The sequence below is a fragment of the Aquabacterium sp. genome (assembly GCF_049317225.1).
In the GTDB taxonomy this organism is placed as follows: Bacteria; Pseudomonadota; Gammaproteobacteria; order Burkholderiales; family Burkholderiaceae_C; genus Aquabacterium.
This window is the reverse complement of sequence record NZ_JBMOIR010000003.1, coordinates 56,369-112,347: the sequence shown is the minus strand read 5'-3', so window position 1 is coordinate 112,347 and position 55,979 is coordinate 56,369. Positions and strand designations below refer to the sequence as shown.

Sequence of the window (55,979 nt, the reverse complement as noted above, 5' to 3'; positions counted from 1 at the left end):
CTTGAGCGCAGCCCGCAGTGCGGCTGAGTGGGAGGCGCAGGCGACCGAGGAAGATCGGCGTGCTGTGGCGCAGTCCTTGGTTGCCTCCGTGGCCAAGCAGTATTGGCAGGTTGCCTATCTGAACCAGCGCATTGAGGCCAGCCAGCAGAGCATCGATTACGCGCGTCAAACGCTGAAGCTGGTGCAGGCGCAATACGACGCTGGAGGCACCTCCGGGCTGGAATTGGCGCAGGCGACACAATCTCTGGCAGCGCAGCAGGCCGCCCATACGCAGTGGGTCCAGCAGCGCGTTGAGGCCCGCAACGCTTTGGCGATCTTGTTTGATGCGCCACCGGGCGCGACACAGAAGGAATCTCCCAGGCTGACTGAAGGGGCTTTGCCTGCGGTGTCGTCCGATTTGCCTGCATCCCTGATGACCCGGCGGCCTGACTTGCGGGCCGCTGAGTTGCGTCTCCAGAAGACGGGGGCGGTGGTGGATGCCACGCGTCGCAGTTATTACCCCACCTTGACCTTGACCGGCAGTGCAGGCGGCACCAGCGAGGCATTGAGCAAGGTGCTGCAAGACCCGGTTGGGACTTTGGGGGCCGGGCTGGTCTTGCCCTTTGTGCAGTGGCGTGACATGGACAAGGCGGTAGCCATCAGCCAGGCCGATCAGGACGTGGCGATCAGAGGTTTCCGCCAGAGTTGGTATCAGGCCTTGGCCGAGGTCGAAAACGCACTGTCTGCGCGTGTGCAGTACGAGGTCCAGGGCGAAAGCCTGACGCAAGCGCTTGATGCTGCCAGGAAGGCTGAGCGTTTGGCGGCGGTTCGCTACCGAGCTGGGTCGGTGCCCTTGAAGACTTGGCTGGATGCGCAAGAGACGCGCAGGCAGGCCGAGCTGAACTTGGCTGCAAACCGACTCAACCGACTCAATGCTTTGGCCACGCTGTATTTGAATCTGGGTGGGGACACGGTCGTACATGAGTGAGGTACGGCAAAGTCCCTTTGCCGTACTGGATTTGTGACGATCGGTATGCTGTGACGCATGATTGCCGTTCACCATCTTGAGACATCGCGTTCGCAGCGCGTCCTTTGGCTGCTGGAAGAGTTGGGGCTGCCTTATGAGATCAAGCTTTACAAGCGTGATTCGCGCACGCGGCTGGCGCCTCCGGAGTTGAAGGCCATTCACCCCTTGGGGAAGTCGCCGGTGATCACCGATGGCGACTTGGTCGTGGCGGAGTCTGGTGCCATCCTTGAATACTTGGGTGAGCGGTATGCCGCTCAGGCGTCCGGTGACGCTGCGAACCTGATGACTCAGGTGGGCACACCGGAACACCTGCAGCTTCGCTACTGGATGCACTACGCTGAAGGGTCACTGATGAACTGGCTGGTGATGAAGCTGGTGTTCATGACCATCCCGACTCAGCCCATGCCGTTTTTTGTGCGCCCGATTGCGAAAGCGCTGTGTGGCCAGGTGCAAGCCAAGCTGATTGATCCCAACGTGTCAGCAGCGGCCGCATTCATCGAAGACCATTTGTCCAAGCACACATGGTTTGCGGGTGAGCGCTTGACGCTGGCGGACTTCCAGATGAGTTTTGCCGTGTCGGCCTTGTTGTCGCGCGCGTCGGTGGCGCAGTCATGCCCACACTTGGCGGCTTATGCCAAGCGGATGGAGGCACGCCCTGCCTATCAGCGCGCATTGACCAAAGGTGGCCCGGTGATCATGTCCGCTTGAAAGAAGCGGGCAGGGCTCAAGCACCGTTGAGCGATGGGAGCAACTGACGCCAGACGCGGTGCCCTGTTTCGTCAAAAGATGCGACCGTCTCTCTGAACGCGCGTCGCTCTTGCGTATCGACCAGCGGCTCAGGAAGCAAGGGGTCGAACACGAGTTGGCGGATGGCTTCGTTGCCCAGGAGATAGCACTCGCGGGCCGCGACATCCGGTTCGAGTTTGTCCGACCGTGCCAGCCAGTCTTCCAGCTTTTTGCGGGTCTGGATGTAGCCCTGCGTCAAAGCGGAGGACTGCCAGAGTTGGCGCGCACGCTGGTCAAGCTCGGAGGGGAGGTCGCTGGCGGCGAACACGGGGGCATCGGCTTCCAACCCGAGCCGATGCAAGCGCTCGCGTGTTTCTGCAGCGTGTCCGACCAAGTTGTCGGGGCGAACGTACAGGGCACTGTCGAGTGCCTTGAAGCCCAGCAGCGCCAGGGCGCGTTCACGTTGGCGCAGTGCGGTGCGATCGCTGCGGCCCAGGTTGCCGGTACTGACCATGATCCACTGGCCGCTCCAGGGCACCACACGCTCTTCGGCCTGACGCCATTGCTCAACTTGTTCGGCCAGATCTGCGGCGCGGGAGCCGAGTTCGTAGCTGCCCCGGCCAGCGGATTGCACGAGACCTGACGCAGCCAGGCGAACCAGCGTGACCCGCACACTGTTTTCCCGGATACCGAAGAGGGCAGCAGAGGTGACCGCATCCGCGGCGGTGAGCGAGGCGCCATCTGCTGCACGCAGCAGATTGAGGATCAGGTGCTTGGGTGAGGGCGACATGGCATGGCGTCGAATGAACTGCGTCGCATCATACGACTGCCGATTCGGTTCTTGGCGCAGAACCCCTGGCAGCAATCAGTGTGGTTGACGACTTAGTTCACGCGCGGGTGCGCCGAGCCACCATTGCTACACTGATTTCTGTCAGTGTTTGTGCGGATAACTGGTCTGCAGCCGGATACACCTCGTCCTCTTCTCGTTGTGCGTGCGCAATGTAGCGGTGCGCAAAGGTGGCCAACTCATCAGGGGGGGCATGGCCCTGACCGGCGGCAATGGCACGTAGCCAGGGCGTGACGGCCTGCCAGAGGTGCCCCAGCGAGTGATGTTCGGCTTCCAGGCTGTCAATGGCCTGAGTCAGCCGGTTTTGGCCCAACGCGCGCAGGGCAGGAAAGAGGTTCAGGTCTTCATCTTCATGATGCAGCGGCGCGGCCATCTCGAAATAGCGCAAGATGGACTGTGCAGCCTCTTGTGCTTGCGCATCCACATGATGCTCGCCAGAGGTGGGATGCGCCAACCCGTCCAAGTGCGCGCGGAGCTTGAGTGTCAGGGTGGCGAAGCGGCGAACCTTGTCGTGACAGGCGCGCAATAACTCCAGCGGATCGTCGATGCTGGGGGCAACGGGCTGCAAAATCGGTTTCATGGCGTATTGATAGCACAATGAAGCTGAGGGGGCGGGTCAGCCCCAGATTGATCTAAAGCAATCTGGCCGTGGCAGCGTGGTGACGCTGGAAGCTCAGTGCGTCACCCGTGTCACATGGCCTCGGTGCGTCGCACCAACCAATCCAGCGCATCGCCACTGACCAGCGGGGACAGACGGCGTCGCACTTCGGCGTGGTAGGTGTTCAGCCAGGCGATTTCATCGTCGCACAGCAAGCTGCGATCAATGCAGCGGGTGTCAATCGGACACAGGCTCAGGGTCTCAAACGCCAGGTACTGGCCGTATTCCGGGGTGCCAGGGGCTGCATCTGCCACGGCTGGCGGCACAGGCACATTCAAGACCAGGTTTTCAATGCGGATGCCCCATTGCCCCGGGCGATACAAACCCGGCTCAATCGATGTGATCATGCCGGGCTGCATGGCCATGTCCTGTGTCGGAATGGCTTTGGAAATCGACTGTGGGCCCTCGTGCACATTCAAGAAGTAGCCCACGCCATGGCCGGTGCCATGCCCAAAGTCCAACCCTTCGGCCCACAGCGGGGCCCTCGCAATGGCATCCAGCATGGGGGCCAGCGTGCCTTGCGGAAAGCGCGTGCGAGACAAGGCCAGGGTGCCCTTGAGCACCAAGGTGAAATCTCGCTTCTGCGCAGCGGTGGGGGTGCCAATGGCCCAGACGCGGGTGATGTCGGTGGTGCCGCCCAGGTATTGCCCGCCCGAATCAATCAGCAGCAAGCCTTCCGCCGTCAGGCCCTCGGGCGTGCTGAGCACGGCAAAGGTCGCTTCGGTTGCGCGGTAGTGGGGCAAAGCGCCGTTGGCATTGAAGCCGGCAATGGTCGGAAAACTCAGCGAGACATAACCGGGCTGCTTGGCTCGTTCTGCCGTCATCCGCTCGTCGAGCGTGAGTTCGCTGACGTAGGTCGTGCCCAGAGCTTGTTCCAGCCAGGCATAGAAGGCGCACATCGCAGCGCCATCGCGTTCCATGGCTTCGCGGGTGCAAGCCGCTTCAGCATCGGTCTTGCGTGATTTGAGCAGCGTGCTGGGGTTGATGCTTTCGACCACCTTGACACCCGCCGGCACCGCCGCGCGCAGGCCCCACGTCACCCGCTTGGGATCCATCAGCATCACGGCGTCGGCCGGCAGCCCATTCAGTGCCGCCGTCGCGGCGTCATAGGGGCGCAGCACCACGCCGTCGGCCTGCAAGCGGGCTGCCAGTGCATTGCTGATCTTGTCTTCACCCACAAACAATTCCAGCTGTGTCAGGCTGACCAGTGCGTGCCCCAGGAAGACGGGGTTGTAATCCACATCCGCGCCGCGCAAGTTCAGCAACCAGGCCAGATCGTCCAAGGTGGCAATCCAGTGATGTGTCGCCCCCTTGGCCTGCATGAGCGCACGTACCTCGGCCAGCTTCGTCGCACGCGGTGTGGTGCTGAAAGGTGCTTCGTGCTCAAACACCGCACCGGCGGGCAGCGCGGGGCGGGGCGACCAAGGGCCATCCAGCACATCGGTTTCGGTGTGCATGCTCCAGCCCGCTGCGGCCAGCGCGGCTTGCAATTGCTGCGCCTGTGCCAGCCCCAGCACCGCGCCATCGACAGCCAAGGCGGCAGGCGAGGGCGCATGTGTCAAAGTCGACAACCATGCCACGTAAGCCGGCACAGCTGGCCCTTCCAGTTTGACCAGATCAATGCCGGACCCGGCGAGCTCGGCTTCCGCTTGTTCCCAGTAGCGGCTGTCGGTGAACAGCGCAGCTTTCTCTGCAGACACGAGCAGCGTGCCAGACGACCCGGTGAAGCCACTCAGCCACTGGCGGCCCTGCCAGCGATCTGGCAGGTATTCTGAAAGATGGGGGTCGCTGCTGGGCACCAGCACAGCCTGCCACCCCTGTCCGGCCATGTGCGTGCGCAGCGCCTGAAGGCGGGCTGCAATATCCGGGTGGGTTGGGGGCAGGGTGTCAACAGTCATGGTCACAGCGAAGGGCGAGGGGGGCGCAGGCGCAAAAAAGGGGCTGAACGCCCCAATGTTGCCACGAGCCTGCTGCGCCATGCGTCACCGTGGACTTGCGACCACGGCGCGTCCGGCGCCCAGCCGTGCCCGTCAGTCTTGCGGATTCACCCGCACCACGCGGGCGTTCGGCTCCAGCGCGTGCGGATCGGGGAACACCCGTGCGTGGCGTTGGGAGGTGAAGTAAGCCCATGCCCAGTCCATCATCACCACCGTGCGATTGCGGAAACCGATCAGGAAGTACACGTGCACAAACAGCCAGAACAACCATGCCGCAAAGCCGCTGAAGCGAACGCGCTTCTTGGTGAACGGGATGTCGATCATGGCCACGGCCGCACGCTTGCCAATGGTCGCCATCGAACCGTAATCGAAGTAGCGGAAGGCCTGTGCGTCCAGACCTTTGAGGCGTCGCATGATGTTGAAGGCGGCTTTGCGCCCCATCTGCTTGGCACCCGGGCTGACACCAGGTACCGGCGTGGGATTTTCCGGATCCAGATAGCTCTTGGCCGAGGCCAAGTCGCCCACCACATAGATGTTGGGGTGGCCGGGAATGGTCAGGTCCGGTTGCACCACCACGCGGCCAGCGCGATCAAGCTCACATCCGGTGCTCTTGGCCAGCGCCTTGCCCAGCGGTGATGCGGCGACACCTGCTGCCCAGATCACCGTGCGGGTGGGCAGGAAATGTGAAACCACCTTGCTGGTGCCATCGGCCTGATTTTCCATCAGGTCGTAATTGATCCCAAACGCATTGATGTTGGTGACCTTGGCGCCAGGCAGCACCTCCGCACCCAGCATCTCCAGCTGCTCTTGAGCGCGGTGAGACAGGTCCTCGGTGAAGGTGCCCAAAACGCGTGGTGCGCCTTCCAGCAAAATCACGCGCGCCATCCGCGAGTCAATCCGACGGAACTCTGCGCTCAAAGTGTGCTGCGCAATCTCGGCCATCGTGCCGGCCATCTCCACCCCGGTGGGGCCTGCGCCCACCACCGCAAAGGTCAGCCACGGTTCGCGCTTGACAGGGTCGGTCTCGCGCTCGGCCTGCTCGAAAGCGGTCAGCACGCGACGGCGAATGGTGAACGCATCACCCAAGGTCTTTAGGCCCGGCGCGTACTTGGCCCAGTCGTCCCGCCCGAAATAGCTGTGCGTGGCGCCAGCCGCCAGGATCAGGTGATCGAAGTGAATGTGCTCGCCACCATCCAGCACCACACAGTCCGATGCGCAGTCAATCGACGTGACCTCACCCATCAACACGGTCAGGTTGCCTTGCGCAATCTGCTTGCGCAGGATGTGGCGGATCGGGCCCGCAATCGCGGGCGCGGGCAGCCCCGCCGTGGCCACCTGGTACAGCAAGGGCTGGAACAGGTGGTGGTTGGTGCGGTCAATCACCACGATTTCGACGTCAGCCTGTGCCAAAGCCTTGGCGGCCTCCAGCCCACCAAAACCACAGCCGATGATCACGACACGGGGCTTACCTTGACGAGGCGCGACAGGTTGGGCGGCAGATGGCGTCTTGGACTTTGAAAACAGCATGCTCGTCGAACGGGTAGGTGGGCAGAGCCCGAGAAAAGTCAGCGTTTATACCAAGGTCTTGAAGCATTTTTCGAGCCTGCACAAACTTTGTGCGTCCCCGGATCAAGGGATAAACGGACTTCATTTGCCGGTTTCCTGATGAAAATTGCTGTCTTCCGCTTCGAAGTGCCCATTCGTGTGGCTGCGCTGCGCGGGGCGAATGCCGGTAGGCACGGAAATTGGATGACAAGGCCGTTACCATGCTCACTTGCGCGCGCAGGTGCGCGCAAGAAGCCGCGAACTGTCTCCATGAATTCCCTGTCCACCGTCTCTGTACCCGAACAGGCCCTTGCCGTGGCCTTGCTGCAATTCAACCCCATCGTGGGTGACTTGCAAGGTAATGCCCGCACAATCATCGACATGGCAAGACGGGCTTATGCCAGCGGCGCGCGACTGGTGGTGACGCCCGAGATGGCGCTGTGCGGGTATCCGCCGGAAGACCTGCTGCTTCGCCCCGCCTTCATGGCCGCCTGCGATGACGCCACCCAGCACATTGCCCAAGGCCTGTCAGATCTCCCTGACCTGCACTTGGTCCTGGGGCACCCCATGACGGCTGGTGACGACGTGCGGACACGTTCGTGGTCCGTGCCACGTCGGCTGAATGCCGCCACGCTCATTCGTGGTGGCCAGTTGGTGGCCAGTTACGCCAAGCGCGAGTTGCCGAACTACCAGGTCTTTGACGAGCGCCGCTATTTCATCAGCGGACGAGAGGCCGGTCTTGGCCCCGTGGTGGTCGATGTGTTGGGCTGGCGCGTCGCCCTGCTGGTCTGCGAAGACGCCTGGTTTGATGAGCCTGCGCAGTCCGCCGTGGCACAGGGCGCTCAGGCGCTGGTGGTGCTCAACGCCTCCCCCTTCCATGCCGGCAAGCGTGTCGAACGCGAGGCGCGCATGGGCGATTGCGCGCGCCAACTGGGTTTGCCGCTGGTTTACGCCCACATGACGGGCGGGCAGGATGAGGTCGTGTTCGACGGCGCCTCCTTTGCCGTCAACGCGCAAGGGCAGGTTTGCGCCCGTGCCCCAAGCTTTGAAGTGGCTTCGCTGGCCGTGACGTTGCAGCCCCATGGCGAGGTGAGCGGCGATCTGGCCGCCCCCCTGTCCACCGACGCTGAAATCTGGGCCGCCTTGGTGTGTGGCGTGCGGGATTACGTGGGCAAAAATGGTTTCCCCGGCGCCATCATCGGGCTGTCGGGTGGCATTGACTCAGCATTGGTGCTGGCCATCGCGGTCGATGCCTTGGGTGCCGACAAGGTGCGCACCGTCATGATGCCGTCGCCGTACACCGCCGACATCTCGTGGATCGACGCCAAGGACATGGCTGACCGTCTGGGGGTGCGTCATGACGAAATCGCCATCGCTCCCGAGTTCGAAGCTTTCAAGGCTTCTCTGGCGCCGTTGTTTGTCGGGCGACAGGAAGACACCACCGAAGAAAACATCCAGGCCCGCATCCGTGGCACCTTGCTGATGGCCTTGTCCAACAAGACCGGGGCCATCGTGCTGACCACGGGCAACAAGAGCGAAATGGCGACCGGCTACTGCACCCTCTATGGCGACATGGCCGGGGGCTTTGCCGTCATCAAGGACTTGGTCAAGACCACGGTGTACCGCCTGTCGCGTTGGCGCAATGCGCAGGCTGCAGCGCTGGGGCAGGTCGAGCCCATACCCGATCGCATCATCACGCGTCCCCCTTCCGCCGAACTGCGTCCCGATCAGAAAGACCAGGACAGCCTGCCGGAGTACGACGTGCTCGATGCCATCCTCGAGCGCTACATGGAGCATGACCAGTCCATCGACGAAATCGTGGCGGCCGGTTACCCCCAGGCCGATGTCGACAAGGTCACCCGCCTGCTGAAGATCAACGAATACAAGCGCCGTCAGGCGCCGGTGGGCATCCGCATCACCCACCGTTCGTTTGGTCGTGACTGGCGCTATCCCATCACGTCCCGATTCCGTGCCTGATCCGGCACACCTGACGCTCGGACATGACACCTTTGCTGCGCAGACGTGCTTAAATATCAGTCTTGCACTGCAACAACAGTGCTGTGACACCACAAAGTAATTCCCTGACCTTATCCGGAGTTCCCCGCCATGACCATGAAACAGATCACCGCAGTCATCAAGCCATTCAAGCTCGAAGAGGTGCGTGAGGCACTGGCAGAAGTGGGTGTGACGGGCTTGACCGTGACCGAAGTCAAGGGTTTTGGTCGTCAGAAGGGCCACACCGAGCTGTATCGCGGTGCAGAGTACGTGGTTGACTTCCTGCCTAAGGTCAAGATCGAAGTCGTGGTCAAGGCTGACGACGTCGAGCGCTGCATCGACGCCATCGTCAACGCTGCCAAGACCGGCAAGATCGGTGACGGCAAGATCTTTGTGACGCCGGTGGAGCAAGTGGTGCGCATTCGCACCGGCGAGACCGACGAAGCCGCCGTCTGATTTTTCAGATTTCCGGCGAAACGCCGCCAGGGCCTGGTTCCAGGTCGGGCGGCGTTTGTGCTTTCAGACGGGCTTGTTCGGCCGCCAGGCTGTCGAGCAGGGCAGGGATGTCACTGTTCACTTGCAGCAACTCTTGCACATCGGGCCACAGGAAGCCCCCATCACGGCAATCGTTGATGAAGCGCAGCAGGTTGTCGTAATACCCAGCCACGTTCAGCAGACCCACGGCCTTGCGGTGGTAGCCCAGCTGGCGCCAGGTCCAGACCTCGAAGATTTCTTCCATCGTGCCGATGCCGCCAGGCAGGGCGATGAACATGTCCGACTGCATGGCCATGCGGTGCTTGCGCTCATGCATGCTGTCCACAACCTGCAGGTCGGTGACGCCGCCGTGCCCCAGCTCTTTCTGGATCAGCCGCTCAGGAATCACGCCGATCACCTCGGCACCGGCCGCCAGTGCGGCGTCGGCCACCGCGCCCATCAGGCCTGTGCTGCCACCGCCGTACACCAGTCGCCAGCCGCGCAGACCAATCTGACGTCCGACCTCGCGGGCCGCAGCCAGGTGAGCCTCGTCGTGCCCGTTGCGGGAGCCACAGTAAACACAGAGAGACAGGGTCATGCGGGCACCTGTTTGCGGTTGTCGATGATGCGTGTGCCGCAGATCAGGTCATGCAGAAACTGCCCTTGAGGCAGCAAGCGTGTCAACGCGGCATAGATGACGATCCACGCGAGCATGACGCCATATAGCAGTCCGGAATTGTGCATGCCAGTCAGCTGCTCGGCGGCCCAAGCGGTGACCCAAGCGGGCATGAACCACAGCCAGCTCAGCATGAAGCGCCCCAAGGCCTGGCGTGGCGAGATGGGTTGACCGTTGGCAGCCAGCACGCGCAGTTGCCAGGTCTTGAGTGCCAGGGTCTGGCCGCCGTGCGTCCACATCCAGATGAAGTAAAGCGCCAAAGCCAGAAACTGCACGGCCATCATGCCTTCGCGTCCGTGCAGCCCATGTTGCTGGTTCACGCTGATGCTGTACACCGCGCCAACCACCATCACCAAGCCAAACAGCAGGACGCCTTCATACAAAAAAGCGGCCATGCGGCGTAGCACGGCTGGTGCAGGACCTTGTGCACGTTCGGCGCAAGTGTTCGCGCCGAGGCCGCCTTGCTCGGGAATTTTGAGAAGTGACATGGAAGATCAGGGAAGGGAGCGTGTCGCCTGGCTGGCACTCGTGTTGGCGGCTTTGGGGGGCATCTCAGGCTGCGAGGGGGATGAACCAACTGCCGCGGCAGTTTGGCGAGGCAACAATGTTACCGGGTTGACCAGTGCTTTGTCGGCGCTGATCTTGGGGCGCCCCGTCTGTTGATGTGCGGGCGGCATCGGGGGCTGGGTCAGCAGCATGGTGGTGGCACCAGGGCCCGCCTGCACGGTCGCCGGTGCGACGACCTTGGGCGCAATCACGGCAGCACTGCTGCCATGCGGTGCCGCATTGACCTTGCGACCACCGTCTGCCGTGATAGGCAAACGCTTGGCGCTGAAAGCTTGCTTGGCCTCTCGTGGGCCAGCCACGTTATCGGGCAGATACACCGGATGCGCTTGGCGGTGAGCCTGCCGGGTCAGCTCTTGGCGTGCCTCTGCTGGCAGGGCGCGATAGGCTTCCCATTTGCGCTGGCGCTCTTCCGGCGACAACTGTCGGGCTTGCTGGAATCGCAGGCGTGCTTCCCCGCGCTTTTGAGCCGACAAGTTGGACCAACTGGTCATGCGATCGCGCATGCGCGCCTGTTCCGTCGGTTTCAGCGAGTCATAGCGATTGGCGACGTTGACCCATTTTTGTCGAACCACATCGTCCATGGATGCCCAGTGACTTGCCAGTGGGGCCAGCACTTGACGGTGATGTGGGGGCAATTCCAACCATTCGGGCGCGTCTGTTGCAGGCGCCGCAGTAGCGGGCGTCGGCGTGTGCCCGGGTGACTTTTGTGCGTAGGCGAATCCCGTGGTCAAAGCAACAAACAACGCAAAACCTGCCATCAAGCGGGCATCTATCGGTCCGGGCCAGGTGCATTGAGTCATGGGTTCGTGGTCGCTCCTAAGTCGCGCATCAAGGTGTGGAGGACGCCGGTGCGGTTTCCGTGGTCTTGAGGTCGCCGTCCGCTTCAGGCGGCATGTCCTCAACAGCACGAACGGTTGGACCAGTGTCGCCCTTCAGATAGGCTTCGAATCCAGGGTCCGAGTAGGCGTCAGGTGGAAGTTCGTCTGTCAGCAGAGCCATGTCGACATCCGTGGTGGCTTCGACTTGCTCCTGCTTTTGGTAGTGGTTCACGCCCCACAGTCCACCCAACAGGGCCAAAATGGGGAGCACCGTCGCCAAACGCCAGCCCCAACCCAATGGGCCGTCGTCCATTTTTCGACCATGGGATGGCGAGCGAGCCTGAGCAGCTTCACGCCATGCGGGGATGCCTGCAGAGGGGCCGGTAAACGATCCGCCTGCACCGGCAAGAGTCAGTTCGGGTTGCATGACGGGCACCGAGACATGTGCTGCCTCGGTGCCCGCGCTCAGGCGGCCGGCCAGCGCAACGCGAATCGCCTGCTCACGCGCGACGCGCAAGCGCTCGGAAATGTCATGCGGAAGGCTCTGCGCACCTGCATCCAGGCGCGCGCTCAAACGCATCGCGAAACGAGCCTCAATGGCCTCGCGCTGTGCATCAGTCAACGGTGATGGAGTGGTGCGGTTTTTCACAATGTGACGCCTTTGGATTGAAGTGCCTTGGCCAATGCCTGTACAGCACGCGAGCAATGGGTTTTCACACTCCCTTCGGAGCATCCCATCGCGGCGGCCGTTTCGGCGACGTCCAGTTCCTCCCAGTAACGCAGCAGGAAGGCTTCTCGTTGACGTGCGGGCAGCTTTTCGATTTCCTTTTCAATCAGTTGCAACATTTCTGTGCGACTGGCGCCATCGTCAGCACCTTCTGTGCCAGCTTCGTCTGACCTCAGGACGGACAGGAGGTCAAAGTCCCCATCTTCGTCCTCGGCAGAGGATTCAAGTTCCCCGATGTTTGTAAAGACGGCCTTACGGACCTTTTGCCGCCGAAACCAGTCCAGTGTGGCGTTGGACAGGATCCGCTGAAACAGCATGGGCCACTCGTTGGGTGGCCTGTCCGCGTAGCTTTGGACCAGTCGAATCATCGCGTCCTGCACGATGTCCAAGGCTGCGTCCTCATCCCGCACGGCAAAGACCGTGCGTTTGAATGCACGGCGCTCAACGCTGATCAGGAAGGCGTTGAGGTCCTGTTCGGTGGATGGTTTGGCGGGCGCGTTCAAGGCTAAAAGCTACTGCGATTTGCGGAGCGAATTATGCACGCCGCGTTTGATTCGGCGCCAGAAACAAGCTGAATTGTTGAATTGATGCCAAGGGGTGCGATAATGTCAGCTTTTGCGTCATCTCGATCTGGTCTGAATCTGTCCGCCCAACCGGCGTCAGTGGCAGGCCGCGCACGCTCCAAATCCGCCTCACAAGGGCGAGCACGCTGGCCATCCGTGGTCGCAGTGCTGTCGGGTTGAACACTGTGTTCAGCACGATGTAGAGGGGCACCGATCGTTTTTCGTTAGAGAAATTCGGAAAGGTTTCATTCATCATGGATACGACTAACGCCCACGGCGGCGACATCCTCAACGGTTCTGAGATTCTGGTCCGCTGCCTGCAGGCCGAGAACACCAAGTACATCTGGGGTTACCCAGGCGGCGCAGTGCTGTACATCTACGACGCGCTGTACAAACAAGATTCCATCGAGCACGTGCTCGTGCGCCACGAACAGGCTGCCGTTCACGCTGCTGACGGTTACGCACGTGCCACAGGCGAAGTCGGTGTGGCGCTCGTGACCTCCGGTCCAGGCGTGACCAACGCGATCACCGGTATCGCCACCGCCTACATGGACTCCATCCCGATGGTGATCATCACCGGTCAGGTGCCCACGGCCGCCATCGGTCTGGACGCCTTCCAGGAATGTGACACCGTCGGTATCACCCGTCCCATCGTTAAGCACAACTTCCTGGTCAAGGACGTGGCCGATCTGGCCGAGACCATGAAGAAGGCCTTCCACATCGCCCGCACCGGCCGTCCAGGCCCTGTCGTGGTCGACATACCGAAGGACGTGTCGCTCAAGACCACCGCTTTCCACTACCCCGAGTCGGTGGAAATGCGTTCGTACAACCCCGTGCGCAAGGGCCACGGCGGTCAGATCCGCAAGGCAGTTCAGTTGATGCTGACGGCCAAGCGCCCCTACATTTACACCGGCGGCGGTGTGATCCTGGGCGAGGCCTCCAAGGAACTGCGTGAACTGGTCAGCATGCTGGGCTACCCCAGCACCAGCACCCTGATGGGCCTGGGTGCCATCCCTGCTTCGGACAAGACCTTCCTGGGCATGCTGGGCATGCACGGTACGTACGAAGCCAACATGACCATGCAGAATGCTGACGTGGTCATCGCCATCGGTGCTCGCTTCGACGACCGCGTGATCGGCAATCCTAAGCACTTTGCTCAAGTCGAGCGCAAGATCATCCACATCGACATCGACCCCTCGTCGATCTCGAAGCGCGTCAAGGTCGACATCCCCATCGTGGGCGATGTGAAGGACGTGCTGCTGGAAATGATTGCTCAGATCAAGGAAACCAACCAGCGCGTCGAGCCCAAGGCTCTGGAAAGCTGGTGGAGCCAGATCAACGAGTGGAAGAAGCGCGAGTGCCTGAAGTTCAAGACTTCGACCGAGGTGATCAAGCCTCAGGCCGTGATCGAGAAGCTGGCCGAGCTGACCAAGGGCACCGACTACTACATCACGTCGGACGTCGGTCAGCACCAGATGTTCGCCGCGCAGTACAGCAAGTTCGAAGAGCCTCGTCGCTGGATCAACTCCGGCGGTCTGGGCACCATGGGCGTGGGTCTGCCTTACGCCATGGGCATCAAGCTGGCCAAGCCTGAGTCGGACGTCTTCTGTATCACGGGCGAAGGCTCGATCCAGATGTGTATTCAGGAACTGTCGACCTGCAAGCAGTACAACACGCCTGTGAAGGTCCTGGCTCTGAACAACCGCTACCTGGGCATGGTGCGTCAGTGGCAACAGCTGGAATACTCCGGCCGTTACTCGCACAGCTACATGGACGCGCTGCCTGACTTCGTCAAGCTGGCCGAGGCTTATGGCCACGTGGGTCTGCTGATCGAGCGTCCGGAAGACGTCGAAGGCGCCCTGCGCGAAGCCATCAAGCTGAAGGATCGCACCGTGTTCCTGGACATCCGCACCGACCCCACTGAAAACGTGTGGCCGATGGTCAAGGCCGGCAAGGGCATCTCCGAGATGCTGCTGGGTTCCGAGGAACTGTGATCGTCAGACACTGAGCCAGACCCGGCATGGGTGACGCAGATGCAGGCAGACACTTGCCGGTGTCTGTCGGGCCTCTGTGAAGCCCTTGCCGGACCAACAAGACAACGCATTCATCGCACTACGCGGCCACGGCACTGCGGTTACCGCCGCAGTGGCTCAAGAGCCCGAAAGGACGATCAACATGAAACACATCATTGCCCTCCTGGTTGAGAACGAAGCCGGCGCCCTGTCGCGCGTGGTGGGTCTGTTCTCTGCCCGTGGCTACAACATTGAGAGCCTGACCGTGGCCGTGACCGAAGATCCTTCGCTGTCGCGCATGACCATCGTCACGCATGGCTCGGATGACGTGATCGAACAGATCACCAAGCACCTGAACCGACTGATCGAAGTCGTCAAGGTGGTCGACCTTTCCGAAGGCCCCTACACCGAGCGTGAGCTGATGCTCATCAAGGTTCGTGCGGTGGGCAAGGAGCGCGAAGAAATGAAGCGCATGGCCGACATCTTCCGTGGTCGCATCATCGACGTGACCGACAAGACTTACACCATCGAATTGACGGGTGACGCACACAAGCTGGATGCCTTCATTGAAGCCATCGACCGTGCCGCCATCCTCGAAACCGTGCGCACCGGGACCAGCGGGATCGGGCGCGGCGAGCGCATTCTGCGCGTCTGACTCTCCGCAGTCTCCCCAACCCCGCTATCTCATTGAACAACCTGCCTGATTTTTTCGGGCATTCAACAGCTACCGACGGAGCTACAAACATGAAGGTCTATTACGACAAGGACGCCGATCTGAGCCTGATCAAGGGCAAGAACGTCACCATCGTGGGTTACGGTTCGCAAGGCCACGCTCACGCCCAAAACCTGCGTGACTCGGGCGTCAACGTGACGGTCGGTCTGCGCAAGGGTGGTGCATCGTGGTCCAAGGCTGAAGGCGCTGGCCTGAAGGTCGCTGAAGTCGACGAAGCCGTGAAGGCCGCCGACGTCGTCATGATCCTGTTGCCTGACGAAAACATCCCTGAGGTGTACAACAACAACGTCGCCCCCAACATCAAGAAGGGTGCCACGCTGGCTTTCGCTCACGGCTTCAACGTGCATTACAACCAAGTCGTGCCTCGCGCTGACCTGGACGTGATCATGGTTGCCCCCAAGGGCCCTGGCCACACCGTGCGTTCCGAGTACCTGAAGGGTGGCGGCGTGCCTTCCCTGATCGCTGTGTACCAAGACGTGTCCGGCAAGGCCAAGGACATCGCTCTGTCCTACGCTGCGGCCAACGGCGGCACCAAGGGTGGCGTGATCGAAACCAACTTCCGTGAAGAAACCGAAACCGACCTGTTCGGCGAGCAAGCCGTTCTGTGCGGTGGCGCGGTTGAACTGGTGAAGATGGGCTTCGAAACCCTGACCGAAGCTGGTTACGCTCCTGAAATGGCCTACTTCGAGTGCCTGCACGAGCTGAAGCTGATCGTCGACCTGATGTACGAAGGCGGCATCGCCAACATGAACTACTCGATCTCGAACAACGCCGAATACGGCGAGTACGTGACGGGCGTGGAAGTGATCAACGAGAAGTCGCGCGAAGCCATGCGCAACGCTCTGAAGCGCATCCAGACAGGCGAATACGCCAAGATGTTCATCCTGGAAGGCCGCACCAACTACCCAAGCATGACCGCTCGTCGTCGCCTGACCGCCGATCACCCGATCGAAAAGGTCGGTGCCGAACTGCGCGCCATGATGCCTTGGATCGCCAAGAACAAGCTGGTCGACCAGTCCAAGAACTGATCCGGGAGCCGGCATCCGCCGGTTTCTGCTCAGACAAAAAAGCCGCCGAGGTGCAAGCCCGGCGGCTTTTTTCATGGTGCCGAGGCGGCGGTCATGGCGCAGGCTGCGGGATGTCTTGCCAGCCACCGCCGATGGCTTTGTAGAGCATGACGGTGCTCAGGGCTCGCGCGGTTTGGGCCTGCACGAGTTCGTCTTCACGCTGCAGGGACGACAGGCGGGCTTCCAGCACGGGTGCGAGCAAACCACGCCCTTCGGCAAACAGACGCTGCGCGTGTCGGGCGCCATCATCGGAGGCCTTCCAGGCGCTGGTGAGCAGTGTGGCGCGTTCGTCCAGTGCGCGGCGTGCGGCGTAGGCGTTCTCGACATCTTCGAGCGCGGTCAGGACCGTTTGTTCGTACTGAATGCCTGCGCCCTCAAGGCGGGCGTCGGCCTGACGGATGTTGGCCCGAATGCGGCCGCCTTCAAACAGCGGCACCTGGACGCCCGCGCCCCATGAGGTGAAGCGGCCGCTGGTTGTGGCCAGGTCGCCGAGTTCGACGCGACCATCATTGGCCAGAAAACCCAGGTAGAAGCGGGGCAAGAGGTCGGCCTTGGCGCTGCCGAGTCGGGCGGCCAATGCGCGCACTTGATTGGCGCTGCCTCGCACGTCGGGGCGGCGCTCGAGCACGTCAGACGGCAAGACCGTGGGCAGCTTGGCCGGGATCACGGTGGCATCGGCCGGGGCTTGCGCGGTGGGGGCGGGCAGGGCGGTCAAAGCCTCGGGTGCTTGACCTGTGAGCACGGCCAAGCGACGCAGGCGTGCGCTGAGCAAGGTGTCCAGTGGGGCCTGCATGGCGGCCAGGGCGTCAACTTGGCTGCGTGCCCGGTCCACGTCATAGCGAGTGGCCTGGCCAGCATCAAAGCGGCCTTGGGCGTAGCGCTGCAGCTGGCGCGCGGTGTCCAGGCTTTGGCGGAGCAGGCGTTGCCGGTGCTCGATGCTGCGTGCTTCGATGTAGTTGTTGGCAATTTCACCGGCCACCATCAACTGGGCGCCGTGTTGTTTTTCTTCGTAGGCCAGTGCGGCTTGGCGAGCGGCGTCGGCATCGCTGCGGCGCGCACCAAAGACATCAATCTCCCATGCTGCGGCCACACCAAAGGTGCTGACATTGGCGCTGGGTGCGTCATCGATCTTGGCAGGGATGGCGGGCAGGGTCACGCCTGGCAACACAGGCGTGGCGGCCATGCCGGGGCCACGCAATTCATCAGGCTTGATTCGTCCCGTGGCGCCAAAGCCTTTGAGTGTGGGGTACAGCGCGGATTCGGCCTGTGTGATGACGGCACGGGCTTCCTTCACCCGGGCCAGCGCCATGCGAACTTCGGTGCTTTGCGACAGGCCTCGTTCGATGAGGCGCTGCAAGGTGGGGTCTGCCACCCCCAGCCACCACTGTGCGATGTCGGCGTTCACGGTGGTGCTGGGCACCTGCGTGAAGGTTTGTGGCGTGTCCGGCGCTTTGGGCATGTCCACCGCGATGGTGGCGCATCCACTCAAGGCCAAGCACGCACACAGTGCAGTCAGTGAAAGGCGAGGTGCAAGGGTGGCTGGTTGTGTCATCTCACAGAGCGGGCGCTTGCGGGTGGCGCTTGTTGGCATTGGCCAGCAATTGGGCAAATGCCGCAGACGCCAGGCGGGTGCGCGTACTTTCGTTGGGGTTGGTCAGGATCACCGGCACCTGGGCGCCCAGCACGATGCCGGCGATGTCGGCATGTGCGAGGTGTGCCATCTGCTTGATCAGCATGTTGGCGGCTTCCAGGTTGGGCACCATCAGGATGTTGGCGCGTCCGGCGACGTGTGAATTGGGGTACTTGCGGGCCGCGACCTCGGGGCGGATGGCCGCATCGAAGGTCATGGGGCCATCAACCAGCGCACCAGTGATGTGCTCGCGCTCGTACATCTTGCACAGCACAGCGGCATCGGCCGACGAGGCCAGATTGCTGTTGAACTCTTCTGCAGCCGAGAGGATGGCGACCGATGGGTTGTCGAAGTGCAGCAGGTTGGCCAGATCGATGGCGTTTTGAACGATGTCGCGCTTGTCTTCCAGAGAGGGGCTGACGTTGACTTCGGCGTCGGTGATCATCAGCGGGTGCTCGCAGGTGGGCACGTCCACCACATAGGCGTGCGACATGCGGCGGGCCGTGCGCAGGCCGCCTGCGTGGCGCAGCACCAGGTGCAGCAGGATGTGCACGGGGATGGCACCTTGCATGATGGCGCCCACTTCTTTGGCGCGCGCCATTTCCACGGCCACGTGTGCAGCCTTGACGGCGGTGGGCGCGTCGCGCCATTCGCAGCCAGCCAGGTCAATTTGTGCCTCGTCGGCCAGCTTGCCAATGTGGGCGCGTGGGCCGATGACGATGGGCTTGATGAGACCGGCGCGGGCGCACTCCATCATGGCGACGAGGTTCTCGGCCGTGTCGGGATTGACCACGGCGGTGCGTACGGGCTCGTCACCTTCGATGCGCGACACCAGCCGTTCAAAACGCTCGTGACGCATCAGGCCCAACTCGGGCAGCGCGGCCTGTGGGCGGCTGACCTTGGTGGTGGGGGCCATGATTTCAGCTTCACCCAGAATGACCGGTTTGCCGTGCTGGTTGCTGCACACGCAGTCCAGCAGCACCATGTTCTTGGGGCGCTTTTCCTTGACGGTGAGCGTCACGGTGATGATGTCGCCCAGGTACACGGGGCGCACAAAGCGCAGGGTCTGGCCAACGTAGATGGTGCCGGGGCCGGGCAGCTGGGTCCCCAAAATCGTCGAGATCAAGGTGCCGCCCCACATGCCGTGGCCGATCACTTTCTGGAACGGCGTCTCGGCGGCGTAGGCGTCATCAAGGTGAGCGGGGTTCACATCGCCACTGAGGATGGCAAAGGCGTCGATGTCGTCCTTGGTCAGCGTGCGTGTCAACGAAGCAGTGTCTCCCACTTGCAGTTCGTCGTAGGTCCGGTTCTCCAGCAGCGTATGAGGGTTCGGGCTCAGGTTCATGCTTGTTTAATCGTTCTGTAGGTCGGTTCAAGTCGCCAGACGGGTGTGTTGGGCGCGCTCGAAAGGCAACCGAAGAGTTTCGCGTGAACCTGTGACAGGACGACCACCGGGTTGCGGGGAGAATAAACCCAGGTGTCGCATTGGCATCCCACCGATTCCGGCGGGTGGGCGTGAACACACAAGCATGGCTGGCAAAGGCTGGCGCATCAGTTCATCCTTGTTTGGCCAGCATCGACCGAAAACGATGCAAGGCCAGTGCCAGAAACAGTGCGCCGGCAGCCGCCACAGCCAACAATTGCGGCCACACGATGTCGAGGCCTGCGCCCCGATACAACACGGCTTGGGTGAGCTTGACAAACTGGGTCGTTGGCGAAATCTGCACGATGTCCTGGATGGCCAGTGGCATGCTTTCCACCGGCGTGGCAGCCCCCGACAGCAGGTACAGCACGACGTAGACCGGCGCAGCCAGAAGGCCAAATTGCGGCATGCTCGCTGCCGTGGTCGCCAACAAGATGCCCAATGAGGTCACGGCAAACAGGTACAGCGCAGCACCAGCAGCAAACAGCCAGATGGAGCCAGCCAGCGGCACCTGTAACCATTGGTGGATCACCAGCCACAAGGCCAGGAGTGATGCCAGCAGGATCACACCCCCATTGGCCAGGATCTTGCCCATGGCGATTTCGCTGGGGCGCACGGGCATGACCAGCAAGTGCTCGATGGTGCCGTGCTCACGCTCACGAATCACGGCTGCGCCCACCAGGATGATGGACAACACCGTCACGTTGGTGACGATGAGCATGATGGACGTGAACCAGTGAGACTGGTTGTTGGGATTGAAGAGCAGGTGAATGACCGCCTGTGTGGGCAGCATGGATTCCAGCCCGCGTTGATGGAAGAAATCCAGCAGCTCTTTCAGGAAGATCTCGTTGAGGTAGAGCACGCCCAGCCCGGCCTGGGTCATGGCCGTGGCGTCCACGCGCACCTGGATGGCGGGTGCGCGGCCGGCCAGCACATCGGCCTCGAAGTTGGCGGGGATGTCGATCACGAAGATCAGGTCGCCACGGTCCAGCGCGGGGCCGGCCTCTTCATGGGTCACGTCCACCGGGGCTTTGAAGTAGGGGGCGCGGATGGCATCTCGCAGTCGGAAGGAGAGGGCAGAGCGGTCACTGTCAATGATGCCCACCGAGGCATTGGCCACCTCGGCCTTCACGCCCTTGGCGGTGGTGTAAATGGCCACCGTGAAGGCAAACACGATCAAGGCCATCAGGGGCACATCGCCCAGCAGGCTGCGAAACTCTTTGACGGTCAGGCGGGTGACGTTGCGAATCCAGGTCCACATGGTTCAGTCCTCCTGCTTGCGAACGGCCAGTCGCGCCAGCACCAGGTAACTTAGCCCGAACCCGATCAGAGCGGCGTACATGGGCAAGAAGCTGCCTACGCCCAGACCCTTGGTGAACGCGCCCAAACTGATCAGCTGGAACCACGACGCAGGAAAGCCCAGGCCCACCCACTCAGCCCCGCCGGTCAGTGTGGAGACCGGGTAGAGCAAACCGGAGAAGTTCACGGATGGAATCAGGCAGATGATGGCCGAGGCGAACGATGCTGCGACCTGCGACTGCAGGAAGGCTGAAATCAGCAGTCCCAGTGCGGTGGTGGCAAAGACAAAGCACAGTGCACCCAGGCTCAGGCCGACGAAGCTTCCCTTCAGCGGAACTTGCAGCAGCGTGACCGACAGCAACACCAGCGTCAGGTAGCTCACCATGGCCAGCCCGATGTAGGGCAGTTGCTTGCCCACCAGAAACTCGCCAATGCTGGCCGGTGAGGCGTACAAGTTGATGATGGAGCCCATCTCCTTCTCACGCACCACCCCTAGCGCGGTCAGCATGGCGGGGATGATGATGAGACACAGCATGACCAGGCCTGGGGTCGAGGCGTAGATGCTGCGGAACTCCTGGTTGTAGGTGAAGCGGGGCTCCATCTTGGCGGGGAGTGTCAGCTGCGTTGCACCCGGTGTTTCTCGCATCAGGCGTGCCGTGTGTTCCAGCAGAATGCCGCGCGCATAGCCCCGTACGTTTTCGGCGGTGAAGGGCTGAGCCCCATCAAGGTACAGGCCGATGTCGGGATGGCGTCCGGCCTGCAGGTCCCGACCAAAGTTGGGCGGAATCTCGATGACGAGTGACACATCGTGCTCTTGCAATCTCCGGTTGATGTCCTCGGTGCCCAGCAGCGGACGTTTTTCAATGAAGTAACGAGAGCCGGCAAAGTGTTCGATCAGCCGGCGGCTGTCATGGGTCTGGTCGCGGTCGAGTACGGCAAATCCGATCCGCTCGATGTCGAACGAGATGCTCCACGCAGCTGTCAGCAGCAAGATGATGGGCCCCATGATGGCAAAGGCCAGACGGATGCGATCACGCTTGAGTTCCATGGCCTCACGCCGGGCAAAGGCCCACATCCGCGCAAACCAGGTGCTCAGTCGGTCGCTGACATCCGGGTGCGCGGCAGGTGCTGCGGCTTCGGGGGCGGGCGCCGGGCTGGCATCGGCTTGCACCTTGGCTGCCTGATGCGCGGTCTCGACCGTGTCGTCTGCTGCTTCCAGGTAAGAAATGAAGGCGGCTTCCAGCGTGTCGGCGTGTTGGTGGCTGCGCAGATCGTCTGGCGATCCCACGGCCAGCACGCGACCTCTGTGCATCAGGGAGATGCGGTCGCAACGCTCGGCCTCGTTCATGAAGTGCGTGGACACGAAAATGGTGACCTGCTCCTCACGAGACAGCTTGATCAGGTAGCGCCAGAACATGTCCCGCGCGGCCGGGTCGACGCCAGAGGTTGGTTCGTCAAGGATCAGCACCTCCGGCCGATGCAGGCAGGCTGCCGCCAGTTGGAGGCGCTGTCGCATGCCCAGGGACATCGACATGGGGCGCGCGGACGCATGGTCAGCCAACTCGAAACGGGTCAGGCTGGTGCGCACGGCCTCCATCGCAGCGTTGCCTTCCAGCTGATACAGCTGGGCGTGCAGCATCAGGTTCTGCTCGACCGACAGTTCTTCGTAGAGCGAGAACGACTGCGACATGTAGCCGACCCGCATGCGTGTGCGCAGGTCCTTGGCATCAATCGGTTGACCCAGCAGGCGCGCTTCCCCCTCGCTGATGTCCAGCAAGCCGGTGAGCATCTTCATCGTGGTGGTCTTGCCGCAGCCGTTTGAGCCGAGGAAGCCGAAGATTTCGCCGCGTTCGATGCGGAAGTTCACGTCCTGCACCGCCACGAAGTCGCCGAAGCGACGGGTCAGTCGTGAGGCCTCGATGGCATGGGGGCCGGTGGCTGGTGGCCGGGGCGGGATGATGAGGGGCTCACCGCTGCCGCGTTGATCCGGGGGGAGCAGGTCAATGTAGGCCGCTTCCAGCGTATGGGATGGGGTGCGCTCCAGTACCTGGCTGGTGTGATCAAACACCAGAATGTGCCCATCGTTCATGGCCACAAGGTATTCGAAGCGTTCGGCCTCTTCCATGTACGCGGTCGCCACGATCACGGTCATCGTGGGGCGCTCGCGGCGCAGGCTTTCAACCAGCGACCAGAATTGCCGGCGCGACAGCGGGTCCACGCCGGTGGTGGGTTCGTCGAGGATCAGAAGGTCCGGGTCGTGAACAAGTGAGCAGCACAAGCCGAGCTTTTGCTTCATGCCGCCCGACAGCTTGCCGGCCGGCCGGTCACGGAACGGTGTCAGGCCTGTGGCATCCATCAGGCGCTGGGTGCGGCTGGCACGCTCGGCCTCGCTGTGTCCGAACAGTCGGGCAAAGAAGTCGATGTTTTCTTCCACCGACAACGTGGGGTAGAGGTTGCGGCCCAGGCCTTGCGGCATGAAGGCCACACGGGGGGCCAACTGGGCACGGTCTTTGGCGTGGGCCACGTCCAGACCCAGTACTGAAATCTGGCCTGCTTGCAGGCGCTTGACCCCGGCAATGAGCGACAGCATGGTTGACTTGCCGACGCCGTCCGGGCCGACCAGCCCAATGGTGCGGCCCGCCGGCAAGGTCAACTGAACGTCTTGCAGGGCAACGGTGTCGCCATATCGGTGCGAGACGCCGGTCAGCACCACCGCAGCGGATGCGGTGGCCGAGGCGTCAGCTTGGTGTTCGCGCATGCTCAATGGGCAGAACGTTGCTCAAGGGTGGGCAGTTTGACGGCCAGGCGTTCCGGCCAAGCCACGCCTGGCTCGACGCGCACAAAACCATTGCCGGTCAAGCCCGCCTTCACGTAAGGTGAAAACTGCTTGGCCACTTCGGCTGGGACCTGAAGCTTGACGCGGTACACCAGCTTGTCGCGCTCGACACTGGTTTCGACGTACTTGGGGGTGAACTGCGCTTCAGCCGCAACGAACGAGATGCGCGCCGGGAAGGTGTAGCCGGGCAAGGCGTCGAGCACGATGCGCGCTTCGTCGCCCACCTTCAGCTTGCCGATGACCGCCGTGGGCAGGAACACCGTCATGTGCACATCTGACGTGTTGAGCAGCGTGGCCACGCGCCCGCCGGAGGGCAGCACCGAGCCAGGCTCCACCACGCGGTATTCCACGCGGCCGCTGACCGGCGCACGTAAGCTCATGTCGGCAATGACCGCATTCAGTCGCTGGATCTGAGCTTCGGCCTCGGCCTTGGCGGCTGTCGCCTCACCAATGGCGGCGGTGGCAGCCATCACTCCGGCTTTTTCGCCGTCTCGCTGGGCAGCGCGACGCTCGACCTCGGCGCCAGACACCAGGGCATCCTTGCGCAAACGTTCGGTGTGATCCAGTTCCAGTTGTGCCAGCTTGGCCTGCACCTTGCGCACATCGGTTTCGGCATGTGCGCGTGCCATGGCCTGCGTGGCACGCTGGCGTGCGGCTTCCACGGCGGCACGTTGCGCCAGCATTTCGGCGGTGTCTTGCTGGGCGATCAGATCACCGGCCTTGACCTCATCGCCTTCACGAACGGGCAACTCGGTGATGCGGCCGGGGTACTTTGCGGCCACCTCAATGCGTTCCACTTCCAGCCGACCGTTGCTGCCCAGCAAGCCCGCAGGCAAGCGATCACGCTGGCCCTGATACCACCAGGCACCCGCTGCCGTGGCAATGGCTGTGAGGGCCAAGGCCCAACCGATGGCTTTCTTGTTCATTGTCCGGACTCCAGAGCCGCTGCGCGCAACTGGTTGCGCAGCGATGGCTTGATGAATTTCAGAATGGTTTCGACCCGCTCTTCATGCGACTGAGGCGGCAGACGCCGGTCCAGCACCGTTTCTGCGAGTCGAAAGTTGATGAGCTGGTGAATGAGGTGAAACGACAGCAGGCGTGTGTCGATGTCATCGGGGCCTCGCCCGGTGATGCGCGCCACCACGTCGTTCAGCGTGGTCTGCACCGGGTTCAGCACACGTGTGAACAGGCCTTCAAACGCATCACCGTGCTCGGTCTGAATGCGAAGGAAGAACTGGATCCAGGTGGCCGGGATGTCGTTGCTCAGCAAGATGCGGGCTTGCGAGTCGATGAACGTCAGCACCAGTTCGATCAATGCCTCGCGCTCGGTCGTTGCTGCAGCACCGGTGACCAGGGCGCTCAATGGCTGAGAGTGAACGGACTGGATGAAAGCGCCCAAATGGTTGGCAGCCTCCACATACAAGTCGTCTTTCGACCCAAAGTAATAGGGGATGGAGCCCAGGTTCATACCGGCCGCTTGCGCCACCATGCGGGTGGTGGTGGCGTCATAGCCATGCTTGCCGAACAGGTCCAGCGCTACTTTCAGCATGCGCTCACGCGCCAGGGCTCCCTTCGGGGAAACCTCGTGCAAGTCACCCGGGGTCGGGTGCTGAGCGTGAGCGATGGCGCGTGTGGCCGGCATGCGATGTGTGGGCAGTTGATGCCTCACAGCATCGCATGTTGTGGAAAGTTAATCAACTGTATAAATTGATGCGCCTCAACGAATCTGCAGTCGTTGCGCGCTGCACTCAAGGAATGCGGACGTACTCGCCGGGGGCATCAGGCAATGCCACTTTCTTGCCAGGCAATCCCATGCGCGGTGGGGCCATCAAGCCACTGGATTGCTGGGCGAGCCAGTTTTCCCAAGCCGGCCACCATGAGCCTTCCTGATGCGGCACCTTGGCTGTCCAGGCTTCCGGCGACATGTAACGCTCGCCTGCGGCACGGTGCTGCAGTTGGAAGTGACGCTTGGGGTGTCCGGGTTCGCTCAGAATGCCGGCGTTGTGACCACCACTGGTGAGCACAAAGGTCAGATCCAGCGGCAGCAAATGCAATTTGTAGACCGACTTCCAGGGCGCCACGTGGTCGCTGGAGGTACCTACGGCGAAGCAGGGCACCTGAATGTCGGTGAACCAGATGGGCTGGCCGTCGACCTCGTAGCGGCCGCCTGCCAGATCGTTGCGCAAGAAGAGTTTGTGCAGGTATTCCGAGTGCATGCGATAGGGCATCCGGGTGGTGTCGGCGTTCCAGGCCATCAGGTCGTTGGGCAGGTCGCGTTCGCCCAGCATGTAGTACTTCAGTGCGCGCGACCAGATCAGGTCGTTCGAGTGCAGCAACTGGAAGGCGCCTGCCATCTGGCTGCCCTTCAGGTAACCTTGCTCGGCCATCATGGCTTCCAGCAGGTTGATTTCTGCCTCGTTGATGAACAGCAGCAACTCTCCCGCTTCGGTGAAATCGCCTTGTGCCGCAAACAAGGACATGGAGGCGAGACGGTCATCGCCATCGCGTCCCATCGTGGCGGCTGCAATTTGCAGGAGGGTGCCCCCCAGGCAGTAGCCCACGGCATGCACCTTGTGCTTGGGCACGATGCGCCTCACCACATCCAGGGCTGCCATCACGCCATCTTGCCGATAGGTTTCCATCGACTTGTCGCGGTCGGCCTCGGAGGGGTTTTTCCAGGAAATCATGAACACCGTGTGCCCGCGGTCCACCAGGTACTTCACCATCGAGTTGTTGGGCGACAAGTCGAGGATGTAGTACTTCATGATCCACGCCGGCACGAACAAAACCGGCTCGGCATGCACCTTCTCGGTTGTTGGCGTGTATTGAATCAGTTCGATAAGGTCGTTCTGAAACACCACCTTGCCTGGCGTGATCGCCACCGTCTCGCCCACCTTGAAAGCCTCGACCCCAGCGGGCGGCACGCCACGCGTTTCGCGCTGCATGTCATCCAGCCAGTTCATCCAGCCCCGCACCAGGTTCATGCCCCCTTCTTGCAGGGTGGCCTGGATCACTTCCGGGTTTGTGAACGGCAGGTTGGAGGGCGCCATCACATCCAGCCATTGGCGTGCGGCAAACGACGCCACGTCAGAGTGACGCTTGTTCAGGCCCGGCACCTCGTGCGTGGCACGCTCCCAGGCCCGCTCAGTCAGTTGAAACGCCTGCGCATAGACATTGAAGGGCCACTGGCGCCAGGCCGGCGCCGCAAAACGGCGGTCGTCGTGGCAATGGTCATCGCAGCCGCCCGGTTTGAGCAGGCGCGTGGCCGCATCTTTCACATCATCGGCCGTCTCTTTAACCACTTCCAGTTGCTTGCCGGGTGAGGCACAGAAGTGGGCCAGCCAGTCCAGATAGACCAAACTGGCCTGAATCGGCGAGATGCCATTGACCGCTTGCCCGATCTGTCCGTGCACATGGCGATCCAGTGCGCGGGTCACTTCTTTCCAGGTTTCTTGTTGCATGGTGGTGAGAGACGTCTCTGTCATGTCAGATTCCTTGAAGCAATGGGCAGGCCTTGACCACAGTCAAATGCTAAGTCACGGATGCGACAGCTAGATGACCTGCCTCATGAATCGCGCATCTGGGCCGAACGACGCCAGCTTCTTGCGCATGGCGTGGTCCATGTCTTCGGGCGCAACCATGGCAAAACCATGGCGTTGCCAGTACGGTACTGAACCCTGTACGGCAATCAGCGTGATGTCGCTCAGCCCACTCCGTATGGTGTACTGATGTGCTGCATTAAACAACTGCACCGCCACCCCTTGCCCCTTCCATGCAGGCAGCACCGCCATGTCGTGCATGTACAGGGTGGTGGGGCGTGCTGGGGGCATCCAGTCGTCGGCATGCAGTGCTGGGTAGTGACCGGGTGACACGGGCAGCGACACCAGGTAGGCCATCGGCAGGTCGCCCGCGTCGCAGGCCACCCAGCAAGAGCCGGGTGACTGACGCAATTTCGAGGCAAACGCAGCCTCGGGCTCATGAAAATCGCGGCTGTAGCACTGGTGCTGGATCTCACAGACTCGGCCCAGGTCTGTGGTGCGCATAGGGCGCAAGGTCAAAGAAGGCGAGGTCGGGCGGGGGAACATCAGATGCAGGGACTGTTGCAAGTTGTCGCATTGTCCGCCGGACTTCCTGCAAAATGCCTGAACACAGAGGGCATAACGTGCCCAGATACGCCAAAGCAGGAACATGATCACTTACCAACGCTCTCAAGCTCGCACGGTCGCAGTCATCGCGGCAGGTGTTGCCGTCCTTGGCGGACTGGCCTACTGGTTCATGTCTTCGGGTTCGTCCGACCAGCGGGAAGGGGTCGTGTTGTCATCCGCGTCTTCGCCCATGGACAACATGGTGCAAACCGGCTTTGGGGCCAATGGACCGGCGCTCAATCTGCATCCACCCATCACCAGCGATGGCCGTCCGTCCGATGTCCAGCCTGATGACTGGCTGGCGCTGAAAAACGCCCTGTCCAAAATCGGCATGCCCGAAAACGCGGCCGGTAATCTGGTTGCACTCAACCGTTATCAAAAGGGATTTGAGTCGTGGCAGGCGCTGGATGAAGAGAAAGAAGCCGGCCGCCGCAAGCAAATGGCGGCCATGCTGCTGGCCGATCTGCCAGACCGGGTGGCCAACGGCGAGTTCTCCTTGATTGAATCCATGCTGATGGGCGCCTCGCTGATTGCCGATGTTGAGCACGACGAAGCGCGTCGCAACCAGCAACTGGAAACCTGGCAAGGCAAGGTGACGTCGGTGGTGCCCGTGCCGCAAGACGAAGCCCAGACCAAGTCCCAAGGGCGCGAGACCGAATACAAGCGACGTCAGGCCGAGGCATTCTCTCAGTGGCAAAACCAGACCGATGCGTCAGCGCGCACGCCCGCCAAGCTGGAGCAGGCCATGGAAGAGGTGCGCCGTGCTTACAACGCACAGGCTTTCTGAGCACTGAGGTGACGTGACTGAGGCAGTACCCCCGGTGGGCATCGACCCCCACCTTGACCTGTTCATTGATGCGCTCTGGCTGGAAGACGGCCTGAGCCGCAACACGCTGGCAGCGTACCGACGTGACCTGCAAGGGCTGGCGACGTGGCTGGCGCTGCAGAAGCGGGGACGCACCTTGGTGCAGGCCAATGAGGTGGACCTGCTGGAATATGCGCTGGCCCGCCATGGCGACTCCAAGCCCACATCGGCCGGCCGGCGCCTGAGCTGCTTCCGGCGCTTTTACCGTTGGGCCGTGCGCGAGGGGCTCACGAGCCACGACCCCACCGTGCGCATGGACGCCCCCAAGCAACGCGTGCGCGTTCCTGGCACCCTGACCGAAGCGCAGGTTGAAGCCTTGCTGGCCGCACCTGATCCCGACGAGCCACTGGGCCTGCGTGACCGCGCCATGCTCGAAGTGCTCTATGCCAGCGGCTTACGGGTGAGCGAGCTGGTCGAGCTCAAGTCCGTGCATGTGGGCTTGAATGAGGGTGTGTTGCGTGTCACCGGCAAAGGCAGCAAAGAGCGTTTGGTGCCTTTTGGCGACGAAGCCGGCGCCTGGCTGCAACGCTACATCGAGCAAGCGCGCGGTGGCATCCTGGGCGGGCAGGTGAGCGACGCCTTGTTTGTCACCGGACGCGGCGGCCCCATGACCCGCCAGATGTTCTGGAAGCTCATCAAGAAGTACGCCCTTATGGCAGGCATCACCCAGCCCTTGTCACCGCACACGCTGCGGCATGCCTTCGCCACCCATCTGCTCAACCATGGGGCTGACTTGCGTGTGGTGCAGATGCTGCTGGGGCATGCCGATATTTCCACCACGCAGGTCTACACCCATGTGGCGCGTGAACGCCTGCGGCAGTTGCACGGCAAGCATCACCCGCGTGGGTGAGGTCAGTCCACGCCCAGCAAAAAGGCCAGTTCGTCTTCGGTGAAGCCAGCGGCCTTGCGCGCCGCTTCATTGAAGGGCGGACGCAGGCGGGGTGCCTCGTACTGTTTCACCAAACTTGGGTAGATCTGCGTGGCGTTCAGGCCGCGCTCCTGACACAGGTGGTGAAACCAGTGGTTGCCAATGCGGACATGGCCCACCTCGTCGCGCAAGATCACGTTCAGGATCTCGACGGCACGCAAGTCCCCAGCTCGGGTCAGCTTGTCCTGTATCAGTGGTGTGGCGTCCAGCCCGCGCGCTTCCAGGGTGCGGGGCACCAAGGCCATGCGCGCCAAAATGTCGTCCCGGGTCTTGTCACACATGGTCCACAGGCCGTCATGCGCCTCAAAGTCGCCATAGCGCCAGCCAATGCTGTTGAGATGCTCGTGCAGCAGGTTGAAGTGCAAAGCCTCTTCACCGGCCACTTGCAGCCAGTCGCGGTAAAACTCGGCCGGCATGCCGGCAAAGCGCCATACCGCGTCTAGCGCCAGGTTGATGGCGTTGAACTCGATGTGGCAAATGGCGTGCAGCAGCGCCGCGCGGCCTTCCAGCGTGAAGGGCGTACGCGAGGGCACCTGCTTGGCCGGCACCAGCAAAGGGCAGGCAGGGCGTCCCGGCATGGCGGCCTGTTGTTCGGGTGTGAGTGTGAGCGCTTCCTGCCGTTCGGCGTCGGTGATGAAGGCGCCGGGTGAGGCTTCGACGGCCTGCTGCAAAGCAAGCGACAACGCTGCTTTGACGGCAGGATCGGGTTCAAGCAGGATGCGCAGGGCCTGATGACGACAATTCATGCGCGGGATTGTGCCGTGGCGCGTGCCACCGGCCTCTGACGCAGATCGAGTTTCGTGCTCAGTCTGCCCAAGTGACCCAGCCCATGTGGGCGGTGACCAGAATCAGGATGCCGAACGCAATGCGGTACCAGGCAAACGGCATGAAGTTGTGACTCGACACGTAGCGAATCAGCCAGCGCACGCAAATCCAAGCCGACACAAAGGCAAACACCAAGCCGGTCAGGAACAGGGGCAGGTCGGCCAGAGACAGTAGGGCGCGCTCTTTGTACAGGCTGTAGGCGCCTGCGCCGATCAGGGTGGGAATGCCCAGGAAGAAGCTGAAATCGGTGGCCGCCTTGCGCGACAGGCCCAGCAGCATGCCGCCAATGATGGTCGAGCCCGAGCGACTGGTGCCGGGCACCAGCGCAAAGCACTGGATCAGACCGACCTTGAGGGCATCGAGCGCGCTCATGTCGTCTACCGTTTCCACGCGCTGCATGGGCTTGCGGGCCGCCATGCGCTCGGCCGCGATGATGATGAAGCCACCCAGAATGAAGGTGGTGGCGACCACCGTGGGGGTGAACAGATGCGCCTTCACCGCCTTGCCAAACAGCAGGCCCAGGATCACGGCGGGGATGAAGCCGATGATCACATTCAAGGCAAAACGCTGGGCCTTGGGGTCAGAGCCCAACCCCACCACGGTGTCCTTGATTCGTTGCAGGTACACCAGCACCACGGCAAAGATGGCCCCCGTCTGGATGGCAATTTCGAATACCTTGGCCTTTTCGGCGCCAGCGGTGCCGCCAAAGCCCATCAAGGCATCGGCCAGGATCAGGTGGCCGGTACTGGAAATGGGCAAGAACTCGGTCAGGCCCTCGACGATGCCCATCAGGGCAGCTTTGACAAACAGCACGATATCCACGGCACGCATCCTCATAGCTTGCACCGGCCAACAGGCCCTGGCGCCCGCGCATCTTAGGTCACGCCCGATGACGATTCGCCCTGCTGACCCAGGGGGTAGGGGGGCGTGTCTACACTTCGCCACATGTCTGATGCCCCCGTTTTCACACCCTCGCAAGCCGCCTGGCGACCTGCTGCCACGCAGTGGGTGAACCGCCTTGCACACCTGAGCACCCAGTTGGATGCCGAGCATCAGGTGCCCCTGGGCACGCCCTGGGGGGGTGACCCGGTGCCCCAACCACGCTGGGTGGCCGTGAACCACGCCCTGGCGGCCGACATGGGCTGGCCCGAGGGCTGGCACCAAGGGCAGGGCGACGATGCGGCGCTGCACGTGCTCAGCGGCAACGCCGTGTGGCCCGGCATGGCGCCACTGGCCACGGTGTACAGCGGGCACCAGTTCGGCATGTGGGCGGGCCAGTTGGGTGATGGCCGGGCCTTGTTGCTGGGCGAGCTCAGCACCCCGGTCGGGCCACTGGAAGTGCAACTCAAAGGCGCCGGTGCCACGCCTTATTCCCGCCGGGCCGATGGGCGGGCCGTGCTGCGCTCATCCATTCGCGAATACCTGTGCAGCGAGGCCATGCACGGTCTGGGCATTCCTACCACCCGTGCGCTGGCGCTGACGGCCTCGCCGCTGGCCGTGCGCCGCGAAACCTTTGAAACCGCGGCTGTGGTTACCCGGGTGGCGCCCAGTTTCATCCGCTTTGGGCATTTCGAGCACTTTGCGCACAGTCGCCGTCCGCGACACCACGAGGTGCTGGCCGCTTTGGTGGATGCCGTCATTGCCCACCATTACCCCCACTTGGCCGAGGCGCCCAATCGCGCGCTGGCGCTGCTCGACGAAGTCGTGCGCCGCACCGCCACGCTGATGGCCCAGTGGCAAAGCGTGGGTTTCTGCCATGGGGTGATGAACACCGACAACATGTCCATCCTGGGCCTGACGATCGACTACGGCCCCTTCGGGTTCATGGATGCGTTTGACCCCGACCACATCTGCAACCACTCCGACGAACACGGCCGTTACTCCTGGAACAACCAGCCCCAGATCGGCTACTGGAACCTGCGCGCGCTCGCCGAGGCCTTGCTGCCCCTGATCCCCGGGGCGGATGAAGACACCGGTCCCGTCATGGCTGTGCTGCAAGGCTACGAAGAACGCTTCCCTGCCGAGATGCTGGCTCGCTGGCGGGCCAAGGTCGGCCTGACCACCGAGCGCCCTGAAGACGAACGCCTGGTGCTTGACCTCCTGCAACTGATGGCGCGTGGGCACCTGGACTTCACCATCACCTTCCGTCGCCTGTGTGGGTTCCGGACCGACCTGCCCGTGACCGACCCGGCTAACGCCTCGGTGCGCGACCTGTTTCTGGACCGCGAAGCCTTTGACGCCTGGGCCCAGCGCTACCAGGCTCGCTTGCAAGCAGAAGGCAGTGTGGACGCCGAACGCACGCCGCGCATGCAGCGCATCAACCCCGTGTACGTGCTGCGGAACCACATGGCTGAAGCCGCGATCCAAAAGGCTCGCATGGGCGACGACAGTGAGGTACAACGCCTGCATCGGCTCCTGCAGCATCCGTTTGACGAGCAGGCAGGCTGTGAAGCCGATGCCGACTTTCCGCCCGACTGGGCTTCATCCATTGAGGTGTCCTGTTCATCATGAGCGACTACCAAGTCAAGAAGACGGACGAAGAATGGCGCGCCCAGCTTGCGCCCATGGACTACGAAGTCACCCGCCACGCCGCCACCGAGCGCGCGTTCACGGGGCGCTACTGGGATCACTTCGAGCCCGGCACCTACCAGTGTGTGTGCTGCGGTGTGAAGCTGTTTGATTCAGGCACCAAGTTTGATGCCGGCTGTGGCTGGCCCAGTTACTGGCAACCGGCCGAAGAAGGTGTGATCGAACGGGTGATGGACCACTCGCACGGCATGATCCGCGTGGAGGTACGCTGCCAGAACTGTGGCGCCCATCTGGGGCACGTGTTCGACGATGGCCCCCAGCCTACGGGGGAGCGCTACTGCATCAACTCGGCCGCGCTAGACTTCAAGGCATGAAGATCTTTTTTGACCTGCTGCCGATCATCCTGTTCTTTACCGGCTTCAAATGGGCCGATGGCCACAAAGAACAGGCCGCGCAGTGGATGACCCAATACCTTGGGTTTGCCGTCTCAGGCGGCGCCGTGGGCGTGAAAGAAGCCCCCGTTCTGCTTGCCACCGTCATCGTGGTGGTCGCGACGATGGCCCAAATCCTCATCCTCAAAGCCCTGCGCAAACCTGTCGACAAAATGCTGTGGGCCGGCTTGGCTGTGGTGGTGGTGCTGGGCGGGCTGACGCTGTGGTTTCACGATGAAACCTTCATCAAGTGGAAGCCCACCGTCATTTACTGGCTGATGTCCGGCGGCTTCCTGGTGAGCGAAATCGTGCTCAACAAGAAAATGCTCAAGCAGATGATGGGCGGTGAAATCCACGCCCCCGAGGGCGTATGGCGCCAGTTGGGCTGGGCCTGGGTCTTTTTCTTTGCCGGCATGGGTGTGCTCAACCTGTGGGTGGCCTACACTTTCCCCACCGAAACTTGGGTCAGCTTCAAGATGTGGGGCAGCCTGGGTTTGACGCTGGCTTTCACTGTGGCGCAGGGCCTCTACCTCAGTCGCCACATGGTGCAGGAATAAACCTTTTCGCATGTCCACCGTTACCGCTTCGCAAATTGAGGAGGTACTGCGTACCGCCTTGCAACCCGAGTCGCTCGAAGTCATCGACGACACGGCCGACCACAAAGGCCACCCCGGTACAGGGGGGGCTGACAGCGGCACCCACTTCACCGTGAAGGTGCGCGCACGTTGTTTTACCGGTCAGACACATGTGCAGCGACATCGCCTTGTGTATGATGCCCTGCGCGATTTGATTCCCCAGGGCGTTCATGCGCTGGTCATCAAAGCCGAGCCTGTCTGATTCCTTTACCTCAAGCATCTGCTCAACATGAAGACCTCTCGTATCGCCAAGGCTGCAGTTCTGGCTGCTTCGCTCACGCTGGCTGCTCCGCTGGTGTTCGCGCAAAACATCGCCATCGTCAACGGCAAGGCCGTGCCCAAGGCGCGTGTCGACGCCATGGTCGACCAGATCCTGAAGAACCAGCAGCCCGGCCAGCCTCCTCAAACTCGCACGCCTGAGTTGGAGCAAAAGGTCAAGGATGAAATCGTGATGCGCGAAATCTTCATCCAGGAAGCCGAGCGTCGTGGCCTGCAAGGCAGCGCTGATTACAAGGCTCAGATGGAATTTGCACGTCAATCGATCCTGATCCGCGCCCTGTTCCAGGACTTCGAGAAGAAGAACACCGTTTCTGATGCTGAAGCCCGCGCCGAATACGACAAGATCAAGGCCGCCAACGGCGACAAGGAATACCGTGCTCGCCACATCCTGGTTGAGAACGAAGCCGATGCCAAGGCCATCCTGGCTCAACTGAAGGCTGGCGCCAAGTTTGAAGAACTGGCTCAGAAGAACTCCAAGGATCCTGGCTCTGCCGAAAACGGTGGCGATCTGGACTGGGCTAACCCCGGCAACTACGTGCCGGAGTTCTCTCAAGCTCTGATCAAGCTGCAAAAGGGTCAAACCACCGACGTGCCCGTGAAGTCGCAATTCGGCTGGCACATCATCAAATTGGAAGACGTGCGTGACACGCAGTTCCCAGCTTTTGACGAAGTCAAGGGCCAGATCGTTCAGCGTCAACTGCAAGCCAAGATGATCAAGTTCCGTGAAGACCTGAAGACCAAGGCCAAGACGGACTACAAGTTCAGCAACTGATCTTGGTTTGTTGACCATAAAAAAGCCGCCTTCGGGCGGCTTTTTGTTTGGGGGCTGAGTGTGTCAGCCCCAGCAGGAAGGCATCAGGCTTTTTTGCGGAAGACCAGATCCCACACGCCGTGGCCCAGTTTCAGACCACGGTTTTCAAACTTGGTCAACGGGCGGTAGGCGGGCTTCTCGGCGTAGCCTTCTGCAGTGTTGACCAGGCCGGGTTCGGCCGACAGCACTTCCAGCATTTGCACCGCATAGGGTTCCCAGTCGGTGGCCAGATGGATGTAGCCGCCGGGAGCCAGATGGGCCAGCAGTTTGCTCACAAACGCGGGTTGAACCAAGCGGCGCTTGTTATGGCGCTTCTTGTGCCAAGGATCGGGGAAGAAAATGTGCACGCCGGCCAGCGAGTTGGCCGGGATCATGTTTTCCAGCACTTCCACCGCGTCATGGCGCACCAGACGCAGGTTGGTCAGGCCCATTTCGCCAATGTGCTTGAGCAGGGCGCCCACGCCGGGTTCGTGTACTTCGCAGCCAATGAAATCGGTGTCAGGCAGCGTCTGGGCGATCTTGGCCGTGGCGTCGCCCATGCCAAAGCCGATTTCCAGCACCACGGGCGACTGGCGGCCAAACGTGGCGGCCAGGTCCATTTGCTCGCCCGTATAGGGCAGCAGAAAGCGAGGGCCCAGGTCGGCCAGCGCACGCGCCTGGCCTTCGGTGGTGCGGCCAGCGCGCATCACATAGCTCTTGATGGTGCGGGCGTGGGGCGGCAGGTGGTCAAGGCTGACGGGCTGCTTGTCGTCAGACGGCGGATTTTGTGTGTCTTGGCTGGACATGCTCGAAACGGCGAAAGCCGCAATACGGTGATCAGAGGTCAAGGGCGAGAGTGTGCCTCAACCTGAGGCCGAGACGCCAATACAACGCTCTTCAAGCAGGTGGTTCTGAGCACTAATGCTTGCCGCTACAATGGCAAGCATTGCGGGTGTCGTTCAATGGTAGGACTCTTGCTTCCCAAGCAAATAACGTGGGTTCGATTCCCATCACCCGCTCCAGCATGAGCAAAGGCCGTCAGGAAACTGACGGCCTTTTTTGTTCTCAGCAGCTTGGCGAGGGGTAGGTCCACTGGTTCGAGAACGGATCAAAGCGGGGTTGAACCTGCACCCGAATCTTGCAACCGTTTTCGTACTCGACCACACAACTGCCGTTGACGCAGTTGGAGCGGCAGCGCAACTCTCGCGTGCGGGGGCGGCAGTCACCCGTGTTGGCGGTGCGGGCGGGCTGCTTGACCACGCCGTTGATGCCTGTCCATTTGATCTCGCAGGTGTCGTCGGTGCTGGTGTTGCGGGCGCATTGCTCAAGGGCATCTTGAGCTGCGCCTTCTGCCGTGTCGTTGACGCTGGCCCGCACCCAGGTTTGGCTGGTGGCCACGGCCACATAGCCCAACTGGTCCACCGAGCCCGCAATCTTGCACTTGGCCCCCTTGTTGGCATTGCACTGCTTCAAGGCCAGGGATTCAGCCTGCTTCTTCGTGGCCTGCTGCACAGCTACGCCCCACGCACCGTTTGGCGAGGTGGCCAGTGACATCCAGTCAGCATACGAAGGGGCAGACAGCACCAAACAGCCCAGGGCTGCCATCCAGGCGGCAATGCGTTTCATGTGGGGGCCTTTCAGTGCGATTACTTGTTGCGGCGGGTGTAAACGTCGCAGTTGGGCGAGATCTCGCAGGCATCCATCAGGCTTTTGACGGCGGAGCGGTAGGTTTCAAGCTCGACCTCGGCCAGTTGAACGGACGAGAAGGTCTTGTCGCTGCCGTCGATGCGGGTGGACGAGAAGTACTTGGCCGGGAAGGTGGCGCTGCCACGCGGAATGATGCCCGCCAGTGCATAAGCCGCGTAGCCACCGTTTGTGTAGTTGTGGATGTTGGAGTGAACGAAGATCTGGTACTGGTTCGCCGGGTACTTGGCGATGTACTTGTCAGTCACGAGATCGGAAATCACATTGGCGCACTTTTCAATGTTGTCGTTCTTGTAGGTGCAGAACACATTGAATTCGCCAGCCGAAGCGGCCATGTGCAGGCCCAGAGTACAGAGTGCCGCAGCGAGGTATTTTTTGTTGATCATGGCAAACGTGGTCGATTGGAAGATGGTGCGCTCACCTTGTGGGCGAACACCCGATTTGTATCGGACATCGACACCGATTGTTAAGCACCCATGCGGCGGACTGATCAGTTTTTGACCACGCGCAGGTTGTAAGCCAGGAAAACATCGTCCCGAACCCACCCTAGCGATTCGTAGAGCGACTGCGCAGCCTGGTTGGTGCGCGCCGTGGTGAGGTCCATGCGTGCCTTGCCGTCGGTCTTGGCCTGCTCTGCTGCGGCCAGCAACAGGGCCCGTCCCACGCCTGACTTGCGCGCCGAAGGCAGCACAAACAGGTCGTACAACACGTAAATGGGCAGAGCCAACACCGAGCAGAAGCTGGGGTAGAGCTGACAGAAGCCCACCAACTCGCCTGACGGCGACTCAGCCACCAAGATCACAGACTCGCTGCGGCGCAGCCGGTCGGTGATGAATTGCAATGCCAAGTCGAAGTCGGGCGCTTGCTCGTAGAACTGGCGATAGAGGTCGAACAGCTTGGCGATGGCAGGGATGTCGGCTGCTCGGGCTGCCCGTGTGAATGTGTTCATCAAAGTGGATGCTGTGCTGGGTGTGCCCGGGGTGTTTGGCAGGTTAGGCGCTTAGCGTGTGCGGTGCGTCGGCATTTGCATGTGTGGCTTGTGCTTTAGGTGCCACGTCCAGCACGCTGGCCAGTTGTGCTTTTACCTCTGCGATGGCGTAAGCGGATTTGGCAGGGAAGGTGATGAGTGGTAGCCCAATGACGTCACACACTTTGCTGAGCATTTCATCTCTGGTTTGGGCGCGCTTGCTGCCGTGAGACTTGTCATTGAGTTCGATGGCGCACACCACCGACAAGTCGCTTGATTTGCAGACGACGTAATCGAAGTGTTTGTAGGCAATCTTGTTGAGCGCCCCCTGCCTGGCAGACTTGCTCAAGCCTGACTTGACCAGCGCAACGTCTGCCACGCGCACTTTGCCAAACACTCGGAAATCGCTGCCGATCGCTTGATCAATTACCCCGAGGAAAGACCGCTCGGCTGGGCTAAAGAGCTGCTTGGCAGGTTGATAGGGGTAGCCAATGGAGCCAGATTGACGCGAATCTGCTCCTTTGAGAACTACGGCAAGAATGACTGCAATAGCGATGACGGCGAGGATGATTACCAAGGGAGACATGGGATTCCTTGTAAATGTGCGCAACGTGCTAGTTGTGCGCTACCGAGGTGTTATTCACACCTCAATTCGCGATATTGCTTTCGGAGGTTAAACAGCCTGATTTGCGTGGACTTTAACTGGGCCGGGTCTTTAGCGGCACGCTCCGCTTGTTCAGCCCAAGGCAGTTCGTGGTCCAGTTCTCTGCACTGTCTCTGCGCGTCGCCTGATAGTTGCATGCGACGGCCGAACTTGTCTAACTGCTGAGCACTCATGCCCGTTACTGGCCGAATTGCGTCGGCGACTTGCTCACGTGTTTGCTCATGCCTGACGTCTGTGCCGACCAGTTCTCGGCCCGTTGATTTGTTAAGGCCACGGGTTGGCGTGATGTCAACCTTTGTCGCTCCGAGACATGGGGAATCAGAGTAATAGACCCTCTTGATATCTTCGCATTTGTAGACCGTGCGACTCGGAGGCGGTAAACCGCCTGCAAGTGCTCGGTACGTTACGAAGATGAACCCCAAGGTTGCAATTGATATTCGCATCGGTTCAGGTTTTCGTTGTGCCGAACGCTCAGGTTAACCGGCGCCGGAGGGTACCAACACTAGCCATGAAAATGACGAAGCCATGGCCAGTGTTGGTGTCCGCGTTGAACCGACAGTTAGCCTGGTGTTATTACTTTACTTTTATTAAAACGCAATCTAGTAGAGTTTTGTAATGGTTGACGCAATTGCAATTGGCGCTTGATGCAACCTGTGCTAGAAGCGCGGTGCAAACCCGTTCTCCTATCCCATTTTTGTTTGCATCTTCAATTCTGGGGGCGGCATCGATAACGGATTGAAGGATCGATTTTAGCCATTTTCCTTTGAAAAATCTAAGGCTTTGCCCATTCTCAATACTTGAAATTACGCGCATCCGCACGGATTGATAGTATTTTTCAAATTCATCTGCTTGCATTATCAACGCTTGCGCCACCCGGTTCTTGCACTTCAATAATTTGTCTGCGTCGGGCTCTTTTGCTAGGTCTGGATTGATGCAGGAAATACGATCAAAAGTGTAGCCTGTATTCTTCTTTTTTTGTTGACTTATTAAGCATAGCGTTATCCAGTCGACCCAGTGGGTTGCAACATTTTTAATCCATGATTTGGCGTCGCCAAGTAGTTCGTTTGCTTGAGGAATGGTTATGAGACAGGCCTCAGTTAAAGCCTTCAGCAGATTGCCAAAACCAAAAAGAACGCCCTCAACGTCGTACGTCGGGGTGTAAATTAGATGAGGCGATCTGAGCTTGACGCCTAAAAAGTCATCCGCATCTTTGTCGGCGAAGAAAATGCTTACCAGCTTTTTTCCCCAAGCATCTGCATATAATCGTCCTTGGCTCCTAAACTCCTTGAAGTGTTGAAGGACTGCTTGCTTTCCACCCGTTCCATTATTCACTTCTTTTATCGCGAATACTCTGAATTGATTTTGATTTAGTCCGCATGTGCTGAGAATGCGTTCAGCAAAAGTGCGATCCAATCCGCCTTCAACAAAAGCAAAAACCTGGGCTGATGAGATTTGCATGGCGCGAATGGCGCCATTTCTTGAATGCGTCAACCTGCTCATTTTATATTTTAAAAATATTTCCATCAGGAATGTTTGCCATGATCTCAGGTGAGTGAGATGCGGCAATCAATTGGCATGATGGATTTAGCGCGATTATTGTTTCTGCCAGTGTGTGCTGCCAGTCAATGTGCATTGAAAGCTCAGGCTCATCGATAATTATTGAGTTTTCTCCAATTGTCATTGCTTGAAGCAATATCGCAACCAGATGCTTTTCGCCTGATGAGAGTAATGCGGGTGAAATGGAGGCCCCGTCTTCCAGTCTTACGGAGAGGCCGTCTTCATTGGTTTGCAGCTTCTTTCCTCTTGAGAATAAATTGTTGATGGTTTCTGAAAATCTTTGAATCGGGGCCATTGAGTGCTCGATTCGCTCTTCAACGTTGTTGATGTTGTCAACGACCTTTCTCAGGCTCTCATCACCCTCATATCTAGCTATGAATTTCTTAATGGGGCCGAGCGAGGCCGCATCTGATTGCGATTGTCGACCGAGAAATTTTTTAACTCGCTCGTATGCTTGATGGGGGTTAAGAATTGGACCGGAAATCGTCTCTGTTGTGATCGCGAGGCTGTGATATAACGCAGCGCGTAGGCCTTCCTCTTGAACCCTCTTTACCTCTTTAAGCACTTGTGCGTAGTAGGTAAGCCATCGCTTGTTTACCAAGTCCGCGAATGACTCATTGAGCCTGTCTTCATTGTTCGCACGGGATTCGATTGGACGCCTTCCCGCATCAAAGGAATACAGGCGAGTCGTAGGCAGGTAGGCGTGCTTCCAGCCGGACGGAAGTTGTGCCTTTGAACGTTTTGTGCCCGTAATCTTCCATTCTGCCGATCCGCTTCTCATGTGTATGAGGCGGGCTTTCTCAAATGATGGAATATTTGACTCTTCAATTGCCAGCATCATCTGATGCGTGATATCTAGCGAACCCTTTTTGGATTTTCTGTCCCAAATATGGGTTAGAATTTTCCCCTCGTTTATAGAGTATATGTCCACCTCTGCGCGCTCTACGGCAAGTGGAATCATGGCCTCACCATCAAGAGACATGGCCGATTGAAGTATTTTTAGCAGCGTTGTTTTGCCACAGCCATTCTCGCCAAAAAATATATTAACGCTTCGATCTAGTGAAAATTCAATCGAATCTGTACGACCAAGTAAGCCGTCAATCTTGAATCTAACTATATGTGCCATATTTTCTTTTGTGCGTAGGTTGTGTCTATGTAAGGCTAATGCCCAGGTTAACCGGCGCCGGAGCGCGAAGCGCGGAGGGTACCAACACTGGCCATGAAAATGGCGAAGCCATGGCCAGTGTTGAGGTCCGCGTTGAGCCGACAGTTAGGATGATGACAAATGGCACTGCATTTCAAATCACTCATGGCTTGTTGTGTTCAGCAAGCGAAGTAATAATTTTCCCCAGCCATGGAATTTGTTTTGCAATTGATAATAGCAATTGCGGAATGCCGCCTGCGCTCAGCTTTGTGTGTATCTTGTACTTGAGTCTTTGAGTGAATTTTGGCTGTTTTGTCTTGTTGATGTTTTCCTCAATAAGCAGAAAGGTGCGTAGGTCCTTTATTAATTTTGCGGCTGAAATTTTATTGGCTGATCTATATTTTCTTATTTTTAAATCCTCGCCCTCGTAGCCCAGCGCGCGGCAGGAAATTTCACCGTTGTATTCAAGTTCATAGATTAGCCTGCACCCCCACTGGTGCTCGACATTTAATTGACCGCGCTCGCCTCTGTAAAAGTTGATTGGATTCTCGGTGAAGGCTATGACAAGTTGGGACTTCTTTGGGTTGTCGTAATCTAATGAGTGGTGCACGATGTTCGATTCAAGTAGCTTTTTAATTGGTTCAAAGTTTTTGCAGCGATCGTAAAAATAGACCTTGAACTGATTCCACTCTTGAATGCGCTGTATATGCTCTTTGTCCATGTGGCAGTATGATGTTGTTGTGGCTTAACGAACTAGTTAACTGGCGTCGGAGTCCCGCAGGGGCGCAGGGCACCAACAGCGGCCAATAAAATGCCGAAGGCATGGCCGCTGTTGGCGTCCACGTTGAACGCCCAGTTAGGATTTGGTAACGCCTGGCGGGCCACGTTTAATAAACTCATCCAACTCCCTCAAAATCTCTTCTACGGATTGAGTTTGCTCCTTTGACTTCGGAGTGTTGGCAATCGTTGGCGCGGCTTTAATAATTGCCTCTTCTTCCTCGACCTCCTCCCTTGTGACCGGGATTTGGAAGTGCTTAAGCGCCTCCGATAGTTTTGTGTATAGCAAAATCTTTCGTCGCCGACTCACTCGCTCTGAAAACTCTTGTTTTAGGTGGTCGTTGATATATGCGATGTCTTCAAAAACAGCGCCATAATCCGCATCTCGTGAAACAATGACCAGTTCCGCCTCGTGCCGAAGTGCGCACTCGATCATCCATTCCCAGTTCAGTGCATCTCCAATCGATGTGTCATTTTTCTTTCTCGGAGGACATCCATGCAGGAATCGTCTAAATGCTCGTCGCCGAATGATGTGCCTAAAAGGGTCATTTCGTGTGAGTATAAGATTTGTTTCAGCGTGAAATAGTCTTTGGCACGCTTGATAGACCGGGTCATGCTTCACGGGATCTGCTAAGACCTTGCGAAGTTTTGCCTTCAGGCTTTTTACTCGATCTGTTGCCGCTTTGAGGTTCCCCTGCATGGCTTTAACTGCCTTTGCGTCTGAGAATAGCCCAGGGCGAGGGATGTGCGTTGGAGGCTTGAGTTCCTGCATGCCCTCAATAATTGCGGACTGTCGATTTCTTTTGTATTCCATTTCTAGCTGATAGTGAACAATCAGCTTGTCGGATACTTTTTCAAGATGCTCAAGAAGCGCTAGGCCGGCCTCAGTTCTGGCGCGATAGAAGTCCAACCAGATGTTGGTATCGACGAAAAGTAGTTTTTGGATTGCCATTTCGCTGCTCTTGAAAAGCCTAACGCCCTGGTTAACCGGCGCCGGAGCACGAAGTGCGGAGGGTACCGACATGGGCCATGAAAATGCCGAAGGCATGGCCCATGTTGGCGTCCGCGTTGAACCCCCAGTTAGGCAACTTGTTGGAAGTCGATAAGGTGGGTTTCAATGCTTGCTCCCGATAGCGAGGAGGAGAATGGAAAGTTCGTTGGGTGGGAATCTCTGTTCGTATTGACCGAAGCTTCCGTAAACAACGACTTTGCTTGGCATTATGTTGATGATCGTGTTGTTGCCGTTGAAGCCCTTCACTCGCACTTCCATGGCAGGGGCATATGTCACGTAGCTGGGTAACCAGCCAGAACGACGGTCATCAAACCACGCTTTGAGGCCTCGCATTTGGTCGTCTGTGAGGTTTTTCGTACGCTCATTGAGGGTACCTGCATTTAGCGCAACGATTGCCTCGCTAGCCTGTGGAACATCTAGCGTGCAAGCAGACAGCATTGATGCAAGTGCTAGTAGTAATGCGCGGATGGTGGCATTCATGGAGTTGCCTAACGCTCAAGGTAAGCGGCGCCGGAGCCCGATAGGGCGGAGGGTACCAATACTGGCCATGAAAATGGCGAAGCCATGGCCAGTATTGGCGTCGGCTTGACCGCCCAGTTAGGCGCTGGATTTTGGGCTCGTGCTCTATTCATGTTGTTGGCTTTTGTGCTTCCGTTGATGTGCGCTTCTCGTCGTGACTTAGTTGATGCACTCTTCAGTAGGGGGTTCTCCGCCAATGTACTTGGATCGGGCGGTGCATGTGTCATGCACATGTACAACCAATGCGGATATTCCCAACAGAAATATGGCTACGCCCATAAGTGCGAATCGGTCTTCTTTGTCGACTTGTCGCTCGATCAAGAAGTTACGGACAAGGGCGATGTTGGCGACACATAAGAGTGAGAAAAAGTACTCCCAGTACATCTCGTCAACTTGCCCTGGAACCAGCAATGCAAGAAGTTGGTAGGAGATGACGCCTGCAGCAAAAGGTAGGAACAAGCGACCTAGATATTGAAGCCAGAACATGCGCGTGAACTTGGAGGGCCTAACTTTGTTTTAGGCGTCAAAAATGTCGCGTTACATTGACGCCTAATCTGGCGTGTAACACGACAACGCTGCGCAGACCGCCGCAGCAAGTGCTTGAACTTGCTCGCATTTTTCCCATGCCCCTGTGTTTATTTGCAGCCTTAACACCGGCCGCTTATTGCGACACAGCTTACAACTGCAACAAGGTGTTGGAAACCCCTCAGTCACCAATGTCCGAAAACCCAATTCGGCATGGTTGCGCGCGCGCAGCAGTACCCATTGCGGCGTGGTTGCCGCAATCAGTCCAGTGCGTCAATGAGTAGGGTTAAGCGGCGGATACTTCGCCGCGCGGCACGTCTTTCAACGCCGCAATCAAGGCGGGCAGGGACGTTTCCAGGGCGTTGACCAGGCCCAGGTATTCCGACACGGCGCCTCGGCGCAGGGCCGATTGCAGGGCCTCTGCCAGGTTGGCAATATGGGTCGCGCCAATATTTCTGGCCGCGCCTTTCAGCGAATGGGCCATCAGGGCCGCTTCGTCAATCTTCTGGTGGCGAATGGCGTTTTTGATCTGCTCGGCCGCGTCTTCGTGCGTTTCAATGAACAGCGAGATCACGCGCAGGTAGGTGGGCAGCTTGTTGCGCACGCGTTGCAGCGCAGTGGTGGCATCCAGCCCGTCAATCTTGGCCAGGCGGCTTTCTGCGGTGTCGGCTTCGTTCTCTGCGGTGTTGCTGTCGCTGTTACCCGGGCCGTTGACGTGCAGTTTGGGCAGCCAGCGGTCAATGGTGGCGTACAGGGTGTCGGGGTCCACAGGCTTGGCCACGTGGTCCACCATGCCAGCATCCAGACAGGCTTTGCGGTCTTCGGCAAAGGCATTGGCGGTCATCGCCAAAATGGGCACGTCTTCGCGGCCAGGAATTTGTTTGATCAGCGCGGTGGCGTCCAGCCCGTCCATATGGGGCATCTGCACGTCCATCAGGACCAGATCGTAGGTGTTTTGCGTAGCCAGCTCAACGGCTTGCAAACCGTCTGAGGCAATGTCCACGATCAGGCCCACGTCTTCCAGCAGGGCCAGGGCCACTTCCTGGTTCACGGGGTTGTCTTCAGCCAGCAAAAGGTGGCGACCGCGCAGGCGGTCGTAAGCCACAGGGGCATCGGCAACAGGGGCGGGCGTGGTAGCGAGCGTGGGCACGGTTTGAATGGCGTCAAAAAGCGTGGAGGCCGTGACGGGCTTTTCAATCGATTGGGTAATGCCGGCGGCTTCCAGTTCTGCCATGGGGCATTCGCGGCCATAGGCGGTGACCAGGACCAGGGCAGGGGGCTGAGGCAGGGCCATGCCTTGAATGCGCCGGGCGGTTTCCAGGCCATCCATGTCTGGCATCTTCCAGTCAATCAGGGCCAGATCAAACGGGGTGCCTGCTGCATGTTCGCGTTCGATCAGCGTCAGCGCTTCGTGGCCCGAGGCCGCGGCACTGAACTCGTAATGCATCATCGACAGCATTTCGCACAGCCCTTCGCGGGCGTCGGCCAAGTCGTCCACCACCAGCACCTTGCGCGGGGTTTGCGGCATCAAGGTCGAGGCGGGCTTGTACGCTTCCAGCGGTTGTGCAAAAGGCACCTCCAGCCAGAAGGTACTGCCTTTACCGGGCGTGCTTTCTACGCCCACGCCGCCATGCATCAACTCGGCCAGCCGCTTTGAAATGGCCAGGCCCAGGCCCGTGCCTCCATAGTTGCGGGTGGTTGAAATGTCGGCCTGTTCAAATGGGCGGAAGATGCGGGCCTGCTGCTCGGGCGTCATGCCAATGCCGGTGTCGCTCACTTCAAAGCGCACCACGGTTTGCCCGCTGTCGGTGGGTTTGAGCAGCTTGGCCCGCAGAGTGATGTACCCCGACTCGGTGAACTTGACGGCGTTGGTGGCGTAGTTCAGCAGGATCTGGCCCAGGCGCATGCGGTCGCCGCGCACCATTTGCGGCAGCGAAGGGTCGATGCGGGTGACGATTTCCAGGTCTTTGGCCACGGCACGCTCGCCAATCAGCACATGGATGCTGCGGAACACGCTGTCGAGGTCAAAGTCCACCTCTTCCAGGGTGAGCTTGCCGGACTCGATCTTCGAGAAGTCCAGAATGTCGTTGATGACGCACAGCAGGTGTTGTGCGGCGGCGCTGACCTTGTCGAGCTGCTCAAACTGGCGGGGCAGCACGGCATCACGGCGCAGCAGGTGGGTCAGGCCCACGATGGCGTTCATGGGCGTGCGGATTTCGTGCGACATGTTCGCCAGGAACAGGCTCTTGGCGCGGTTGGCGGCCTCGGCAGCGTCTTTGGCGTGGTGCAGCTCAACGGTGCGGTCATCCACCAGTTGTTCCAGGTGGTTGCGGTGTTGTTCCAGCTCGTTGGCTTGGCGGCGGCGCTGCTGATCGGTGGTGGCCAGGTCGGCCGCCATCTGGTTGAAGGACTCGATCACCTCGCGCAGCTCAGGGCTGCCTTCAGTGGCCACGCGAACATCCAGTTGCCCTTGGCCCAGCTTGCGTGCACCGTCGCGCAGGCGGTTCAGGGGCGACAGGCTGTTTTTCAACACCAGCCAGATGCCCACCATGTCGAGCACCATGGCCAGCAGCAGCACGCCCAGGTGTTCTTTGAGGTTGCGCCAAGCCCGCTCTGCATAGGGCAGGGGGGTCATGGTGAGGTGCAGCGTGCCGTACGAGCGCCCCCCCACCATGATGGGGACACCGCCCACCTGCTCTCTGAAATCCAGCGAGCGCAAGAACCAGTCGGGAATGTCGGTCGAGTCGTCGGGGTCAGCGCTCGATATCCGGGCGCCGCTCTTGTCCACCAGTTCGACCTTGGCGATCAGATAGCGGGTGACGTAGTGGTTGAAGATTTGTTGCAAGGTGGCGTAGTCGCCCACGACCACGGTTTCCACAATGCTGGCTGGCAGGGTTTCCAGCTCGTTGGCCAGTTCTTGCTGCAGGTCGGCTTGCAGTTCGCGTGCTTCGTTGCGCGTCACCAGAATGGTCATCACCAAGCTGGCAATCAGCAGGGCCGCACTGGCGGCAATCAGCAGCCGCCCGATGAAAGGCGTTTTGCTCCAGAGCCCGTGTTGGGTGCTCATCAGCTTTGCCCTTCTTTCACTTCAGTTCTGGCACCACCGTGTTCTTGTAGAACTCGATGTAGTTGCGGTAGTCGCTTTGACTGGACGCGTTGAAGCCATAGGGCGGGGCTTGACCAATCGTTTTGGCGGTTTCTTCCAGGATGGCTCTGCCTTCGGCTTCGCTTTCCATGCCGTCAATGGCATTTTTGACGGCGCTCACCACCGGCTTGGGTACCCGGGGATGCACGGCAATGGGCAGGTTGTTGTACGCCGCCGATTCCCAAATCACCCGATATTGAAAGCCTTCGCGCGCGGCAAAGGCTTTCATCAGCGAACCATTGACCGCAGCAGCCGCCACCCGACCCGTTTTGAGCTGGGCCATGGTGCCTTCTTGGTTGCCGCCAAAGTCAGGGATGACCTTCACGCCTTGTCGCAACAGTGCATCCATCGGGACCGCGTAACCCACAAAGGCAACGGGGGAGGGGAAGCCCACATCGCGCCCATCCAGATCTTTCAATGACTTGATGGGCGAGTTGGGCAGCGTGACGATCTGGCCTTTGATGGCTTCTTCCCGGGGTTTCAGGATGACCTGATAGCCCGCATTGGCATAACGGGGCAGGAAAAAGTTGTTGGAGTAGACGAAGTCGTAATCGCCGCGCGAGATGGATTCAATCGACTCGGTGGCCGAGCGCGCCAGCTTGAGTTGCAGGTCAATGCCGGTCTTGCGCTTGACGTAGTCGAGGATGGGGTTCCAGTAATTGGCCGTCAGCACCGCGCTGCGTTGCGACAACACCCCGAACGAATAGGTTTGAGCGTGTGTCGCTGTGCTGCTCAATAGGGCCAGCCCCAGCGCCAGGACACCACGAACGCCCCATGTCCGATGGCTCAGCAGTGAGCAAGAGCGAGCTGTGGACGGATATGACATCTTGGAGCGCAGGGTGTTCATTCAATTAGTAAGTGAGTGTACGGGCTCGGGTTGGTCCTAGCCCCGGATCGGGCAATCTGACGTGATGCAGATCACAAATAGCGCCACATTGTTGGGTTTATGCGGCGTGCGCCCTCAAATCTATAATCACAGGTTACGCCCGGCGAGCCTGGGCAGCCCTTCAAGCCCTTGGCCGCATCCGATAACGAGAAAGCCCCTATGAAAGCCGCAGACATCCGCAAGACCTTCCTGGAGTTTTTCCAGTCCAAGGGACACGCCATCGTGGCGTCCAGCCCTGTGGTGCCTGGTGACGATCCGACCCTGCTGTTCACCAATGCAGGCATGAACCAGTTCAAGGATGTGTTCCTCGGTTTCGACAAGCGTCCTTACACCCGTGCCACCACGGCGCAAAAGTGCATCCGCGCTGGCGGCAAGCACAACGACCTGGACAACGTCGGCTACACCGCACGTCACCACACCTTCTTCGAGATGCTGGGCAACTTCTCGTTTGGTGACTACTTCAAGCACGACGCCATCACCTTCGCCTGGGAGTTGCTGACCGAGCACTTCAAGCTACCCAAGGACAAGTTGTGGGTCACCGTCTATCACGAGGACGACGAGGCTTACGACATCTGGAACAAGACCGTGGGCGTGCCCGCCGAGCGCATCGTGCGCATTGGCGACAACAAGGGCGCGCGCTACATGTCCGACAACTTCTGGATGATGGGCGACACCGGTCCTTGCGGCCCTTGCACCGAAATCTTCTTCGACCACGGTGAAGACGTGGCCGGCGGCCCTCCCGGCAGCCCCGATGAAGACGGCGACCGCTACATCGAAATCTGGAACAACGTCTTCATGCAGTTCAACCGCACGGAAGACGGCGTGATGCACCCGCTGCCCAAGCCCTCGGTGGACACCGGCATGGGCCTGGAGCGTATTGCCGCCGTGCTGCAGCACGTGCATTCCAACTATGAGATCGACACCTTTGTCGCCCTGATCGACGCGGCCAAGAAGGCCGTGGACGAAGCCGGCGCCGGTGACTGCGATCGCAGCAGCCCCTCGCTGAAGGTGATCGCTGACCACATCCGCGCGTGCTCGTTCACCGTGGCCGATGGCGTCATCCCCAGCAACGAAGGCCGTGGCTACGTGCTGCGCCGCATCACCCGTCGTGGCATCCGCCACGGCTACAAGCTGGGTGCACGCACCCCGTTCTTCCACAAACTGGTTGCCACCCTGGCCGCCGAGATGGGCGACGCCTATCCCGAACTGCGTGCCAACGAAAAGCGCATCACCGACGTGCTGAAGACCGAAGAAGAGCGCTTCTTCCAGACCATCGCCAACGGCATGGAAATTCTGGAAGGCGCCCTGGCATCGGGTGCCAAGCAGGTTGACGGCGAAACCGCCTTCAAGCTGCACGACACCTACGGCTTTCCTGTGGATTTGACCGCTGACGTGTGCCGCGAGCGCGACGTGACGGTGGACCAGGCCGGCTTTGACGCCGCCATGGCCCGCCAGCGCGAGCAAGCCCGTGCCGCCGGCAAGTTCAAGATGGCCGCTGGTCTGGAATACACCGGCACCGCCACCACCTTCCACGGCTACGAGCACCTGAGCGTCGATGGCGCCAAGGTCACCGCCGTGTACGTGGATGGTGCCGCCGTCGAGCAAGCCAATGCCGGTGACGACGCCGTCATCGTGCTGGACAACACCCCGTTCTACGCCGAGTCCGGTGGCCAATGCGGTGATGCCGGTGAACTGCGCAACAACACCAGCCGCTTCTTGGTGGAAGACACCCAGAAGATCCAGGCCGACGTGTTTGGTCACCACGGCCGTGTGGTCGAAGGCTCGATCAAGGTGGGCGACACCGTGGCCGCCAAGGTCAACGGCGACCTGCGCGGCAAGACCGTGCGCAACCACAGCGCCACCCACTTGATGCACAAGGCCCTGCGCGAAGTGCTGGGCGACCACGTGCAGCAAAAGGGCTCGCAAGTCACGGCTGACCGCACCCGTTTCGACTTTGCCCACAACGCCCCGATGACCGACGAGGAAATCCGCGAAGTGGAAGAGCTGGTCAACGCCGAGATCCTGGCCAACGCCGATGCGCAAGCCCAAGTCATGGCACTGGAAGACGCGCAGAAGTCGGGCGCCATGATGCTGTTCGGTGAGAAGTACGGCGAAACCGTGCGTGTGCAGACCATCGGTTCCTCCAAGGAACTGTGCGGTGGCACCCACGTCAAGCGCACCGGCGACATCGGTCTGTTCAAGATCGTGGCCGAAGGCGGTGTGGCCGCTGGCGTGCGCCGTGTCGAAGCCATCACCGGCTCTGCCGCCTTGGCTTACACCCAGAACCTGGAAACCACGCTCAATGGCGTGGCCGCCCTGATCAAGTCCACCACGCAAGAGGTGCCGGCCCGTGTGGCTGCCGCCATGGACCAGATCCGTGCGCTGGAAAAGGAAATCGCCGCCCTCAAGGGCAAGCTGGCCTCCAGCCAGGGCGACGAGCTGATGGCCAAGGCCGTGGACGTGAACGGCATCAAGGTGCTGGCTGCCACGCTGGAAGGCGCGGACGCCAAGACCCTGCGCGAGACCATGGACAAGCTGAAGGACAAGCTCAAGACCGCCGCCATCGTGCTGGCTGCCGTGGACGGTGGCAAGGTGCAACTGGCTGCGGGCGTGACCGCCGACAGCACAGGCAAGGTCAAGGCCGGCGAGTTGGTGAACTTTGTGGCCCAGCAAGTGGGTGGCAAGGGCGGCGGCAAGCCCGACATGGCCATGGCTGGCGGTACCGATGCATCGGGACTGCCTGCTGCGTTGGCCAGCGTTCAGGCGTGGGTTGCCGAACGCGTCTGATGCCGGCGCTTCGCCGCTGACAGCCGCTTCAGGCAGTTCAAAGGGCTCCGCAAGGAGCCCTTTTTCTTTGTCTCGGTGTTTTCACTAGGGGTGCCGTGTCGTACAGGAAACCCTGCTGTCACCCGTCATCCTGTTGACGGACAATGGCTATTTCTAACATGTGTCTATTCGGATCAAACGAACGAGGACGACATCCATGGCTTTCCAAAGCGACAAACAGCATCCCATCGTGCCCCGCGAAAAGCTGGACTTCGGGCTGAACGACAGCATTCCCAAGTACTGGTTCGGTGGCGATCCATTCCGTACCCGTTTTTTTGATGCCATGTCGCTGATCTTCCCGCCCGGCGAGAAGTTCTTCATGGTCACCGTGCGCGACTTCCGCGATCAGGTCACTGACCCCAAGCTGCTGCAAGACATCAAGGACTTCAACCGTCAGGAAGCCCAGCACAGCATGGTGCACAACCAGTACAACGACCTGCTGCGCAAGCAAGGCATGCCCGTTGACGAACTGATTGCCTGGCTCGACAACCTGCTGTTTGCCAAATACCGCAGCCGTTTCAGCCGCCAGTACACCCTGGCCATCACCGGCGCGCTGGAGCACCTCACCGCCCTGGGCGCGCACGCCATGTTTGACGAGCGAGACATCCTGGGGGACGCCCATCCCAATGTGCGCGCCATGTATGCGTGGCACGCGATTGAAGAGGTCGAGCACAAGGGCGTGGCTTACGACGTGATGGTGGACTACGCCAAGGTGGACTACTTCCGCCGTGTTGCCGCCCTGGTGCACGCCACCTTCATGTTCCCCTGGGTCATCTTCAAGTTCGCCAACCGCATGCTCAAGGCTGATGGCTTCAGCTTCTGGCAACGCGTCAAGCTCAACGTGAAGGGTCTGCACTGGGTGCTCAAGCCGGGCGGTTTCCTGGCCCCCACGCACAAGCACTACATCAAGTACTACAAGCCCGGCTATCACCCCTGGCAGGAAGCCGATCAGCCTGGCTATGAAGAGTGGCTGGCCGGCTTCAACCGTCGTCAAGACCCCGTGGAAGCCAGCGAGAGCATCCGCTCTGCACTGCTCGCGCACTGACCGTGACAGGCGGCCCGTTAATCGGGCTGGAACTGGTTAGACTTCGACACACCTTACGCAAGGTGTGTCGTTTTTTTATGCGCCTTCCACTGCCACCGCCATCCGTCCTCGAAGCCATGGGCATCAAGCCCATTCCGATGTTCATGCTCTCAGCCTGGATCAAGGCTGCGACGCGTTGCGGCTTCAATGTTCAGCCCCTGTTCAAAGAGGCTGGCATCAAGATCGACCTCATCCGTCTGGAAGAGGCGAGGGTGTCTCCTTTGCAGCTCATCTCGCTGCTGGAGCAGTGCGTGGCCTTGTCGCCCGACAAGTATTTCCCGGTCATGCTGGGCGACACGTTTGCCTTTGAATCACTGCCCGAGATTGAAACCCTGCTGACCACCAGTCCCACCTTGCGCGATGCGCTCAAGGCAGCCGAGTTGGCCAGACTGGTGGTGCTGCCATGGCTGACGCTGGATGTCCGAGACGAGACCGAGCAGGTGCAGGTGGCGCTGGGCTTTGACATCCCCTTGCCGCAGTTGGCTGGCTATGCCTTGCCCTTGCATCTGGTCATCCATGCGGCCATGGCCTGCATCCGCAAGTTCGGGCGCACCTTGCAGGGCTCGGACGATGGCTTCTTGGGGGTGATGCTCAAGTCGCCCCGCTCTGACCGATCTGCCCAGATTGAGGCCTTTTTTGGCGTGCCCGTGACCTTTGGTGCGGAGGTGGATGCCTTGGTCTTTGAGCGCCGCTTGCTGGACACCCCGCTCGAAGGCGCTTTCCCAGCCTTGCACGAGCAAGCGCACTATCTGGCCGAGCAGCGATTGGGGCGTGAGGCCAAACGCCAGGGCGTCTCGGCCGAAATTGAGGCCCTGATCAGCCGCGATCCGGGGCTGTTGGCCTTGGGTGTGGAAGACATGGCCGAGCGCCTGAACTTGCATCCCCGTACCTTGCAACGCCGCCTGAAGGACGAAGACGACAGCTACCTGGGCGTGCTGGCCCGCATGCGTCACAAGCTGGCATGTCAGTGGCTGAGGCAGGGGACGCTGTCGATTGATGACATCAGCATCAAACTTGGCTTTTCGGACCGCCGTGCGTTCACCGCCGCTTTCAAGAGATGGGAAGGCGTGACACCCAGTGTATGGCGGGACACCAAGGCGTGAGTGTGAACCCTATTCGGGTTTACGTGCAATGAATGTTGTGCAATGGACCCCCACCAAACGGGGTGAAGTGTCGCCGTTTCGTCCTCCGTGGCACAGCGGATTCCTTGCTTGTGGGGGTGTCAGGGAATAGATTAATCGGTGACGAAAGTTGTGGAATTTGTCACGACTTGTCGAGTAGTCACTTGATTTGTTTTGATCATGCACCGTTTTGAGCTCAGTTCGCCTATCCCCGTTCCTGCACTTGGAAGTTGGCGCCAGGCTGCCATGGTCTGTGGGTTCACCATCGACCCCGTTCTCCGCGAAGTGGGCATTACGCCCGCTGAGCCGAACGTGCCTGTCAAAGTCAAACCCACCAGCCTGCTCAAAGCCTTCAAGCTCTGCGTTGAGCGCGCCAATGGTCACCACTTTCCGTTTGCCTTGGGCGAAAAGTTCGTGTTCGAGCAGTACGGCGAGTTTGAAGCCTTCATCTCGTCATGCACCACGATCCGCGAGATTCTGGAATTGGCTGGGTGGGTGCGCGAACTGCTCGCTCCCTGGATGACGCTGCACCTCGACGAGTTTGGGGCTGAAGCTCACCTGCGCGTCGTGATGAATGTGTCCGACGAAGAGGCCGCTCAAATGGGGCATGTGCGTGAAGTGGTGTTGGCCGCGATTCACACCGTGATGTGCCGTGCCACACGCGGGGCGCGCTGGCTGCTGTCGGTGCGCATGGCGATGCCTGAACCTGCGCACCATCAACGCTTCGCTGAGCATTTCGGCGTGCCGGTGTTTTTCAACGAAGGCGCTGATGCCTTGGTGATGGATCGTCGCTGGCTGGACATGCCGCTGTCGAGCGCCATGCCCGATGCGCAAACTGAAGCCCGTCAGCGCATTGAGCGCCGACTGAACCTCGAATCCACGCATCGCAGCATCGTGGACGATGTGCGCTGGGCACTGGAGCGTCGTCCCGAGTTGCTGCGAGAAGGCCTGGAGGCCACGGCCCATGCCATGCGCCTGCATCCACGCACCCTGCAGCGTCGCTTGCAGGCTGAAGGCGTGAAGTACGTCGACATTCAGTCGGAAGCCAAATGCAGCCGTGCGCAGGTTATGCTGCGCCGTCGTGCCATCAGCATGGAGTCCATCTCTGACGAGCTGGGCTTTTCGGATCGTCGAGCGTTCACGTTTGCCTTCAAGCGCTGGACTGGCATGTCCCCCAGTGCTTACCGGCACAAGATTGGTGGCGTGTTGCGCTAAGGCGCAGCCATGCTGACGGGCGATGCAGGGACTGCGGAGCCTGCTAGAGTCCCGTTCATGTCAGAACGCTCCGAACTCCAAGGCAAGCATATTGTGCTGGGCCTGACAGGCGGCATCGCCTGCTACAAATCTGCTGAATTTGTGCGCCTGCTCACCAAGGCGGGCGCCACCGTGCAGGTCGTCATGACAGAGGCCGCTGAGGCCTTCATCACGCCGGTGACCATGCAGGCCTTGTCGGGCCGCCCCGTGGTGACCAGTCAGTGGGATGCGCGTGAGCCCAACAACATGGCGCACATCAACCTCAGCCGTGAGGCCGATGCCATCGTGCTGGCCCCCGCCAGTGCCAACTTCATTGCTCGACTGGTGCAGGGCAGGGCCGACGAGTTGCTGAGTCTGATGTGCTTGGCTCGCCCGCGTGAAACCTGCCCCCTGTTGGTGGCCCCCGCGATGAATCGGGAGATGTGGTCGCACCCGGCCACCCAGCGTAACGTTGCACAGTTGGCGCAGGACGGTGCCCTGATTCTGGGGCCGGGTTGTGGTGACCAGGCTTGCGGCGAAGTGGGTGACGGCCGCATGCTGGAGCCAGAAGAGTTGCTGGCTGACCTGATTGCCTTCTTCCAGCCCAAGGTGCTGCGTGGTCATCGTTTGCTGATCACCGCTGGCCCGACTTTCGAGCCGATTGACCCGGTGCGCGGTATCACCAACCACTCCAGCGGCAAGATGGGTTTTGCGTTGGCCCGTGCCGCGCGAGAAGCCGGTGCCGATGTGACTCTGGTGGCCGGCCCGGTGCATTTGCCTACCCCGCGTGGCGTGCAGCGCCGTAACGTGACCACCGCGCAGCAGATGTATGACGCGGTGCTGCCCTTGGCGACCGAACACGATGTGTTCATCGCCACCGCCGCCGTGGCGGACTGGCGCCCGGCCACCTCGGCCGAGCACAAGATCAAGAAAGAGGGTAAGAAGACCGTGCCCTCGTTCGAGCTGACCGAGAATCCTGACATCCTGGCCGCCGTCGCCGCCTTGCCTGCGCCACCTTATTGCGTGGGCTTTGCTGCCGAAAGCGAGCACTTGCTTGAGCACGCTCGTGCCAAGTTGGCCCGCAAAAAGATCCCGCTGATCGTCGGGAATCTGGGGCCTGCGACCTTCGGGCGTGACGACAACGCGCTGTTGCTGGTGGATGCCAGCAACCATCAGGCGCTGCCGCCTGACGGCAGTCGCGCCGACAAATTGACCTTGGCCCGTAGCCTCATGCAGGAACTGGCCCGGCGGCTTCATGACCGGTCTGCTTGACCCCTGCGTCCTGCTCTGAGCAGGGGTGGGTGCGATTTCGCTATGGCTGCCATAGCGAATATTGCTTTGCCTGACATGGGGCGCATGTTCTTAAATGACTCCTGAATCTTCCAATTTCTGGACAGGAGACGAACATGACCAACGAAGCCAAGTGTCCTTTCGCAGGTGCCAGCAAGCCAGCTACGCATACGGTTCGTGGCAACCGTGATTGGTGGCCCAATCAGCTCAACCTGGCCATCTTGCATCAGCACTCGCCGCGGTCGAACCCGATGGGTGAGGACTTCGACTATTCCGAAGCGTTCAAGAAGCTCGACCTGGATGCCGTGGTCGCCGATCTCAAGTCCCTCATGACCGCTTCGCAGGACTGGTGGCCAGCCGACTACGGCCATTACGGCCCGCTGTTCATTCGCATGGCCTGGCACGCTGCGGGCACCTATCGCATTCACGATGGCCGAGGGGGCGCTGGCACGGGCGCTCAGCGCTTTGCACCCCTCAACAGCTGGCCAGACAACGGCAACCTCGACAAGGCCCGCCGCCTTCTGTGGCCCATCAAGCAAAAGTATGGCCGCAACCTGTC

At 60.3% G+C, this 55,979-nt stretch carries 53 protein-coding genes and 1 tRNA gene (2 of these 54 running past the window's edge); 22 read left to right on the top strand and 32 right to left on the bottom strand.

Annotation, left to right across the window (positions count from 1 at the left end; all coding sequences use genetic code 11):
* On the top strand, positions 1–967 hold the 3' portion of the coding sequence (locus ACOYNB_RS03810) for an efflux transporter outer membrane subunit (RefSeq protein ID WP_422837792.1). 443 nt of this gene lie to the left of the window's left edge; the window shows 967 of its 1,410 coding nt (coding positions 444–1,410); its start codon lies beyond the left edge, outside the window; its stop codon occupies positions 965–967.
* Positions 968–1,024: 57 nt separating this feature from the next.
* On the top strand, positions 1,025–1,714 hold the full coding sequence (locus tag ACOYNB_RS03805; RefSeq protein ID WP_422837790.1) for a glutathione S-transferase family protein: 690 nt from the start codon (positions 1,025–1,027) through the stop codon (positions 1,712–1,714).
* Positions 1,715–1,730: 16 nt separating this feature from the next.
* On the opposite strand, the gene ACOYNB_RS03800 is transcribed toward ACOYNB_RS03805, so the two are convergent.
* From ACOYNB_RS03800 to ACOYNB_RS03785, 4 genes are all read right to left on the bottom strand, one after another.
* The gene (locus ACOYNB_RS03800; RefSeq protein WP_422837789.1) at positions 1,731–2,522 is read right to left on the bottom strand and encodes a PaaX family transcriptional regulator C-terminal domain-containing protein; all 792 of its coding nucleotides are present in this window, start codon (positions 2,520–2,522) and stop codon (positions 1,731–1,733) included.
* Positions 2,523–2,619: 97 nt separating this feature from the next.
* The gene (locus ACOYNB_RS03795) at positions 2,620–3,159 is read right to left on the bottom strand and encodes a hemerythrin domain-containing protein (RefSeq protein WP_422837788.1); all 540 of its coding nucleotides are present in this window, start codon (positions 3,157–3,159) and stop codon (positions 2,620–2,622) included.
* A 110-nt stretch (positions 3,160–3,269) separates the two neighbouring features.
* On the bottom strand, positions 3,270–5,135 hold the full coding sequence (locus ACOYNB_RS03790) for a M24 family metallopeptidase (protein WP_422837787.1): 1,866 nt from the start codon (positions 5,133–5,135) through the stop codon (positions 3,270–3,272).
* 132 nt (positions 5,136–5,267) lie between these two features.
* Positions 5,268–6,701: an NAD(P)/FAD-dependent oxidoreductase gene (locus tag ACOYNB_RS03785; protein WP_422837786.1), complete on the bottom strand. Its 1,434-nt coding sequence runs from the start codon at positions 6,699–6,701 to the stop codon at positions 5,268–5,270.
* Positions 6,702–6,989: 288 nt separating this feature from the next.
* Between ACOYNB_RS03785 and ACOYNB_RS03780 the strand changes: the two genes are divergently transcribed.
* Positions 6,990–8,696 (top strand): NAD+ synthase, encoded by a 1,707-nt coding sequence (locus ACOYNB_RS03780; protein WP_422837785.1) that lies wholly within the window; start codon positions 6,990–6,992, stop codon positions 8,694–8,696.
* 135 nt (positions 8,697–8,831) lie between these two features.
* Positions 8,832–9,170, top strand: coding sequence for a P-II family nitrogen regulator (locus ACOYNB_RS03775; protein ID WP_374255868.1), 339 nt, complete (start codon positions 8,832–8,834; stop codon positions 9,168–9,170).
* A gap of 4 nt (positions 9,171–9,174) precedes the next feature.
* Here ACOYNB_RS03775 and ACOYNB_RS03770 read toward each other — a convergent pair whose 3' ends face one another.
* Genes ACOYNB_RS03770 through ACOYNB_RS03745 form a run of 6 tightly spaced genes read right to left on the bottom strand, consistent with a single transcriptional unit; the run spans position 9,175 to position 12,795 of the window.
* Positions 9,175–9,786, bottom strand: a complete 612-nt coding sequence (locus tag ACOYNB_RS03770) for a TIGR00730 family Rossman fold protein (RefSeq protein WP_374255768.1) — start codon at positions 9,784–9,786, stop codon at positions 9,175–9,177.
* Positions 9,783–10,352 (bottom strand): RDD family protein, encoded by a 570-nt coding sequence (locus ACOYNB_RS03765; RefSeq protein WP_422837784.1) that lies wholly within the window; start codon positions 10,350–10,352, stop codon positions 9,783–9,785. Before ACOYNB_RS03765 ends, ACOYNB_RS03770 begins: the two co-directional genes overlap by 4 nt.
* Before the next feature lie 6 nt (positions 10,353–10,358).
* Positions 10,359–11,231 carry a DUF3106 domain-containing protein gene (locus ACOYNB_RS03760; protein WP_422837783.1) on the bottom strand — a complete coding sequence of 291 codons (873 nt, stop codon included), beginning with the start codon at positions 11,229–11,231 and terminating at the stop codon, positions 10,359–10,361.
* A 28-nt stretch (positions 11,232–11,259) separates the two neighbouring features.
* The gene (locus tag ACOYNB_RS03755) at positions 11,260–11,871 is read right to left on the bottom strand and encodes a DUF3619 family protein (RefSeq protein ID WP_422837782.1); all 612 of its coding nucleotides are present in this window, start codon (positions 11,869–11,871) and stop codon (positions 11,260–11,262) included.
* Positions 11,872–11,894: 23 nt separating this feature from the next.
* Entirely contained in the window at positions 11,895–12,479 is a 585-nt protein-coding gene (locus tag ACOYNB_RS03750; RefSeq protein WP_422837781.1) for an RNA polymerase sigma factor, read from the bottom strand.
* A gap of 31 nt (positions 12,480–12,510) precedes the next feature.
* Positions 12,511–12,795, bottom strand: coding sequence for a hypothetical protein (locus ACOYNB_RS03745; RefSeq protein ID WP_422837780.1), 285 nt, complete (start codon positions 12,793–12,795; stop codon positions 12,511–12,513).
* On the opposite strand from ACOYNB_RS03745, the gene ACOYNB_RS03740 reads away from it, so the two are divergent.
* From ACOYNB_RS03740 to ilvC, 3 genes are all read left to right on the top strand, one after another.
* Positions 12,794–14,533, top strand: coding sequence for an acetolactate synthase 3 catalytic subunit (locus tag ACOYNB_RS03740; protein ID WP_422837779.1), 1,740 nt, complete (start codon positions 12,794–12,796; stop codon positions 14,531–14,533). The genes ACOYNB_RS03745 and ACOYNB_RS03740 overlap by 2 nt on opposite strands.
* A gap of 181 nt (positions 14,534–14,714) precedes the next feature.
* Positions 14,715–15,206 (top strand): acetolactate synthase small subunit, encoded by a 492-nt coding sequence (gene ilvN, locus ACOYNB_RS03735; RefSeq protein WP_374255758.1) that lies wholly within the window; start codon positions 14,715–14,717, stop codon positions 15,204–15,206.
* Between the two features lie 89 nt (positions 15,207–15,295).
* Positions 15,296–16,312 carry a ketol-acid reductoisomerase gene (gene ilvC / locus ACOYNB_RS03730; RefSeq protein WP_422837778.1) on the top strand — a complete coding sequence of 339 codons (1,017 nt, stop codon included), beginning with the start codon at positions 15,296–15,298 and terminating at the stop codon, positions 16,310–16,312.
* A 91-nt stretch (positions 16,313–16,403) separates the two neighbouring features.
* On the opposite strand, the gene ACOYNB_RS03725 is transcribed toward ilvC, so the two are convergent.
* From ACOYNB_RS03725 to ACOYNB_RS03690, 8 genes are all read right to left on the bottom strand, one after another.
* Positions 16,404–17,903 carry an efflux transporter outer membrane subunit gene (locus ACOYNB_RS03725; protein WP_422837777.1) on the bottom strand — a complete coding sequence of 500 codons (1,500 nt, stop codon included), beginning with the start codon at positions 17,901–17,903 and terminating at the stop codon, positions 16,404–16,406.
* Between the two features lies 1 nt (position 17,904).
* Positions 17,905–19,326: a bifunctional enoyl-CoA hydratase/phosphate acetyltransferase gene (locus ACOYNB_RS03720; protein ID WP_422837776.1), complete on the bottom strand. Its 1,422-nt coding sequence runs from the start codon at positions 19,324–19,326 to the stop codon at positions 17,905–17,907.
* A gap of 211 nt (positions 19,327–19,537) precedes the next feature.
* Positions 19,538–20,665: an ABC transporter permease gene (locus tag ACOYNB_RS03715; RefSeq protein WP_422837775.1), complete on the bottom strand. Its 1,128-nt coding sequence runs from the start codon at positions 20,663–20,665 to the stop codon at positions 19,538–19,540.
* A 3-nt stretch (positions 20,666–20,668) separates the two neighbouring features.
* Complete coding sequence (gene rbbA / locus ACOYNB_RS03710) at positions 20,669–23,461, bottom strand: ribosome-associated ATPase/putative transporter RbbA (RefSeq protein ID WP_422837774.1); 2,793 nt, start codon at positions 23,459–23,461, stop codon at positions 20,669–20,671.
* 2 nt (positions 23,462–23,463) lie between these two features.
* Complete coding sequence (locus ACOYNB_RS03705; protein WP_422837773.1) at positions 23,464–24,465, bottom strand: HlyD family secretion protein; 1,002 nt, start codon at positions 24,463–24,465, stop codon at positions 23,464–23,466.
* Positions 24,462–25,181: a CerR family C-terminal domain-containing protein gene (locus ACOYNB_RS03700; protein ID WP_422837772.1), complete on the bottom strand. Its 720-nt coding sequence runs from the start codon at positions 25,179–25,181 to the stop codon at positions 24,462–24,464. The genes ACOYNB_RS03705 and ACOYNB_RS03700 overlap by 4 nt, the downstream gene beginning before the upstream one ends.
* Positions 25,182–25,287: 106 nt before the next feature.
* Positions 25,288–27,024, bottom strand: a complete 1,737-nt coding sequence (locus tag ACOYNB_RS03695; protein ID WP_422837771.1) for a PHA/PHB synthase family protein — start codon at positions 27,022–27,024, stop codon at positions 25,288–25,290.
* A 66-nt stretch (positions 27,025–27,090) separates the two neighbouring features.
* Complete coding sequence (locus ACOYNB_RS03690) at positions 27,091–27,582, bottom strand: GNAT family N-acetyltransferase (RefSeq protein ID WP_422837769.1); 492 nt, start codon at positions 27,580–27,582, stop codon at positions 27,091–27,093.
* Positions 27,583–27,727: 145 nt separating this feature from the next.
* On the opposite strand from ACOYNB_RS03690, the gene ACOYNB_RS03685 reads away from it, so the two are divergent.
* Positions 27,728–28,471: a hypothetical protein gene (locus ACOYNB_RS03685; protein WP_422837767.1), complete on the top strand. Its 744-nt coding sequence runs from the start codon at positions 27,728–27,730 to the stop codon at positions 28,469–28,471.
* 13 nt (positions 28,472–28,484) lie between these two features.
* The gene (gene xerD / locus ACOYNB_RS03680) at positions 28,485–29,399 is read left to right on the top strand and encodes a site-specific tyrosine recombinase XerD (protein WP_422837766.1); all 915 of its coding nucleotides are present in this window, start codon (positions 28,485–28,487) and stop codon (positions 29,397–29,399) included.
* 2 nt (positions 29,400–29,401) lie between these two features.
* On the opposite strand, the gene ACOYNB_RS03675 is transcribed toward xerD, so the two are convergent.
* Positions 29,402–30,223: a ferritin-like domain-containing protein gene (locus ACOYNB_RS03675; protein WP_422837765.1), complete on the bottom strand. Its 822-nt coding sequence runs from the start codon at positions 30,221–30,223 to the stop codon at positions 29,402–29,404.
* A gap of 58 nt (positions 30,224–30,281) precedes the next feature.
* Positions 30,282–31,124: an undecaprenyl-diphosphate phosphatase gene (locus tag ACOYNB_RS03670; RefSeq protein WP_422837907.1), complete on the bottom strand. Its 843-nt coding sequence runs from the start codon at positions 31,122–31,124 to the stop codon at positions 30,282–30,284.
* Positions 31,125–31,247: 123 nt separating this feature from the next.
* Here ACOYNB_RS03670 and ACOYNB_RS03665 point away from each other — a divergent pair, with 123 nt between their 5' ends.
* From ACOYNB_RS03665 to ACOYNB_RS03645, 5 genes are read left to right on the top strand one after another with little or no spacing between them, the layout of a single operon-like run.
* Positions 31,248–32,813, top strand: a complete 1,566-nt coding sequence (locus ACOYNB_RS03665) for a protein adenylyltransferase SelO (RefSeq protein ID WP_422837764.1) — start codon at positions 31,248–31,250, stop codon at positions 32,811–32,813.
* Positions 32,810–33,205 (top strand): peptide-methionine (R)-S-oxide reductase MsrB, encoded by a 396-nt coding sequence (gene msrB / locus ACOYNB_RS03660; protein ID WP_422837763.1) that lies wholly within the window; start codon positions 32,810–32,812, stop codon positions 33,203–33,205. The genes ACOYNB_RS03665 and msrB overlap by 4 nt, the downstream gene beginning before the upstream one ends.
* A complete protein-coding gene (locus tag ACOYNB_RS03655; protein WP_422837762.1) occupies positions 33,202–33,819 on the top strand; it encodes a septation protein A in 618 nt (205 codons plus the stop codon). Before msrB ends, ACOYNB_RS03655 begins: the two co-directional genes overlap by 4 nt.
* A gap of 10 nt (positions 33,820–33,829) precedes the next feature.
* Complete coding sequence (locus ACOYNB_RS03650) at positions 33,830–34,099, top strand: BolA family protein (RefSeq protein WP_422837761.1); 270 nt, start codon at positions 33,830–33,832, stop codon at positions 34,097–34,099.
* 27 nt (positions 34,100–34,126) lie between these two features.
* The gene (locus tag ACOYNB_RS03645) at positions 34,127–34,948 is read left to right on the top strand and encodes a peptidylprolyl isomerase (RefSeq protein ID WP_422837760.1); all 822 of its coding nucleotides are present in this window, start codon (positions 34,127–34,129) and stop codon (positions 34,946–34,948) included.
* Between the two features lie 83 nt (positions 34,949–35,031).
* Here ACOYNB_RS03645 and trmB read toward each other — a convergent pair whose 3' ends face one another.
* Positions 35,032–35,772, bottom strand: coding sequence for a tRNA (guanosine(46)-N7)-methyltransferase TrmB (trmB, locus tag ACOYNB_RS03640; RefSeq protein WP_422837759.1), 741 nt, complete (start codon positions 35,770–35,772; stop codon positions 35,032–35,034).
* Between the two features lie 142 nt (positions 35,773–35,914).
* On the opposite strand from trmB, the gene ACOYNB_RS03635 reads away from it, so the two are divergent.
* Positions 35,915–35,988 (top strand) — tRNA-Gly (locus ACOYNB_RS03635).
* A 43-nt stretch (positions 35,989–36,031) separates the two neighbouring features.
* On the opposite strand, the gene ACOYNB_RS03630 is transcribed toward ACOYNB_RS03635, so the two are convergent.
* From ACOYNB_RS03630 to ACOYNB_RS03590, 9 genes are all read right to left on the bottom strand, one after another.
* A complete protein-coding gene (locus tag ACOYNB_RS03630; RefSeq protein WP_422837758.1) occupies positions 36,032–36,592 on the bottom strand; it encodes a DUF4189 domain-containing protein in 561 nt (186 codons plus the stop codon).
* 20 nt (positions 36,593–36,612) lie between these two features.
* The gene (locus ACOYNB_RS03625; protein ID WP_422837757.1) at positions 36,613–37,056 is read right to left on the bottom strand and encodes a hypothetical protein; all 444 of its coding nucleotides are present in this window, start codon (positions 37,054–37,056) and stop codon (positions 36,613–36,615) included.
* A 104-nt stretch (positions 37,057–37,160) separates the two neighbouring features.
* Positions 37,161–37,619, bottom strand: coding sequence for a GNAT family N-acetyltransferase (locus tag ACOYNB_RS03620; RefSeq protein WP_422837756.1), 459 nt, complete (start codon positions 37,617–37,619; stop codon positions 37,161–37,163).
* Between the two features lie 43 nt (positions 37,620–37,662).
* The gene (locus tag ACOYNB_RS03615) at positions 37,663–38,247 is read right to left on the bottom strand and encodes a DUF2726 domain-containing protein (RefSeq protein WP_422837754.1); all 585 of its coding nucleotides are present in this window, start codon (positions 38,245–38,247) and stop codon (positions 37,663–37,665) included.
* Positions 38,248–38,874: 627 nt separating this feature from the next.
* Positions 38,875–39,825: a DUF4435 domain-containing protein gene (locus tag ACOYNB_RS03610; protein ID WP_422837753.1), complete on the bottom strand. Its 951-nt coding sequence runs from the start codon at positions 39,823–39,825 to the stop codon at positions 38,875–38,877.
* Entirely contained in the window at positions 39,803–40,984 is a 1,182-nt protein-coding gene (locus ACOYNB_RS03605) for an AAA family ATPase (protein ID WP_422837752.1), read from the bottom strand. The genes ACOYNB_RS03610 and ACOYNB_RS03605 overlap by 23 nt, the downstream gene beginning before the upstream one ends.
* Positions 40,985–41,165: 181 nt before the next feature.
* Positions 41,166–41,723 carry a hypothetical protein gene (locus tag ACOYNB_RS03600; protein ID WP_422837751.1) on the bottom strand — a complete coding sequence of 186 codons (558 nt, stop codon included), beginning with the start codon at positions 41,721–41,723 and terminating at the stop codon, positions 41,166–41,168.
* 135 nt (positions 41,724–41,858) lie between these two features.
* Positions 41,859–42,731 carry a PIN domain-containing protein gene (locus ACOYNB_RS03595; protein WP_422837750.1) on the bottom strand — a complete coding sequence of 291 codons (873 nt, stop codon included), beginning with the start codon at positions 42,729–42,731 and terminating at the stop codon, positions 41,859–41,861.
* 162 nt (positions 42,732–42,893) lie between these two features.
* Positions 42,894–43,271 (bottom strand): hypothetical protein, encoded by a 378-nt coding sequence (locus ACOYNB_RS03590; protein WP_422837749.1) that lies wholly within the window; start codon positions 43,269–43,271, stop codon positions 42,894–42,896.
* 84 nt (positions 43,272–43,355) lie between these two features.
* Here ACOYNB_RS03590 and ACOYNB_RS03585 point away from each other — a divergent pair, with 84 nt between their 5' ends.
* Entirely contained in the window at positions 43,356–43,667 is a 312-nt protein-coding gene (locus tag ACOYNB_RS03585) for a hypothetical protein (RefSeq protein ID WP_422837748.1), read from the top strand.
* Positions 43,668–44,121: 454 nt separating this feature from the next.
* On the opposite strand, the gene ACOYNB_RS03580 is transcribed toward ACOYNB_RS03585, so the two are convergent.
* Both ACOYNB_RS03580 and ACOYNB_RS03575 read right to left on the bottom strand, forming a co-directional pair.
* Complete coding sequence (locus ACOYNB_RS03580) at positions 44,122–46,902, bottom strand: response regulator (RefSeq protein WP_422837747.1); 2,781 nt, start codon at positions 46,900–46,902, stop codon at positions 44,122–44,124.
* A gap of 16 nt (positions 46,903–46,918) precedes the next feature.
* Positions 46,919–47,827: a phosphate/phosphite/phosphonate ABC transporter substrate-binding protein gene (locus ACOYNB_RS03575; RefSeq protein ID WP_422837746.1), complete on the bottom strand. Its 909-nt coding sequence runs from the start codon at positions 47,825–47,827 to the stop codon at positions 46,919–46,921.
* Positions 47,828–48,025: 198 nt separating this feature from the next.
* On the opposite strand from ACOYNB_RS03575, the gene alaS reads away from it, so the two are divergent.
* The 6 genes from alaS to katG all read left to right on the top strand — a co-directional run.
* Positions 48,026–50,653, top strand: coding sequence for an alanine--tRNA ligase (alaS, locus tag ACOYNB_RS03570; protein ID WP_422837745.1), 2,628 nt, complete (start codon positions 48,026–48,028; stop codon positions 50,651–50,653).
* Positions 50,654–50,849: 196 nt separating this feature from the next.
* On the top strand, positions 50,850–51,737 hold the full coding sequence (locus ACOYNB_RS03565) for a metal-dependent hydrolase (protein ID WP_422837744.1): 888 nt from the start codon (positions 50,850–50,852) through the stop codon (positions 51,735–51,737).
* Positions 51,738–51,814: 77 nt separating this feature from the next.
* Entirely contained in the window at positions 51,815–52,879 is a 1,065-nt protein-coding gene (locus tag ACOYNB_RS03560) for an AraC family transcriptional regulator ligand-binding domain-containing protein (RefSeq protein ID WP_422837743.1), read from the top strand.
* 198 nt (positions 52,880–53,077) lie between these two features.
* The gene (locus tag ACOYNB_RS03555; protein WP_422837742.1) at positions 53,078–54,112 is read left to right on the top strand and encodes a helix-turn-helix domain-containing protein; all 1,035 of its coding nucleotides are present in this window, start codon (positions 53,078–53,080) and stop codon (positions 54,110–54,112) included.
* 57 nt (positions 54,113–54,169) lie between these two features.
* Complete coding sequence (coaBC, locus tag ACOYNB_RS03550) at positions 54,170–55,402, top strand: bifunctional phosphopantothenoylcysteine decarboxylase/phosphopantothenate--cysteine ligase CoaBC (RefSeq protein WP_422837741.1); 1,233 nt, start codon at positions 54,170–54,172, stop codon at positions 55,400–55,402.
* 134 nt (positions 55,403–55,536) lie between these two features.
* Positions 55,537–55,979, top strand: partial view of a catalase/peroxidase HPI gene (katG, locus tag ACOYNB_RS03545; RefSeq protein ID WP_422837740.1) — the 5' portion only. 1,765 nt of this gene lie beyond the right edge of the window; the window shows 443 of its 2,208 coding nt (coding positions 1–443); it begins with the start codon at positions 55,537–55,539; the stop codon falls past the right edge of the window.

What these genes read in the sequence shown, in the direction of transcription:
- ACOYNB_RS03805 (WP_422837790.1), top strand. Translation starts at nt 1,025, where the DNA reads ATGATTGCCGTTCACCATCTTGAGACATCGCGTTCGCAGCGCGTCCTT.
- ACOYNB_RS03800 (WP_422837789.1), bottom strand. Translation starts at nt 2,522, where the DNA reads ATGTCGCCCTCACCCAAGCACCTGATCCTCAATCTGCTGCGTGCAGCA.
- ACOYNB_RS03795 (WP_422837788.1), bottom strand. Translation starts at nt 3,159, where the DNA reads ATGAAACCGATTTTGCAGCCCGTTGCCCCCAGCATCGACGATCCGCTG.
- ACOYNB_RS03790 (WP_422837787.1), bottom strand. Translation starts at nt 5,135, where the DNA reads ATGACTGTTGACACCCTGCCCCCAACCCACCCGGATATTGCAGCCCGC.
- ACOYNB_RS03785 (WP_422837786.1), bottom strand. Translation starts at nt 6,701, where the DNA reads ATGCTGTTTTCAAAGTCCAAGACGCCATCTGCCGCCCAACCTGTCGCG.
- ACOYNB_RS03780 (WP_422837785.1), top strand. Translation starts at nt 6,990, where the DNA reads ATGAATTCCCTGTCCACCGTCTCTGTACCCGAACAGGCCCTTGCCGTG.
- ACOYNB_RS03775 (WP_374255868.1), top strand. Translation starts at nt 8,832, where the DNA reads ATGAAACAGATCACCGCAGTCATCAAGCCATTCAAGCTCGAAGAGGTG.
- ACOYNB_RS03770 (WP_374255768.1), bottom strand. Translation starts at nt 9,786, where the DNA reads ATGACCCTGTCTCTCTGTGTTTACTGTGGCTCCCGCAACGGGCACGAC.
- ACOYNB_RS03765 (WP_422837784.1), bottom strand. Translation starts at nt 10,352, where the DNA reads ATGTCACTTCTCAAAATTCCCGAGCAAGGCGGCCTCGGCGCGAACACT.
- ACOYNB_RS03760 (WP_422837783.1), bottom strand. Translation starts at nt 11,231, where the DNA reads ATGACTCAATGCACCTGGCCCGGACCGATAGATGCCCGCTTGATGGCA.
- ACOYNB_RS03740 (WP_422837779.1), top strand. Translation starts at nt 12,794, where the DNA reads ATGGATACGACTAACGCCCACGGCGGCGACATCCTCAACGGTTCTGAG.
- ACOYNB_RS03745 (WP_422837780.1), bottom strand. Translation starts at nt 12,795, where the DNA reads ATGATGAATGAAACCTTTCCGAATTTCTCTAACGAAAAACGATCGGTG.
- ilvN (WP_374255758.1), top strand. Translation starts at nt 14,715, where the DNA reads ATGAAACACATCATTGCCCTCCTGGTTGAGAACGAAGCCGGCGCCCTG.
- ilvC (WP_422837778.1), top strand. Translation starts at nt 15,296, where the DNA reads ATGAAGGTCTATTACGACAAGGACGCCGATCTGAGCCTGATCAAGGGC.
- ACOYNB_RS03725 (WP_422837777.1), bottom strand. Translation starts at nt 17,903, where the DNA reads ATGACACAACCAGCCACCCTTGCACCTCGCCTTTCACTGACTGCACTG.
- ACOYNB_RS03720 (WP_422837776.1), bottom strand. Translation starts at nt 19,326, where the DNA reads ATGAACCTGAGCCCGAACCCTCATACGCTGCTGGAGAACCGGACCTAC.
- ACOYNB_RS03715 (WP_422837775.1), bottom strand. Translation starts at nt 20,665, where the DNA reads ATGTGGACCTGGATTCGCAACGTCACCCGCCTGACCGTCAAAGAGTTT.
- rbbA (WP_422837774.1), bottom strand. Translation starts at nt 23,461, where the DNA reads ATGCGCGAACACCAAGCTGACGCCTCGGCCACCGCATCCGCTGCGGTG.
- ACOYNB_RS03705 (WP_422837773.1), bottom strand. Translation starts at nt 24,465, where the DNA reads ATGAACAAGAAAGCCATCGGTTGGGCCTTGGCCCTCACAGCCATTGCC.
- ACOYNB_RS03700 (WP_422837772.1), bottom strand. Translation starts at nt 25,181, where the DNA reads ATGCCGGCCACACGCGCCATCGCTCACGCTCAGCACCCGACCCCGGGT.
- ACOYNB_RS03695 (WP_422837771.1), bottom strand. Translation starts at nt 27,024, where the DNA reads ATGACAGAGACGTCTCTCACCACCATGCAACAAGAAACCTGGAAAGAA.
- ACOYNB_RS03690 (WP_422837769.1), bottom strand. Translation starts at nt 27,582, where the DNA reads ATGCGCACCACAGACCTGGGCCGAGTCTGTGAGATCCAGCACCAGTGC.
- ACOYNB_RS03685 (WP_422837767.1), top strand. Translation starts at nt 27,728, where the DNA reads ATGATCACTTACCAACGCTCTCAAGCTCGCACGGTCGCAGTCATCGCG.
- ACOYNB_RS03675 (WP_422837765.1), bottom strand. Translation starts at nt 30,223, where the DNA reads ATGAATTGTCGTCATCAGGCCCTGCGCATCCTGCTTGAACCCGATCCT.
- ACOYNB_RS03665 (WP_422837764.1), top strand. Translation starts at nt 31,248, where the DNA reads ATGTCTGATGCCCCCGTTTTCACACCCTCGCAAGCCGCCTGGCGACCT.
- msrB (WP_422837763.1), top strand. Translation starts at nt 32,810, where the DNA reads ATGAGCGACTACCAAGTCAAGAAGACGGACGAAGAATGGCGCGCCCAG.
- ACOYNB_RS03655 (WP_422837762.1), top strand. Translation starts at nt 33,202, where the DNA reads ATGAAGATCTTTTTTGACCTGCTGCCGATCATCCTGTTCTTTACCGGC.
- ACOYNB_RS03650 (WP_422837761.1), top strand. Translation starts at nt 33,830, where the DNA reads ATGTCCACCGTTACCGCTTCGCAAATTGAGGAGGTACTGCGTACCGCC.
- ACOYNB_RS03645 (WP_422837760.1), top strand. Translation starts at nt 34,127, where the DNA reads ATGAAGACCTCTCGTATCGCCAAGGCTGCAGTTCTGGCTGCTTCGCTC.
- trmB (WP_422837759.1), bottom strand. Translation starts at nt 35,772, where the DNA reads ATGTCCAGCCAAGACACACAAAATCCGCCGTCTGACGACAAGCAGCCC.
- ACOYNB_RS03630 (WP_422837758.1), bottom strand. Translation starts at nt 36,592, where the DNA reads ATGAAACGCATTGCCGCCTGGATGGCAGCCCTGGGCTGTTTGGTGCTG.
- ACOYNB_RS03625 (WP_422837757.1), bottom strand. Translation starts at nt 37,056, where the DNA reads ATGATCAACAAAAAATACCTCGCTGCGGCACTCTGTACTCTGGGCCTG.
- ACOYNB_RS03620 (WP_422837756.1), bottom strand. Translation starts at nt 37,619, where the DNA reads ATGAACACATTCACACGGGCAGCCCGAGCAGCCGACATCCCTGCCATC.
- ACOYNB_RS03610 (WP_422837753.1), bottom strand. Translation starts at nt 39,825, where the DNA reads ATGGAAATATTTTTAAAATATAAAATGAGCAGGTTGACGCATTCAAGA.
- ACOYNB_RS03605 (WP_422837752.1), bottom strand. Translation starts at nt 40,984, where the DNA reads ATGGCACATATAGTTAGATTCAAGATTGACGGCTTACTTGGTCGTACA.
- ACOYNB_RS03600 (WP_422837751.1), bottom strand. Translation starts at nt 41,723, where the DNA reads ATGGACAAAGAGCATATACAGCGCATTCAAGAGTGGAATCAGTTCAAG.
- ACOYNB_RS03595 (WP_422837750.1), bottom strand. Translation starts at nt 42,731, where the DNA reads ATGGCAATCCAAAAACTACTTTTCGTCGATACCAACATCTGGTTGGAC.
- ACOYNB_RS03590 (WP_422837749.1), bottom strand. Translation starts at nt 43,271, where the DNA reads ATGAATGCCACCATCCGCGCATTACTACTAGCACTTGCATCAATGCTG.
- ACOYNB_RS03585 (WP_422837748.1), top strand. Translation starts at nt 43,356, where the DNA reads ATGGCCAGTATTGGCGTCGGCTTGACCGCCCAGTTAGGCGCTGGATTT.
- ACOYNB_RS03580 (WP_422837747.1), bottom strand. Translation starts at nt 46,902, where the DNA reads ATGAGCACCCAACACGGGCTCTGGAGCAAAACGCCTTTCATCGGGCGG.
- ACOYNB_RS03575 (WP_422837746.1), bottom strand. Translation starts at nt 47,827, where the DNA reads ATGAACACCCTGCGCTCCAAGATGTCATATCCGTCCACAGCTCGCTCT.
- alaS (WP_422837745.1), top strand. Translation starts at nt 48,026, where the DNA reads ATGAAAGCCGCAGACATCCGCAAGACCTTCCTGGAGTTTTTCCAGTCC.
- ACOYNB_RS03565 (WP_422837744.1), top strand. Translation starts at nt 50,850, where the DNA reads ATGGCTTTCCAAAGCGACAAACAGCATCCCATCGTGCCCCGCGAAAAG.
- ACOYNB_RS03560 (WP_422837743.1), top strand. Translation starts at nt 51,815, where the DNA reads ATGCGCCTTCCACTGCCACCGCCATCCGTCCTCGAAGCCATGGGCATC.
- ACOYNB_RS03555 (WP_422837742.1), top strand. Translation starts at nt 53,078, where the DNA reads ATGCACCGTTTTGAGCTCAGTTCGCCTATCCCCGTTCCTGCACTTGGA.
- coaBC (WP_422837741.1), top strand. Translation starts at nt 54,170, where the DNA reads ATGTCAGAACGCTCCGAACTCCAAGGCAAGCATATTGTGCTGGGCCTG.